The organism is Streptacidiphilus monticola, from assembly GCF_042658505.1.
GTDB lineage: Bacteria > Actinomycetota > Actinomycetes > Streptomycetales > Streptomycetaceae > Streptacidiphilus > Streptacidiphilus monticola.
Genome location: NZ_JBHSQJ010000138.1, coordinates 56,993 through 102,888 on the forward strand (window position 1 = coordinate 56,993; position 45,896 = coordinate 102,888).

Below are 45,896 nucleotides of genomic sequence, written 5' to 3' on the forward strand. Positions count from 1 at the left end.
GGATGGGGTGCGCTGCGTCCGGAGGCAGCTGCCGCGCGGGCGGCTCGGCTTCGGGCAGCACGGGCCGCCGGACCAGCAGGAGCAGGACCGCGGCCGTGGCCGTGGACCCGGCGAACCAGCCGAGCTCGGCCCGGGTGGCCGCGGACGCCGGGACGAAGGAGACGGCCACCAGGACGGCCGTGCCCACGGTCCAGCCCAGCAGCTGAAGCCGGTGCAGGCCCATGGCGGCGAGCGCCTGGCCGAGCACGAGGGCCAGCATGTAGGCCATCGTCCCGGCCGCGAACCAGAAGTAGTCCAGAGAACGGAGAACATCCGGTGAGTTCATGAACGTGTGGGTCAGCCAGCGGCCCAGCAGCACCGAGGGCACGCCCCCGGCGACGCCCAGCGCCGCGATGACCGCGCAGGTGCGCAGCAGCATCCGCTGGAAGCCGGGCCGGTCCCCGGCGGTGGCCGCCGCGGAGAGCCCGGTCATCAGCGTCGGCTGCAGCGAGCCGAAGACGAACAGCGGGACCCGGCACAGCACGCCGGCCGTGAGCACCGCGAAGGTCAGGTCGCTGTTGGTGTCGAGCAGACCGATGACCAGCACCGGTGCGTTGACGACCAGTTGGGCCAGGACCGAGGAGCCGGCCATCAGGCCCATGTGCTCCAGCAGCTCCCCCCAGGGCATCGGGGGTCCGGGCCGCGAGCGGCGCAGCGCCGGACGCAGCGTCAGCAGCATGGCCAGCAGCGGGCCGGCGCCCAGGACCAGGCCGTAGGCGAGGGCCTGGTGCACCCCGGCCAGGACCAGGCCGAGCGAGAGCACGATCCGCAGCAGGCCGTCCAGGCCCAGCGACCAGCCGTAGGCGTCGAACAGGCCGAGGCCGGCCAGCATGCCGCGGACCAGGTACACCGCGGCCATGCCGACGAGCGCGGCGCCGAAGGCCCAGACCAGGCCCAGGTCCCCGGCGAAGAGGTGGTCCGCCAGCGGCCGCGCCGCCAGCGCCAGCGCGCCGCAGAGCACCGCCAGCACGACGACGGTGAGCCAGGTGGCCCGGCGCAGCACCGGCAGCACGCCCTCGCCGCGCACCTCGCGGGCGGCGACGACCCGGGTCAGCTCCTGCTCGACCGGGAAGAACAGGCCCAGGCTCAGGGTCATCACCAGCGACCAGAGCTCGGACACCGCGGCCCGCGCGTCGGAGGAGAGCGCGTGCCCGGCGACGGCGATCTGGATGTAGGAGGCCGCGCCGAGCACCAGCGTCCCGCCGATCACCAGGTGGGTGCCGGGCGGGATGAACCGGAGCGCCTTGGCGAGCGGGCTAGCCATGATCGGCGACCCCGGGGGCCGCGGCGCGGGCCGCCGCGGCGAGCGCGGCGAAGCCGGGGCGCCCCAGCGCCTGCGTCAACTGCTGCTGCCACTCCGGCAGTTGGGTCAGTCCAGCGGCCGCCCAGCGGTCGTGGCCGAGCACGCTGAAGGCCGGCCGCCGGGCCGGGCGTGGGAAGGCGTCGGTGGTGGTGGGGCGGACGCGCTCCGGGTCCAGTCCGGCCAGCCGGAACACCTCGCGGGCCAGACCGAACCACGTGGTCCGCCCGGCGGCGGTGCCGTGGTAGACGCCCGCCGGGGCGGCACCGGCCAGCGCGGCCAGACCCAGCGCGTGCAACTGGCGGGCCAGGGCGTCGGTCCACGTCGGCTGGCCCTGCTGGTCGTCGACGACGCTCAGGGTCTCCCGCTGGGCGGCCAGCTTGAGCATGGTGGCGACGAAGTTGCCGCCGTGCTCGCCGTAGAGCCAGGCGGTGCGGACGGTGTACCCGGTCTCCGGCAGCAGTTCGGCCACCGCCTGCTCGCCGAGCAGCTTGGTGCGGCCGTACGCGTTGACCGGACCGGTCGCGGCCGACTCCGCGTAGGGCTCGGCCGCGTCGCCGGGCAGGACGTAGTCGGTGGACACCTGCAGCAGCCGCGCGCCGCTGTCGGCGCAGGCCGCCGCCAGGTGGCGCACGCCGGTGCCGTTGACCGCGGCGGCGGCGTCCTCCGCCGACTCCGCGCCGTCCACGTCGGTCCAGGCCGCGCAGTTGACGACCAGGTCGTGCCCGGCCACCGCGGCCTTGACCGCGGCGGCGTCGGTGACGTCCAGCTCGGCGCGGGTCAGCGCGGTGGCCTCCGCGCCGGCGGCGGCGAGCACGGCCAGCAGGTCCCGGCCGAGCATCCCGCCCGCGCCGGTCACCAGCCAACGAGTCGTCACGACAGCGCCGCCTTCTCCTTGAGCGGCTCCCACCAGGCCCGGTTCTCGCGGTACCAGGCGACGGTGGCCGCCAGGCCGTCCTCGAAGGACACCTGCGGGGTGTAGCCCAGCTCCTCGCTGATCTTGCTGATGTCCAGCGAGTAGCGCAGGTCGTGACCCTTGCGGTCCTCGACCGGGACGACCATGTCCCAGCCCTGCCCGGTGGCCTCCAGCAGACGCTCCGTCAGCTCACGGTTGGTCAGTTCGGTGCCGCCGCCGATGTTGTAGACCTCGCCCGCGCGGCCCTTGACCAGCGCCAGCTGGATGCCGCGGCAGTGGTCCGAGACGTGCAGCCAGTCGCGGACGTTGGCGCCGGTGCCGTAGAGCGGCACCTTCTTCCCGTCGATCAGGTTCGTGGTGAACAGCGGGATGACCTTCTCGGGGAACTGGTAGTGCCCGTAGTTGTTGGAGCAGCGGGTCACCACCACGTCCATCCCGTGCGTGCGGTGGTACGCCAGCGCCAGCAGGTCGGAGCCCGCCTTGGAGGCGCTGTAGGGGGAGTTGGGGCTCAGCGGCCACTCCTCCGTCCACGAGCCCTCGGCGATCGAGCCGTACACCTCGTCGGTGGAGACGTGCACGAAGCGGCCGACGCCGTGCTTGCGGGCCGCGTCCAGCAGCACCTGCGTGCCCAGCACGTTGGTGGTGACGAAGGGCCCGGCGCCCGCGATCGACCGGTCCACGTGCGACTCGGCGGCGAAGTGGACGACCGCGTCCTGACCGGCCATCACCTGGTCGACGGCGTCCTGGTCGCAGATGTCGCCCCGCACGAAGCGGTAGCCGGCGTGGTCCGCGACCGGGGCCAGGTTGGCCTCCACCCCGGAGTAGGTGAGCTTGTCCAGCACCGTGACCTGCGCGCCCTGGGGCAGCGCCGCACGGTCGGACAGCAGCTGGCGGACGAACTCCGACCCGATGAACCCGGCGCCGCCGGTGACGAGAATGCGCATAATGCGTCAGCATAGGCGGGCCGGGTGAGAGCCGTACGCGCGGTGCCGCATAGAGTGGGCCCCATGCGCGGCATTCTCCTGGCCGGTGGCACCGGCTCGCGGCTCTGGCCGCTGACCAGGGCGGTCTCGAAGCAGCTGATGCCCGTCTACGACAAGCCCATGGTCTACTACCCGCTGGCCACCCTGATGATGGCCGGGATCCGGGAGATCCTGGTGGTCACCACCCCCCAGGACCAGGACCAGTTCCGGCGCCTGCTCGGCGACGGCTCCCAGTGGGGCCTGCGACTCGAGTACGCGGCGCAGGAGCGCCCCGAGGGCATCGCCCAGGCCTTCCTGCTCGGCGCGGACTTCGTCGGCGACGAGTCGGTGGCCCTGGTGCTCGGCGACAACATCTTCCACGGCAGCGGCCTCGGCACCCGACTCGCCAGCGAGAACCGGGAGTTGACCGGCGGCCGGATCTTCGCCTACCCCGTCGCCGACCCCAGCGCGCTCGGCGTCGTCGAGTTCGACGCGGACGGCCGGGTGCTCTCCATCGAGGAGAAGCCGGAGAAGCCCAAGTCCCGCTACGCGGTCCCGGGCCTGTACTTCTACGACAACCAGGTGGTGGAGATCGCCCGCGGGCTGAAGCCCAGCGCCCGGGGCGAGCTGGAGATCACCGCCGTCAACGAGGCGTACCTGCGCCGCAGCGAGCTGCGGGTGACCAAGCTCGACCGGGGCACCGTCTGGCTGGACACCGGCACCTTCGAGCTGATGGTCCAGGCCTCCGAGTACGTCCGGGTGATCGAGCAGCGGCAGGGCTACAAGGTCGGCTGCGTCGAGGAGATCGCCTGGCGCATGGGGTACATCGACGCCGCGCAGCTGCGCGACCTCGCCGAGCCGCTGCTCAAGAGCGGCTACGGCCAGTACCTGGTCAACATCCTGGACGAAGGGGCACAGAGGTGAAGATCCGTCCGCTGGGCATCGAGGGCGCCTGGGAGATCACGCCCGTGCTGCACGGGGACCCGCGCGGGCTCTTCACCGAGTGGTTCCGCTTCGACCGGCTGGCGGAGGCGGTGGGCCACCCGCTGCGGCTGGCCCAGGGCAACCTGTCGGTCTCCGCCGCGGGCGTGGTCCGCGGCATCCACTTCGCCGACGTGCCGCCGAGCCAGGCCAAGTACGTCACCTGCGTCCGCGGCGCGGTGCTCGACGTCATCGTCGACATCCGGGTGGGCTCGCCGACCTTCGGCCAGTGGGAGGGCGTCCGCCTCGACGAGGAGGAGCGGAAGGCGGTCTACCTGTCCGAGGGCCTCGGCCACGGCTTCTGCGCCCTGACCGACGACGCGACGCTCAGCTACCTCTGCAGCGAGACCTACAACCCGACCGGCGAGCACGGCATCCACCCGCTCGACCCGGACCTGGCCGTCGAGTGGCCGGCCGCGGCCCCGCAGCTGTCCGCCAAGGACGAGGCCGCGCCCACCCTGGCCGAGGCCCGCGCGGCCGGCCTGCTGCCGCGGTACGAGGACTGTCTCGCCTATTACCGGCAGCTGAACGGCTCCTGACGAGGCCTCAGGGCGGGGGCGAACCGGTGCGCCCGCCTTGATTGGCCAGCACTCTGTCCGGTATGGCACACTGGCCAGGTTGCTCGATCGAGCGCCGATGCCGTGCGCCCTCTGTCCGAGGGACCGGAAGCGAGTCCCACAGTACTCGTCGTGCCCGTGATGGCCGTATGCCTGTGATCCGCCCTGCGCGGACGAGGTGCGGCAGCTGCGGCGCGGAAGTACGGGAATCTTCCGGGAAGCATGTGCGGAGGTGCCGATCCGGTGTTTCGGCACGTCCTTTTTTACGGGGACGATCGCGACACGCCCGACCGCGTGGGTCGGACGAACGTGCGGGACACCACCCAGACCCCCACCCGGGGGCCCTGGGTCGCAGAGGCAGCAAGACGACAAGAAGGACTACGAAGTAGCCATGGCGGGACAGAAGATCCGCATCCGGCTCAAGGCCTACGACCACGAGGTCATCGACTCCTCGGCGAAGAAGATCGTCGAGACGGTGACGCGTACTGGTGCGCAGGTCGCGGGCCCGGTGCCGCTGCCCACTGAGAAGAACGTGTACTGCGTCATCCGCTCGCCGCACAAGTACAAGGACTCGCGCGAGCACTTCGAGATGCGCACGCACAAGCGCCTGATCGACATCCTCGACCCGACGCCCAAGACCGTTGACTCTCTGATGCGACTCGACCTGCCGGCCGGTGTCGACATCGAGATCAAGCTCTGAGGGGCGTGAGCTGAGAATGGCTAAGCAGATCAAGGGCATCCTGGGCGAGAAGCTCGGCATGACCCAGGTTTGGGACGAGAACAACCGGATCGTTCCGGTGACCGTCGTCAAGGCCGGGCCGAACGTCGTGACCCAGGTCCACACCGCCGACGGCACCGGCTACGACGCCGTGCAGATCGGCTTCGGCGACATCGACCCGCGCAAGGTGAACAAGCCCCTCGCGGGCCACTTCGCCAAGGCCGGCGTGACCCCGCGCCGCCACCTGGTGGAGCTGCGCACCTCGGACGCCTCCGAGTACACCCTGGGCCAGGAGATCACCGCTGAGGTGTTCGAGGCCGGTGTCAAGGTCGACGTGACCGGCACCTCCAAGGGCAAGGGCTTCGCCGGTGTCATGAAGCGCCACAACTTCCGTGGCCTCGGCGCCGGGCACGGCACGCAGCGCAAGCACCGCTCTCCCGGCTCCATCGGTGGCTGCGCCACCCCGGGCCGCGTGTTCAAGGGCCTGCGCATGGCGGGCCGCATGGGCCACGAGCGTGTCACCACGCAGAACCTGACCGTCCACGCCGTTGACGCGGAGAAGGGTCTGCTGCTCATCAAGGGCGCGGTCCCCGGTCCGAACGGCGGCCTCGTCCTGGTCCGCACTGCGGCGAAGGGGGCCTGAAGCAATGAGCACCATCAACGTTCTCTCCCCCGCGGGTGAGACCGTCGGCACCGTCGAGCTGCCCGCTGAGATCTTCGACGCCAAGGTCAGCGTTCCGCTGATGCACCAGGTCGTCGTCGCTCAGCTCGCCGCCGCTCGTCAGGGCACCCACAAGGCGAAGAACCGCGGCGAGGTCCGCGGTGGCGGCAAGAAGCCGTACCGCCAGAAGGGCACCGGCCGCGCCCGTCAGGGTTCGACCCGTGCGCCGCAGTTCGCCGGTGGTGGCGTCGTGCACGGTCCCGTGCCGCGTGACTACTCGCAGCGGACCCCGAAGAAGATGAAGGCCGCCGCCCTCCGCGGTGCCCTCACCGACCGGGCGCGCAACAACCGCATCCACGTCGTCACCGGCGTGACCGCGACCGAGGCGCCGTCCACCAAGGCTGCCCGCACGCTGCTCGGCAAGATCAGCGAGCGCAAGAACGTCCTGCTGGTCATCGAGCGCGATGACGAGCTGGCCCTCAAGAGCGCCCGCAACCTGCCGACCGTGCACATCCTGGACGCCGGTCAGCTGAACACCTACGACGTGCTCGTCTCCGACGACGTGGTCTTCACCCAGGCCGCCTTCGAGCGCTTTGTGGCCGGTCCGGTCGCTTCCGCCAAGGCTGTCGCCGCTGAGGGCGAGCTCGATGGGAGCGCCGCCTGATGAGCGACATCACGAGCAAGACGTACACGGACCCCCGTGACGTCCTGATCAAGCCGGTCATCTCGGAGAAGAGCTACGCGCTGCTCGACGAGAACAAGTACACGTTCATCGTGTCGCCGGACGCCAACAAGACCCAGATCAAGCAGGCCGTCGAGGCGGTCTTCTCGGTCAAGGTCGCCAACGTCAACACGCTGAACCGCCAGGGCAAGCGCAAGCGCTCCCGCACCGGCTTCGGCAAGCGCAAGGACACCAAGCGCGCCATCGTGACGCTGGCAGAGGGCAACCGCATCGACATCTTCGGGGCTCCGACCGCCTGAGCGGCCGGGATTCCGTAACGGTTAAGGACAGAAGAAGCCATGGGCATCCGCAAGTACAAGCCGACAACGCCGGGCCGTCGCGGCTCCAGCGTTGCCGACTTTGTCGAGATCACGCGGTCCGAGCCGGAGAAGTCGCTGGTCCGCCCGCTGCACAGCAAGGGCGGTCGTAACAACACCGGTCGCGTGACTGTTCGCCACCAGGGTGGCGGCCACAAGCGCGCGTACCGCGTGATCGACTTCCGTCGTCACGACAAGGACGGCATCCCGGCCAAGGTCGCTCACATCGAGTACGACCCGAACCGCACCGCACGCATCGCTCTCCTGCACTACGCGGACGGCGAGAAGCGCTACATCATCGCCCCGGCCAAGCTGGCCCAGGGCGACCGGGTTGAGGCCGGCCCCAACGCCGACATCAAGCCGGGCAACAACCTCCCGCTGCGCAACATCCCGGTGGGTACGGTCATCCACGCCATCGAGCTCCGGCCCGGTGGCGGCGCGAAGATCGCCCGCTCCGCCGGTTCCTCCGTGCAGCTCCTGGCCAAGGAGGGCGTCTACGCGCACCTCCGCATGCCGTCGGGTGAGGTCCGCCTGGTCGACGCCCGCTGCCGCGCCACTGTCGGCGAGGTCGGCAACGCCGAGCAGTCGAACATCAACTGGGGCAAGGCCGGCCGTATGCGCTGGAAGGGCGTCCGCCCGACCGTGCGTGGTGTGGCCATGAACCCGATCGACCACCCGCACGGTGGTGGTGAGGGCAAGACCTCCGGTGGTCGCCACCCGGTGTCCCCGTGGGGTCAGAAGGAGGGTCGCACCCGCCGGCCGAACAAGGCCAGCGACAAGCTGATCGTCCGCCGCCGCAAGACGAACAAGAAGCGCTAGGAGCAGTCTCGATGCCGCGCAGTCTCAAGAAGGGGCCCTTCGTCGACGACCACCTCATGAAGAAGGTGGACGCTCAGAACGAGGCCGGTACCCAGAACGTCATCAAGACCTGGTCCCGTCGCTCCATGATCGTTCCGGCGATGCTGGGGCACACCCTCGCGGTGCACGACGGCCGCAAGCACGTCCCGGTGTTCGTCACCGAGTCGATGGTCGGCCACAAGCTCGGCGAGTTCGCGCCGACCCGCACCTTCAAGGGTCACGTCAAGGAAGACCGCAAGTCCAAGCGTCGCTGACCCTGCGAAGCGAAGACCGATGACAGACACCATCAAGGGGACAACCATGGAAGCCAGGGCAGCGGCGCGGTACATCCGCGTGACGCCCATGAAGGCCCGCCGCGTGGTGGACCTTATCCGTGGCATGAACGCCACGGAGGCCCAGGCGGTCCTGCGATTCGCTCCGCAGGCCGCGTCGGTGCCGGTCGGCAAGGTGCTCGACAGTGCCATTGCCAACGCCGTGCACAACTACAACCACAACAACGTCGAGGACCTCTACATCTCCGAGGCCTACGTCGACGAGGGCCCGACCCTGAAGCGTTTCCGTCCGCGGGCCCAGGGCCGCGCGTACCGGATCCGCAAGCGGACGAGCCACATCACTGTGGTCGTTGCGTCGAAGGAAGGGACCCGGTAATGGGCCAGAAGGTTAACCCGCACGGGTTCCGCCTCGGCATCACCACGGACTTCAAGTCCCGCTGGTACGCCGACAAGCTGTACAAGGACTACGTCAAGGAAGACGTCGCGATCCGTCGCATGATGACGTCCGGCATGGAGCGCGCCGGTATCTCGAAGGTGGAGATCGAGCGCACCCGTGACCGCGTGCGGGTGGACATCCACACCGCCCGCCCGGGCATCGTCATCGGCCGCCGCGGCACCGAGGCCGACCGCATCCGCGGCGACCTCGAGAAGCTGACCGGCAAGCAGGTCCAGCTGAACATCCTCGAGGTCAAGAACCCCGAGCTGGACGCCCAGCTCGTGGCTCAGGGCGTCGCGGAGCAGCTGTCCTCCCGCGTCTCCTTCCGCCGTGCCATGCGCAAGAGCATGCAGGGCACGATGAAGTCCGGCGCCAAGGGCATCAAGATCCAGTGCTCCGGTCGTCTCGGCGGCGCCGAGATGTCCCGCAGCGAGTTCTACCGCGAGGGCCGCGTGCCCCTGCACACCCTGCGCGCCAACGTGGACTACGGCTTCTTCGAGGCCAAGACCACCTTCGGCCGCATCGGTGTGAAGGTCTGGATCTACAAGGGCGACGTCAAGAACATCGCCGAGGTCCGCGCCGAGAACGCCGCTGCCAAGGCCGGCAACCGTCCGCCGCGTGCGGGCGGCCCGGGCGAGCGCCCCCGCCGTGGGGACCGTCCGGCCGGTCGCGGCCGCCGCCCGCAGAACACCGAGGCTGCCGCCCCCGCGGCCGCCGAGGCTCCTGCGGTGGAGACCACTGGAACGGAGGCCTGACCCATGCTGATCCCTCGTAGGGTCAAGCACCGCAAGCAGCACCACCCGAAGCGCCGCGGCGCGGCCAAGGGCGGCACCGAGCTGGCGTTCGGCGAGTACGGCATCCAGGCCGTCACCCCGGCGTACGTGACGAACCGGCAGATCGAGTCCGCTCGTATCGCCATCACCCGTCACATCCGCCGTGGCGGCAAGGTCTGGATCAACATCTACCCGGACCGCCCGCTGACCAAGAAGCCGGCCGAGACCCGCATGGGTTCCGGTAAGGGTTCGCCGGAGTGGTGGATCGCGAACGTGCACCCGGGCCGGGTCATGTTCGAGCTGTCCTACCCGAACGAGAAGGTTGCTCGTGAGGCGCTCACCCGCGCTGCTCACAAGCTCCCGATGAAGTGCCGGATCGTCCGGCGCGAGGCAGGTGAGAGCTGATGGCCGCCACGAAGGCTGCTGAGCTTCGCGAGCTCGACAACGAGGGTCTCGTTGCCAAGCTGCGCGAGGCCAAGGAGGAGCTGTTCAACCTCCGCTTCCAGGCGGCGACCGGGCAGCTCGACAACCACGGGCGCCTCAAGCTCGTCAAGAAGGACATCGCGCGGATCTACACCCTGATGCGCGAGCGCGAGCTGGGCATCGAGACGGTGGAGAACGCCTGATGACTGAGAACACCAACGAGACGCGCGGTTTCCGCAAGACCCGTGAGGGTCTGGTCGTCAGCGACAAGATGGACAAGACCGTCGTCGTCGCCGTCGAGGACCGCGTCAAGCACGCGCTGTACGGCAAGGTCATCCGCCGTACCAACAAGCTGAAGGCGCACGACGAGGCCAACGCCTGCGGCATCGGCGACCGCGTTCTCCTCATGGAGACCCGGCCGCTGTCCGCGACGAAGCGGTGGCGCGTCGTCGAGATCCTCGAGAAGGCCAAGTAACGAACGCGATTGGGTGCCGTCGTATGTGCCCGGGGTTCCGCGAGGAACGCCCGGGTGAGCAGCGGCGGGCCCGGTCCCGATCGTTGACGATCAGGAGAAAGACGTGATCCAGCAGGAGTCGCGACTGCGTGTCGCCGACAACACGGGTGCCAAGGAGATCCTCTGCATCCGCGTTCTCGGTGGCTCCGGCCGGCGCTACGCGGGTATCGGCGACGTCATCGTGGCGACCGTCAAGGACGCGATCCCCGGTGGCAACGTGAAGAAGGGCGACGTGGTCAAGGCCGTCGTCGTGCGGACTGTGAAGGAGCGCCGTCGTCCGGACGGTTCCTACATCCGTTTCGACGAGAACGCCGCCGTCATCCTCAAGAACACCGACGGTGACCCCCGTGGTACCCGCATCTTCGGCCCTGTGGGCCGTGAGCTGCGCGAGAAGAAGTTCATGAAGATCATCTCGCTGGCGCCGGAGGTGCTCTAACCAATGGCAGGCATGAAGATCAAGAAGGGTGACCTGGTCCAGGTCATCACCGGCAAGGACAAGGGCAAGCAGGGCAAGGTCATCCAGGCCTTCCCGGCGGAGTCCAAGGTCCTGGTCGAGGGTGTCAACCGGGTCAAGAAGCACACGAAGGCCACGCCCACCGCTTCCGGCTCCACCGCCGGCGGCATCGTGACCGTCGAGGCCCCGATCCACGTCAGCAACGTTCAGCTGGTCGTGGAGAAGGACGGCAAGAAGGTCGTCACCCGCGTCGGCTACCGCTTCGACGAGCAGGGCAACAAGATCCGCGTTGCCAAGCGGACCGGTGAGGACATCTGATGACCGACACGACTGTTGAGAAGGTGACCCCCCGTCTCAAGGAGCGCTACCGCTCCGAGATCAAGGGTCAGCTGCAGGAGCAGTTCGGCTACGAGAACGTCATGCTGATCCCCGGCCTGGTCAAGGTCGTGGTCAACATGGGTGTGGGCGAGGCCGCCCGCGACTCGAAGCTGATCGACGGTGCGGTCCGCGACCTCACCGCCATCACGGGCCAGAAGCCCACGGTGACCCGCGCTCGCAAGAGCATCGCGCAGTTCAAGCTGCGCGAGGGCCAGCCGATCGGCGCCCACGCCACCCTGCGTGGCGACCGCATGTGGGAGTTCCTCGACCGCCTGATCTCGCTGGCGCTCCCGCGCATCCGCGACTTCCGCGGTCTGTCGCCGAAGCAGTTCGACGGCAAGGGCAACTACACCTTCGGTCTGACCGAGCAGGTGATGTTCCACGAGATCGACCAGGACAAGGTCGACCGCGTGCGCGGTATGGACATCACCGTGGTGACCACTGCCCAGACCGACGACGAGGGCCGGGCGCTGCTGCGTGCTCTCGGCTTCCCGTTCAAGGAGAACTGAGATGGCGAAGAAGGCGCTGATCGCCAAGTCGGAGCGCAAGCCGAAGTTCGGCGTCCGGGCCTACACCCGGTGCCAGCGCTGCGGCCGTCCGCACTCCGTGTACCGCAAGTTCGGCCTCTGCCGCGTGTGCCTCCGTGAGATGGCTCACCGCGGCGAGCTGCCGGGCGTGACCAAGAGCTCCTGGTAATCCTCGGATTCCAGGCAGCTCACCGGTAGACAAGGCGGAAAGCAGGGCTCCCGGCCTCCTGTAACCTATGGAGGTCGGGGCCCTGCTGCCCCCGCAATCGTCTTACTACACCGTAGGTCCCCCGCCCCTTCTGCAAACGAGGCGCGGAGAAACCGCGGTGAGAGAGGCCACAGGCCATCATGACCATGACCGACCCGATCGCAGACATGCTGACGCGTCTGCGAAACGCGAACTCGGCCTACCACGACTCCGTCGTGATGCCCCACTCCAAGATCAAGACTCACATCGCCGAGATCCTTCAGCAGGAGGGCTACATCGCCTCCTGGAAGGTCGAGGAGCCGAAGGAGGGCGAGGTCGGCAAGAAGCTGTCCGTCGTCCTGAAGTACGGCCCCAACCGTGAGCGTTCGATCGCGGGCATCAAGCGCATCTCGAAGCCGGGTCTGCGGGTCTACGCAAAGTCCACCAACCTGCCGAAGGTGCTCGGCGGCCTGGGCGTGGCGATCATCTCCACGTCGCAGGGTCTGCTCACCGGCCAGCAGGCCGCCAAGAAGGGCGTGGGCGGGGAAGTCCTCGCCTACGTCTGGTAACTCAGGGAAACGGAGGTACAGCAATGTCTCGCATTGGACGGCTGCCCATCCCGGTTCCCGCCGGCGTGGACGTCACCATCGATGGCCGGACGGTCTCGGTGAAGGGCCCCAAGGGTTCCCTCTCCCACACCGTCGCCGCGCCGATCGAGATCGCCAAGGCTGAGGACGGCACCCTTGTCGTCACCCGCCCGAACGACGAGCGGCAGTCGAAGGCCCTGCACGGTCTGACCCGCACCCTGGTGGCGAACATGATCACCGGCGTGACCGCGGGCTACCGCAAGTCGCTCGAGATCAGCGGTGTTGGTTACCGTGTCGCGGCGAAGGGCTCCGACATGGAGTTCTCGCTGGGCTACAGCCACCCGATCCTGGTCCCGGCCCCGGAGGGCATCTCCTTCGTGGTCGAGTCGCCGACCAAGTTCCACGTGGACGGCATCGACAAGCAGAAGGTCGGCGAGGTCGCCGCGAAGATCCGCAAGCTGCGCAAGCCCGACCCGTACAAGGCCAAGGGCGTGAAGTACGCGGGCGAGGTCATCCGCCGCAAGGTCGGAAAGAGTGGTAAGTAACCCATGACTGTCGGTGTGAAGATCGGCAAGGGCAACGGCTACAAGTCCGCCGCCCGCAAGCGCCGCGCCATCCGCGTCCGCAAGCGCGTTTCCGGTACTCCGGTTCGTCCGCGCCTCGTGGTCTCCCGGTCCAACCGCCACATCGTGGCGCAGGTGATCGACGACCTCGCGGGCCACACGCTGGCTTCGGCGTCCACCCTCGACGTGTCCGTCAAGGGCACCGAGGGCGACAAGACCGAGCAGGCCAAGAAGGTCGGGGCCCTGGTCGCCGAGCGCGCCAAGGCTGCCGGTATCGAGCAGGTCGTCTTCGACCGCGCGGGCAACAAGTACGCCGGCCGCATCGCGGCCCTGGCGGACGCCGCCCGCGAGGCCGGTCTGGACTTCTGACCCGCCCGCCACAGGCTGACGGACGTAAACGAGAGAGGTAAATCCAATGGCTGGACCCCAGCGCCGCGGCAGCGGCGCCGGTGGCGGCACCGGCGGTGGCGAGCGGCGTGACCGCAAGCGTGACGGTCGTGACGGTGGCGCCGCCGCCGTCGAGAAGACCGCTTACGTCGAGCGCGTCGTAGCGATCAACCGAGTCGCCAAGGTTGTCAAGGGTGGCCGTCGCTTCAGCTTCACCGCGCTGGTCGTGGTGGGCGACGGCGAGGGCACCGTGGGTGTCGGTTACGGCAAGGCCAAGGAGGTGCCGGCCGCCATCGCCAAGGGTGTGGAGGAGGCCAAGAAGCACTTCTTCAAGGTCCCCCGTATCCAGGGCACCATCCCTCACCCCGTCCAGGGTGAGAAGGCCGCGGGCGTCGTCCTGCTCAAGCCGGCTTCCCCCGGTACCGGTGTCATCGCCGGTGGCCCGGTGCGTGCCGTGCTCGAGTGCGCCGGCGTTCACGACATCCTGTCGAAGTCCCTGGGCTCCGACAACGCCATCAACATCGTGCACGCCACCGTGGCTGCTCTGAAGGGCCTTTCCCGCCCCGAGGAGATCGCCGCCCGTCGTGGCCTGCCGCTGGAGGACGTCGCTCCGGCCGCGCTGCTGCGCGCCCGGGCCGCTGGGCAGGGGGCTGCGTGATGGCTCGCCTGAAGATCACCCAGACGAAGTCCTACATCGGTAGCAAGCAGAACCACCGTGACACGCTGCGCACGCTTGGCCTCAAGCGCATGCACGACGTGGTCGTGAAGGAGGACCGCCCGGAGATCCGTGGCATGGTCCGCACCGTCCGCCACCTCGTCACGGTCGAGGAGGTGGACTGAGATGGCGGAGCAGAACCCGCTGAAGATCCACAACCTGCGGCCCGCCCCGGGCGCCAAGACCGCCAAGACCCGTGTCGGTCGTGGTGAGGCGTCCAAGGGTAAGACCGCTGGTCGTGGTACCAAGGGCACCAAGGCCCGTTACCAGGTTCCGGAGCGCTTCGAGGGCGGCCAGATGCCGCTGCACATGCGCCTCCCGAAGCTGAAGGGCTTCCGCAACCCGGCCCACAAGCAGTTCCAGGTCGTGAACCTGGACGCGCTGGCGAAGCACTTCCCGAACGGTGGCGAGGTCACCGTCGAGGGTCTGGTCGCCAAGGGCCTGGTCCGCAAGAACGAGCTCGTCAAGGTCCTGGGCCAGGGCGAGGTCTCCGTGGCGCTGCAGGTGACGGTCGACGCCGTCTCCGGCTCCGCCAAGGAGAAGATCGCCGCCGCCGGCGGCACGGTCACCGAGCTTCTCTGAAGCCCGCGCTGACACAGCGTCGATCGGCCCCGTCCCTCTTCGGAGGNCCAAGACGAGCTTCTGTTGGGACAGCAACGGCTGTTAGAGTCCGTGAAGTCCACTTGTAGGTTGGCCACCAGTCTCGGTATCGAGCCGGGACCGGCCCCCCGATCCATCCGTCCTCCCGCCGCTGCGGCCGGGAGCAGCAGGAGGCCCCGTGCTCACCGCGTTCGCCCGGGCGTTCAAGACGCCCGACCTGCGGAAGAAGCTGCTTTTCACGCTGGGCATCATCGCTCTGTTCCGCATGGGGGCGCACATCCCCGTACCCGGGGTCGACTTCGCCGCCGTCAAGCAGTGCGTGGCCAGCGGGCAGAAGAACGAGCTGCTCGGCCTGGTCAACCTGTTCAGCGGCGGTGCGCTGCTGCAGCTGACGATCTTCGCGCTGGGCATCATGCCCTACATCACGTCCAGCATCATCCTGCAGCTGCTGACGGTGGTGATCCCGCGCCTGGACGCCCTGAAGAAGGAGGGCCAGGCCGGCACCGCGAAGATCACCCAGTACACCCGGTACCTGACCATCGCGCTGGCGATCCTCCAGGGCACCGCGATCATCGCCACCGCTTCCACCGGCGCCCTCTTCGGCGGCGCCTGCTCCGGCGACGCGGTCATCCCGAACCAGAGCATCTTCACCATCGCCACCATGGTCGTGACGATGACCGCGGGCACCACGGTCATCATGTGGCTGGGTGAGCTGATCACCGACCGCGGCATCGGCAACGGCATGTCGGTCCTGATCTTCACCTCGGTGGCGGCCCAGTTCCCCTCGGCGCTGTGGGCCATCAAGCAGAGCTCGCACGGCGGCTGGCTGGTCTTCTTCCTGGTCATCGTGATGGGTCTGGCCATGGTCGGCCTGGTCGTCTTCGTCGAGCAGGCGCAGCGCCGGATCCCCGTCCAGTACGCGAAGCGCATGATCGGGCGCCGCGCCTACGGCGGCACCTCGACCTACATCCCGCTCAAGGTGAACCAGGCCGGTGTGATCCCGGTCATCTTCGCGAGCTCGCTGCTCTACATCCCCGCGCTGGTCGTCCAGCTGTCCGGACACGCGAACGACACCAAGGGCTGGGCCTTCTGGATCCAGAACAACCTGGTGAAATCGGACCACTGGCTGTACATGGTGATGTACCTGGTCCTGATCATCTTCTTCGCGTTCTTCTACGTCGCCATCTCCTTCAACCCCGAGGAAGTGGCCGACAACATGAAGAAGTATGGTGGCTTCATCCCGGGTATCCGGGCCGGCCGCCCGACGGCGGAATACCTGAACTACGTGCTGACCAGGATCACCTGGCCGGGCTCGCTGTACCTGGGCCTGATCGCCATGGTGCCGCTGGTGGCACTCGGGCTGTTCCAGGTCTCGAACAACTTCCCGTTCGGCGGTACGAGCATCCTCATCGTTGTGGGTGTCGGCCTCGAAACTGTCAAGCAGATCGAGAGCCAGCTCCAGCAGCGCAACTACGAAGGGTTCCTCCGCTGATGCGTATCGTCCTCGTCGGGCCGCCCGGGGCGGGGAAGGGTACTCAGGCCGTTCTGCTGGCCAAGACCCTGTCCATTCCGCACGTGTCCACCGGCGATCTCTTCCGCGCCAACATCAGCCAGGGCACTGAGCTCGGTCGCCTGGCCAAGAGCATCATGGACGCCGGCAAGCTGGTGCCGGACGAGGTCACCATCGCGATGGTGAAGGACCGCCTCGCCCAGCCCGACGCCGCCAAGGGCTTCCTGCTCGACGGCTTCCCGCGGAACACCGCGCAGGCCGTGGCGCTGGACGAGATCCTCACCGAGTCCGGCATCGCCCTCGATGGCGTGCTGGACCTGGAGGTCCCCGAGGACGAGGTGGTCAAGCGCATCGCCGGCCGCCGCATCTGCCGCAACGACAGCTCGCACGTGTTCCACGTCGCCTACAACGCCCCGAAGACCGAGGGCGTCTGCGACATCTGCGGCGGCGAGCTGTACCAGCGCTCGGACGACACCGAGGAGACCGTGCGCACCCGGCTCGAGGTCTACCACACCGAGACCGAGCCGATCATCGAGTACTACAAGCAGCAGGGTCTGGTGACCACGATCTCGGCCCTGGGACCGGTCAACGAGGTCACCGAGCGCGCCATCACCGCGCTCAAGCAGAGCTGACGAGCCCTCAGGGCTCCAGGACGGCCGTGACGCCCTCTGGGCGTCACGGCCGTACCTTTGTTGATGGACATCCGAAGAGGAGAGGCAGGAGCAGGGCGCGATGGTAGAGATCAAGACGCCTGAGCAGATCGTGAAGATGCGTCAGGCGGGGCTGGTCGTCGCCGAGGCGCTCAAGGCCGCGTCGGAGGCCGCGGTCCCCGGGGTCACCACCGGGGAGCTGGACGCCATCGCCAAGAAGGTGATCGAGAGCCACGGCGCCACCTCCAACTTCCTCGGCTACCACGGCTTCACGGGTGTGATCTGCGCCTCCGTCAACGACGAGGTGGTCCACGGCATCCCCGGCGAGCGGGTGCTCCAGGACGGCGACCTGCTCTCCATCGACTGCGGCGCGATCATCGACGGCTGGCACGGCGACGCCGCCGTGACCGTCTTCGTCGGCGGCGGCCACGCGCCCGAGCTGCACCAGCTGAGCGCGGTCACCGAGGGCTCGATGTGGGCCGGCATCGCCCAGGTGAGGAAGGGCAACCGGCTCTCCGACATCAGCCGCGCCATCGAGGGCTACGTGCGGCGGCAGCCGCTCCCGCCCAAGGGCAAGTACGGGATCATCGAGGACTACGGCGGCCACGGCATCGGCTCCGCCATGCACATGGACCCGCACCTGCTCAACTACGTGGACCGGCGCCGCGGCCGCGGCATGAAGCTGGTGCCCGGCTTCTGCGTGGCGATCGAGCCCATGCTCTCGCTGGGCACGCCGAAGACCCACGTGCTGGAGGACGAGTGGACGGTCGTCACCAACGACCACACCTGGGCCTCGCACTGGGAGCACTCCGTCGCCCTGACGGAGGACGGCCCGCTCGTCCTGACCGCCTTCGACGGCGGCCGGGCGAAGCTCGCCGAGCTGGGCGTCACCGCCGCGCCGGACCCGCTCGGGTAGACCGGCGGAACCCGCCTCCTGGCCCGGCGATTTCGCGATGGCTTGGGGGCTGACGTAGACTGCTGTGTCGGCTCACTCGTAGCTTGCTTCCGCACGTCCAGCTCCGGTAGGAGCAGGTGGCCCTGGCAAGGGCCATGCGTGGGTGCCGACTACGGTAGTCGATTCCGGAAGGCGAATTCCGCAGGATTATGGCCAAAAAGCAAGGCGCCATCGAAATCGAGGGCACCGTGATCGAGTCTCTGCCGAACGCGATGTTCAAGGTGGAACTGCAGAACGGTCACAAGGTCCTCGCGCACATCAGCGGCAAGATGCGCATGCACTACATCCGCATCCTCCCGGACGACCGGGTCGTCGTCGAGCTCAGCCCGTACGACCTGACCCGCGGTCGCATCGTCTACCGGTACAAGTAACCAGCAGATCCCGACCCGGAGAACCTGAAACCCCATGAAGGTCAAGCCGAGCGTCAAGAAGATCTGCGACAAGTGCAAGGTGATCCGCCGTCACGGCCGGGTCATGGTGATCTGCGAGAACCTGCGCCACAAGCAGCGCCAGGGCTGATCACTTCCCCTGTACGGGTCGTAACTCTTCGCGCGACGCGAAAAACAACATGAAACGGGATGCCCGATCCGCCGGTTGACGATGCGTCAGCTGACGGACTGCCACCCTCGGTCGGAGGCCGGGGCTCTACGGCGGGAGCCGTACGGGTAGGCATCGCGTCAGACCTCCGAAGAACCAACAGGAGCCACTCCATGGCACGCCTCGCCGGCGTTGATCTCCCCCGCGAGAAGCGGATCGAGATCGCCCTCACGTACGTGTACGGCATCGGCCGTACCCGCGCCAAGCAGGCCATCGCTGAGACCGGTGTCAACCCGGATGTCCGCGTTCGCGACATCACCGAGGACGACCTGGTCAAGCTGGCCCAGTACATCGACGCCAACTTCGAGGTCGAGGGTGACCTCCGCCGCGCCGTCCAGGCCGACATCCGCCGCAAGGTCGAGATCGGCTGCTACGAGGGCCTGCGCCACCGCCGTGGCCTGCCCGTCCGCGGCCAGCGCACCCACACCAACGCGCGTACCCGCAAGGGCCCGCGTCGCGCGATTGCCGGCAAGAAGAAGCCGGGCAAGAAGTAGTCCGCCCCCAAAACCGGACTTCCATCCGGCCCGCTGGGCTAGCGGACCGACCACCTCATCAGGAGAAATCAGCTCATGCCTCCCAAGGGCCGTCAGGCTGCCGGCGCGAAGAAGATCCGCCGCAAGGAGAAGAAGAACGTCGCTCACGGCCACGCGCACATCAAGAGCACGTTCAACAACACGATCGTTTCGATCACCGACCCGTCCGGCAACGTGATCGCCTGGGCGTCCTCGGGCCACGTCGGCTTCAAGGGCTCCCGCAAGTCGACCCCGTTCGCCGCGCAGATGGCGGCCGAGGCCGCCGCGCGCCGCGCCCAGGAGCACGGCATGCGCAAGGTCGACGTCTTCGTCAAGGGCCCGGGCTCCGGTCGTGAGACCGCGATCCGCTCCATCCAGGCCACCGGCCTGGAGGTCGGCTCCATCCAGGACGTCACCCCCACCCCCCACAACGGCTGCCGCCCGCCGAAGCGTCGCCGCGTCTGACGCTCGGCACTCCCCGGCGGGTGCGCCTGGCCGGGGGTCCGGGGGTGGTCCCCCGGGGCAGCGCAGCACGGCTGCCGCCCGCCGAAGCGTCGCCGCGTGTGACGCTTCAGCGGTGAAGCTGGTCTGAGATACGGCCTCCGGTTCGTCCGGAGGCCGTATCCTTTGTTCGTCGGCATCAAATAGTGGGTGCCGAAGATCTACTGGAGGAACAACCTCATGCTGATCGCTCAGCGTCCGTCGCTGACCGAAGAGGTCGTCGACGAGTTCCGCTCCCGGTTCGTGATCGAGCCGCTGGAGCCGGGCTTCGGCTACACCCTCGGCAACTCGCTCCGCCGCACGCTCCTCTCCTCGATCCCGGGTGCCGCTGTCACCAGCATCCGCATCGACGGTGTCCTGCACGAGTTCACCACCGTGCCGGGCGTCAAGGAGGACGTCACCGACCTGATCCTCAACATCAAGCAGCTGGTCGTCTCCTCGGAGCACGACGAGCCGGTCGTGATGTACCTGCGCAAGCAGGGCCCGGGCCTGGTCACCGCCGCCGACATCGCGCCCCCGGCGGGTGTCGAGGTGCACAACCCCGAGCTGGTCCTGGCCACCCTGAACGGCAAGGGCAAGCTGGAGATGGAGCTGACCGTCGAGCGCGGTCGCGGCTACGTCTCCGCCGTGCAGAACAAGCAGTCCGGCCAGGAGATCGGCCGCATCCCGGTCGACTCGATCTACAGCCCCGTGCTGAAGGTCACCTACAAGGTCGAGGCCACCCGTGTCGAGCAGCGCACCGACTTCGACAAGCTGATCGTCGACGTCGAGACCAAGCCCGCCATGCGTCCCCGTGACGCCATGGCCTCGGCCGGCAAGACCCTGGTGGAGCTGTTCGGCCTCGCCCGCGAGCTGAACATCGACGCCGAGGGCATCGACATGGGCCCGTCCCCGACGGACGCCGCCCTGGCCGCCGACCTGGCGCTGCCGATCGAGGAGCTGGAGCTCACGGTCCGCTCCTACAACTGCCTCAAGCGCGAGGGCATCCACACCGTGGGTGAGCTCGTCGCCCGCTCCGAGGCCGACCTGCTCGACATCCGCAACTTCGGTGCGAAGTCGATCGACGAGGTCAAGGCGAAGCTGGCCGGCATGGGCCTGGCCCTCAAGGACAGCCCGCCCGGATTCGACCCGACCGCCGCAGCGGACGCCTTCGGCGCCGACGACGACGACACGGGTTTCGCCGAGACCGAGCAGTACTGACAGAGGTTCTGCCCGAGCAGTACCCACGGGGGTTCGCCCCGTTGAGTACTGGCAAATACCAAGGGCTCAGCACGTGTACGGGACCGCTCCGGCGGTCCCGTATGCTTGTGAGCTGTATGTCTAAGTCGTGCGAGCGAGACTGCCCGTACGCCCGCCACGGTTCCTGACACGGCCGTGGTCGGATATCCAAGGAGAACACCATGCCTCGCCCCAAGAAGGGTGCCCGCCTCGGCGGCGGCCCGTCCCACGAGCGTCTGCTGCTCGCCGGTCTGGCCCGTGAGCTGTTCCAGTACGGCCGCATCACCACCACCGAGGCCAAGGCTCGCGCTCTGCGTCCGTTCGCGGAGAAGCTGATCACCAAGGCCAAGAAGGGTGACCTGCACAACCGTCGTGAGGCCCGCAAGGTCATCACCGACATCGCCGTGCTGCACACCCTCTTCACCGAGATCGGCCCGCGCTACGCGAACCGTCCCGGTGGCTACACCCGCATCACCAAGATCGGCACCCGTCGTGGCGACAACGCCCCGATGGCCGTCATCGAGCTGGTCGAGGGCCTGACGGTCCAGCAGACCGCCGTCGGCGAGGCCGAGGCTGCGACCAAGGTCGCCGCGAAGCAGGCCGAGGAGACCGAGGTCGTCGAGACCCCGGCCGCCGAGGAGTCCTCGGAGGCGTGACCTCCGTCGTTCGGGCCCGTCTTCCCTTCGGGGGAGGCGGGCCCGTTCTGTCTGCACGGGAGCACAGGAGAGGTGAGGGTGGACGACGGGTGTGAGGCCCCGGGGGGCGTCGAGCGGGAGTACGGCCCGGCCGACGGCTTCGTGCGGATCCGGCTGGATCTCGCCTACGACGGCGCCGGGTTCTCCGGATGGGCCCGGCAGAAGAGCGGCCGCCGGACGGTCCAGCAGGAGCTGGAGGACGCGATCCGGGTGGTGCTGCGGCAGCCGGAGGTCTTCCCGCTGACCGTCGCCGGGCGCACGGACGCGGGCGTGCACGCCCGCGGCCAGGTGGCCCATGTGGACCTCCCGGCGGACCTGTGGGCGAGCGACGGCGACAAGCTGCTGCGCCGATTGGCCGGGCGGCTGCCCGGGGACGTCCGGGTCTGGCGGATCACCGAGGCGCCGGACGGCTTCGACGCCCGCTTCGCCGCGGTCTGGCGGCGCTACGCCTACCGGATCTGTGATGCCCAGGGCGGCGCCGACCCGCTGAGGCGGGGTCATGTGCTCTGGCACGACCGGCCGTTGGATGTCGCGAGGATGAACGAGGCGGCGCGGCTGCTGATCGGCGAGCACGACTTCGCGGCGTACTGCAAGAAGCGCGAAGGGGCCACCACCATCCGGGAGTTGCTGGAGTTCCACTGGGAACGGGTGCCCGGTGACGCCTACTTGGGGTCGTCCGTCCCGTCGCTGGTGGTCGGGACGGTCCGGGCGGACGCGTTCTGCCACAACATGGTGCGGGCGCTGGTCGGCTCCATGCTCCTGGTCGGCGGCGGGCAGCGCCCGGTGTCCTTCCCGGGGGAGGTGCTGGCGGGCGGCGTCCGCAACTCCGCGGTCAACGTGGTCCGCCCGTACGGGCTGACGCTGGAGGAGGTCGGGTACCCGCCGGACGACCAGCTCGCGGCCCGCAACAAGGCCGCCCGGCGCCTGAGGGTGCTGGGCGGGTAGCCCCTGCGGGGGCTATCCGCGCTGCGTCGCCTCGGCGCGGCCGCGGTCGGCGAGGGTCTGGAAGGTGGCGGCGGCGATGTCCGTGCCGGCGGCCAGGGCGACCTTGTCGACGGGGAGTACCGGCTTGCCGTCCTGGTTGCCGGCGACGGTGAAGTACGCGTAGCGGCCCACCGCGTTGGCGGAGAGCCGGCAGACGACGCCGCGGCAGAAGGGCTTGGCCGCACCACCGTAGAGGGACTGCAGGTTGCCGGCCGTGGAGCCCGCCTTCACCGCGGCCGCCTGCGCGGCGTCGTCGAAGACCGCGACGCCGATGGTGACGGCCGTGCCGCCGGAGACGTAGGTCGCCCGGTACACCTGACGGCAGGCGTTCTTGACCAGGACCGCGGCCAGCGGGGCCGTGGCGGCCTGGCCGCAGGCCGGGGCGTCGGTCAGCACGCGCTGGTAGGAGTGGCCGTTGACGGTCACCGAAGCGGCCGGGAACAGGGCCTCCGCGCTGAGCGGGGCGGTGTCCGTGGCCGCGCTGGAGAGCAGGGTCAGCGGGTCCAGCAGGGTGGCGCTGGGCGTCTGACTGGGCGTCGGATATCCGGTGACCACCGGCGCCGTGGCGACGGGCTGCGCGATGCGCCCGGACTTCGAGCCGCCGGGCAGCAGGAGGAGCAGGGAGCCGGCCAGCAGGGCGAGCAGCGCCGCCGCGGTGACCGTCAGGCGCAGCCGGGCCCGGCGCCGGCGGCGGGTGGCGGTGAACTCCGCGGCCTTGGCCGGCCAGTCCGGGGTCGCCTCGGGGTTGTACTCCGGCGGTTCGGTGGGCAGGCCTGGCCTGATCGAGTACGGGGAGCCGGTGCTCCGTCCGGTCTCGGTGGGCACCGCCTCCTGGGGTTCCGGGATCGGCGGGGCCGGGACGCCGGGGCGCACGCGCGCGGCCGCGGGGGCGGGGTTGTCCGGACCGTACTGGGTCGGGATCCGTCCGTGGTCCTGTATGTCACGCCGTGGGAGCGGGCCCTTGGTCATGGCCGGGCATCCTAGCGAACCCCGGTGAGGAAAATCCGTTTCGCCCGGTCGGCCGGGTGCGGAGAATCAAGGCCATGGGACACGTGGAGATCTCGCACCTGGAGTACTACCTGCCGGACGGACGGGTGCTCTTCGACGACGCGTCCTTCCGGGTCGGCGAGGGGGCGTCGGTCGCTCTGGTGGGGGCGAACGGCGCGGGCAAGACGACGCTGCTCAAGCTGATCGCGGGCGACCTCGCCCCGCACGGCGGCACGGTGACGGTCAGTGGCGGACTGGGCGTGATGCGCCAGTTCGTGGGCACCGTCGGACGGGAGTCGCCGCTCGCGGCCGACGCCACCGTGCGCGATCTGCTGGTGGCCGTGGCCCCTGCGCCGGTGCGCGGGAGCGCCCGCGCCGTGGACGCCGCCGAGCTGCTGATGATGGCTCAGGACGACGAGCAGGCCCAGGTCGCCTACGCCCAGGCGCTCGCCGACTGGGCCGACGCGGGCGGCTACGACTTCGAGACGCTGTGGGACGTGTGCACGGTCGCCGCCCTCGGCATCCCCTACGAGCGGGCCCAGTGGCGGGAGTTGGGCACCCTCTCCGGCGGCGAGCAGAAGCGCCTGGTGCTGGAGGCGCTGCTGCGCGGCCCCGAGCAGGTGCTGCTGCTGGACGAGCCGGACAACTACCTGGACGTCCCCGGCAAGCGCTGGCTGGAGGAGCAGATCCGGACGACGCCGAAGACCGTGCTCTTCGTCTCGCACGACCGGGAGCTGCTGGCCGCGGCGGCGCAGAAGATCGTCAGTGTGGAGCCCGGGGCGGCCGGCAGCCGGGTCTGGGTCCACGGCAGCGGCTTCGCGTCCTTCCACGAGGCCCGCAAGGAGCGGTTCGCACGCTTCGAGGAACTGCGCCGCCGCTGGGACGAGGAGCACGCGAAGCTGAGGCAGCTGGTGGCCACGCTCAAGACCAAGGCCCAGTTCAACGACGGCCTGGCCTCGCGCTACCAGGCCGCGCAGACCCGGCTGCGGAAGTTCGAGCAGGCCGGGCCGCCGGAGGTGCCGCCGCGCGAGCAGCAGATCACCATGCGGCTCAGGGGCGGCCGGACCGGCGTCCGCGCGGTGACCTGCGCGGGGCTGGAGCTGACCGGCCTGATGCGCCCGTTCGACCTGGAGGTGTTCTACGGCGAACGGGTGGCCGTGCTGGGCTCCAACGGCTCGGGCAAGTCGCACTTCCTGCGGCTGCTGGCGGGGGAGGCCGTCGCCCATGCGGGTGAGTGGAAGCTGGGCGCGCGCGTCGTGCCCGGCCACTTCGCCCAGACGCACGCCCACCCGGAGCTCTTCGGGCGAAGCGTCCGGGAGATCCTGGAGACCGAGCACGCCCTGGACCGGGGCGGCGCGATGTCCGCGCTGCGCCGGTACGAGCTGCACGGGCAGGAGGCGCAGCGATTCGAGGACCTGTCCGGCGGCCAGCAGGCCCGGCTGATGATCCTTCGTCTCGAACTGGCGGGCGCTACGGCCCTGTTGCTCGACGAGCCCACCGACAACCTGGACCTGGAGAGCGCGGAGGCGCTGCAGGAGGGACTGGAGGCCTACGAGGGCACGGTGCTGGCGGTCACTCACGACCGGTGGTTCGCCCGCAGCTTCGACCGCTTCGTCGTCTTCGGCGCGGACGGCAGGGTGTACCAGGCCGCCGAGCCGGTCTGGGACGAGGCACGGGTGACCCGCGAGCGGTAGGTCCGCGCCGCGGCCGGGGTACCCTGGACGGGAACTCGTGGAGTAGACAGCATTCCGAAGGCCCGGGCGTTTTGACCGGTCCGGAGGAGAGCCGGTATTCTGCGAGCTTGTTGTGCGTATTGGCTCGCTCTATCTCACGTGAGAGGTCGGTACGCCGGTCCACCAGGCCGAGCATGGCGGCGGTGAGGAACCCGATTGCGTCCGGGACTTGCCAAGGCTGCTTCCGATCGTCCCGGGTGGCCCTGTCAGGCACACACTCACTGAAAAGCGAAGGCTACGACCGTGCGTACGTACAGCCCCAAGCCCGGCGACGTCCAGCGTCAGTGGCTCGTCATCGACGCGACCGACGTCGTCCTGGGCCGTCTGGCCTCTCAGGCCGCCACCCTTCTCCGGGGCAAGCACAAGCCGGTGTACGCGCCGCACGTTGACATGGGTGACTTCGTCATCATCATCAACGCGGACAAGGTGCACCTGTCCGGCAACAAGAAGACCCAGAAGCTGGCCTACCGCCACTCCGGCTTCCCGGGTGGTCTGCGGTCCGTCCGCTACGACGACCTCCTGGCGAAGAACCCGGAGAAGGCCGTCGAGAAGGCCATCAAGGGCATGCTGCCCAAGAACACCCTGGGCCGTCAGATGCTCTCCAAGCTGAAGGTCTACTCGGGCGACCAGCACCCGCACGCTGCCCAGCGTCCGGTGCCGTTCGAGATCACCCAGGTCGCGCAGTAATACCGGCCGCGCCCCCATCTGAGAAGAAGGAACTGAGGAGAACCGTGGCCGAGACCACTGCCGAGCTCCCCCTCGAGGTCGAGGAGACCTACGAGGTCGAGGAGACCGAGTACACCACCGAGTCCCTGGCGTCCCGCTTCGGCGAGGCCACCCCGGGCGCCGGCCTGGGCCGCCGCAAGGAGGCGATCGCCCGCGTGCGCATCGTCCCCGGCACGGGCCAGTGGAAGATCAACGGTCGCACCCTGGAGGAGTACTTCCCCAACAAGGTGCACCAGCAGACCGTCAACGACCCGTTCAAGATCCTTGAGCTTGAGGGCCGTTACGACGTCATCGCCCGTATCAACGGCGGTGGCATCTCCGGCCAGGCCTACGCCCTGCGCCTGGGTGTCGCCCGCGCCCTGAACGAGGCCGACGTCGACGCCAACCGCCCCGCCCTGAAGAAGGCCGGCTTCCTGACCCGCGACGCCCGCGCCGTCGAGCGCAAGAAGGCCGGTCTGAAGAAGGCCCGCAAGGCGCCGCAGTACAGCAAGCGCTAAGCGCCTCCCGGCTCCACCTGCATACGGGGAGCTGGTTCGCCACGCCCCGGGAGCACTCGTGCTCCCGGGGCGTGGTCGTTGTGTCACCTTTGAGTCTGGGAGGAAGCAGCAGTGGGACGACTGTTCGGGACGGACGGCGTACGGGGTCTGGCCAACGGCGAGCTGACGGCGGAGCTGGCGCTCGGCCTGTCGGTCGCCGCGGCGCACGTGCTAGGCGACCTGGGGGCCTTCGAGGGCCACCGGCCGGTCGCCGTGGTCGGACGGGACCCGCGGGCCTCGGGCGAGTTCCTGGAGGCCGCGGTGGTGGCCGGGCTCGCGAGTGCCGGCGTCGACGTCCTGAAGGTCGGCGTGCTGCCCACCCCCGCGGTGGCCTACCTGACGGCGGAGCTGGGCGCGGACTTCGGCGTCATGCTCTCGGCCTCGCACAACCCGATGCCCGACAACGGCATCAAGTTCCTCGCCAAGGGCGGCGTCAAACTGGACGACGCCATCGAGGACGCGATCGAGGAGCACTACGAGCGCTTCGGCGTCCACAACTGGGACCGCCCGACGGGCGCCTCGGTGGGCCGGGTGCGCGAGCACGCGGAGGGCGCGGAGCTGTACCTCAGCCACCTGCTCTCCGTGCTGCCCAACGGACTTGACGGTCTGAAGGTCGTCATCGACGGCGCGCACGGCGCCGCGGCGCAGGTCTCGCCCGAGGTGTTCCGCCGGGCGGGCGCGGTGGTCGTCGCCACCATCGGCGACCAGCCGGACGGCCTGAACATCAACGACGGGATCGGGTCCACACACCTGGAGCAGCTGCGGGCCGCGGTCGTCGCGCACGGTGCGGACCTCGGCATCGCGCACGACGGCGACGCGGACCGCTGCCTGGCCGTGGACCACGAGGGCAACGAGGTCGACGGCGACCAGATCCTGGCCATCCTGGCGCTGGGCATGCGCGAGGCCGGGACGCTGGCCAAGGACACGGTCGTCGGCACCGTGATGTCCAACCTCGGCTTCAAGCTGGCCATGGAGGCCGAGGGCATCCAGCTGGTCCAGACCGCGGTCGGGGACCGGTACGTGCTGGAGTCCATGAAGGAGCACGGCTTCAACCTGGGCGGCGAGCAGTCCGGCCACGTGATCCTTCTCGACCACGCCACGACCGGCGACGGCACGCTGACCGGCCTGATGCTGGCGGCGCGGGTCGCCGCCACCGGCAAGAGCCTGGCCGACCTGGCGTCGGTGATGACCCGGCTGCCGCAGGTGCTGGTGAACGTGAAGGGCGTCGACAAGGCGCGGGCGGCGACGGACCCGGACCTGCTCGCCGCGGTGGCCGCGGCGGAGGCGGAGCTGGGGGAGACGGGCCGGGTCCTGCTGCGCCCGTCGGGAACGGAGCCCCTCGTCCGCGTGATGGTGGAAGCCGCGGACCTCGCCCAGGCCCAGGCAGTCGCGGAGCGACTGGCCGAGGTCGTCAGGGTCAGGCTCGGCAGCTGAAGTAGTGGCACCCCCTCAGGGGCGCGAGGAACTGCGCGACCGGCCCACCACCCACGGGGGTTCGCCCCGTTGATCGGGGACGGACCTCCCCGGGTGGTGGGCCGGTCGCGGTGGGGGCACCTCCCGCCCGAAGGGTGATCCTCGCGCCCCTTCAGAGCTTCCGCAGGCGGACGCGCTGGACCTTGTGGTCGGGGCCCTTCCGGAGGATGAGGTCCGCGCGGCCGCGGGTGGGGGCGACGTTCTCGACGAGGTTCGGGCGGTTGATCGTGCGCCACAGGTGGCGGGCGTAGTCCAGCGCCTCCTCCTCGGGGACCTCCGCGTAGCGGCGGAAGTACGAGGACGGGTTCTGGAAGGCCGTCTCCCGCAGCTTGCGGAACCGCTGCAGGTACCACTGCTCGATGTCGTCCGGGCGGGCGTCCACGTAGATGGAGAAGTCGAAGAAGTCCGCGACCGCCACCCGCGTGCGGCCGTCCTGTCCGGGGAGGGCCGGCTGGAGGACGTTCAGGCCCTCGACGATCAGGATGTCCGGGCGGCGCACCTCCAGCCGCTCGTCCGGGACGATGTCGTAGACGAGGTGCGAGTAGACCGGCGCGGTGACCTGGTCCTTTCCTGACTTCACGTCAGCGACGAAGCGCGTCAGCGCCCTTCGGTCGTAGGACTCGGGGAAACCCTTGCGGGCCATCAGCCCGCGTCGGCGCAGTTCCGCGTTGGGGAGCAGGAAGCCGTCGGTGGTGACCAGCTCCACCCGGGGGTGGTCGGGCCAGCGGGCGAGCATCTCGCGCAGCAGGCGGGCCGTCGTGGACTTGCCGACGGCCACGCTGCCGGCCACCCCGATGACGAAGGGCGTGCCCGACTGGGTCGCGCTGTGCTCGCGGTTGTCCAGGAAGTCGTTGAGCGCGCCGCGCAGCTTGGCCGTGGCGGTGAAGTAGAGGTTCAGCAGGCGCGACAGCGGCAGGTAGACGTCCTGGACCTCCTGCAGGTCGATGACGTCGCCGAGGCCGCGCAGGCGCTCCAGCTCCTCTGCCGTGAGCGGCAGCGGCGTGCGCTCGTGCAGGGCGCTCCACTCGGCGCGGTCGAGGTCGACAAAGGGCGACGCGTCGGTGCGGCGTCCGGCTTCGAGGGTGGTGGGCACCGTCCTATTGTCCGATGTCAGCCTCATGTCAGCGGCGAGACATTCGTCTCAGCGTCATGTCAGCGACCCCCGGCAGCCTGGCTCCCGACAACGGATTCGAACAGAACGGGGGTCCGCGATGGACTACGCGATCCAGGCAGAGGGCCTGGTCAAGGCGTTCGGGAGTACCCGGGCGCTGGACGGGGTGGACCTGGTCGCCCGCACCGGGACGGTGCTGGGCGTGCTGGGGCCGAACGGGGCGGGCAAGACCACGGCCGTGCGGGTGCTGGCCACGCTGCTGCGGCCGGACGCCGGACGGGCGCTGGTCGGCGGCCGGGACGTCGTCCGCGAGGCGGGTGCGGTGCGCGCCCGGATCGGGCTGACCGGTCAGTACGCCTCGGTGGACGAGATGCTGACGGGCAGTGAGAACCTGCTGATGATCGGCCGGTTGCTGGGCCTGCCCCGGCGGGCGGCCAAGGCGCGGGCGGCCGAGCTGCTGGAGCGCTTCTCGCTGACCGACGCCGGGGGCAGGGCCGCCGGCACCTACTCCGGCGGCATGCGCCGCCGGCTGGACCTGGCCGCCTCGCTGGTGGGCAGGCCGCAGGTGCTGTTCCTCGACGAGCCGACGACGGGCCTGGACCCGCGCAGCCGCGGCGAGTTGTGGGACATCGTGCGCAACCTGGTCGCCGACGGCGTCACCGTGCTGCTGACCACGCAGTACCTGGAGGAGGCCGACCAGCTCGCCGACGAGATCGCGGTGGTCGACCACGGCCGGGTGATCGCCGGTGGCACGCCGGACCAGCTGAAGGCGCGGGTCGGCGGCCGGACGCTGGAGGTCCGCCCGGCACGGCCGGAGCAGCTGGACCTGGTGCACGCGCTGGTGTCCGAGCTGGCCGGCGACGCCGCGAGTGTCGACGGCGGGCTGGTCGGCGTCCCGGTCCGGGACGAGGCGCTGCTGGGCGCGGTGGTCCGGCGGCTGGAGGACGCGGGCGTGCCCGTGGGCGAGCTGGCGGTGCGCGGCGCCAGCCTGGACGAGGTGTTCCTGATGCTGACAGGTCGTCAGCAGGCGGCGGAGCCCGCCGAGACGGAGAAGGCGGGGGTCTGAGATGACGACTCTGGTGGGCGGACTGCAGAACACGGCCACGCTGGCGTGGCGGAACCTGGTCCAGATCAAGCACAACCCGATGGAGCTGATGGATCTCTCCATCCAGCCCATCATGTTCCTGCTGCTGTTCACGTACGTGTTCGGCGGCCAGATGTCCGGCTCGACGCACGCGTACCTCCAGTACGCGCTGGCCGGGATCATCGTGCAGAACGGGATCTTCGCGACGCTGAACACGGCGGTGGGCCTCAACTCCGATCTGCAGAAGGGGGTCTTCGACCGCCTCAAGTCGCTGCCGATCGCGCGCTCCGCGCCGCTGGCCGGGCGGGTGCTGGCGGATCTGGTGAAGCAGGTCTGGTCGCTGGTGCTGATGCTGTGCCTGGGCATGGTCCTGGGCTTCCGGCCGGACAGCGTGTTCGGGGTGCTCGGCGCGCTGGCCCTGATGATCGTCTTCGCGCTGGCGCTGTCCTGGATGAACGTGCTGATCGGGATGGTGGCGTCCAGCCCCGAGAAGGTGCAGATGATGGCCTTCGTGGTGATGTTCCCGCTGACGTTCTCGTCCAGTGCGTTCGTGTCGGTGAGCAGCATGCCCGGCTGGCTGCAGGCGTGGGTGAAGGTCAACCCGGTGACGGCGCTGGTGGACGCGATGCGGGCCCTCCTGAACGGCGGGGCGGTGGCGGCCCCGGTGACCCACACGCTGCTGTGGGCCGCGGCGCTGGCGGTTGTCTTCTTCCCCCTGGCCCTCAGGGCATATCAGCGGCGGTGAGTTGTACTGACCTCAGGGGCGCGGGGAACTGCAACCGACCACTCGGGGAGGTCCGACCCGTTGATGGGACGAACCTCCGTGGGTGGTGGGCTGGTCGCGCAGCTCCCCGCGCCCCTGGGGGCCTCCGGCCCTTATGGGAGGTGCCACTCACCGGTGGAGGGGAGTGGCGCCCAGGCTTCGGAGCAAGGGGGTGCGATCCGCGGAGCGGCCGGACGTGTAGGCCTCGTCGAAGGGGGCGTCGCCCAGTGCCTCGCGGGCCGCCGCTTCGATCGCGGCGCGGTCCGGCGAGGACAGGTCCGGCAGGCCGCGGAACAGATGGGCGGCCCCCAGCAGCTCCGCTGCCCTGCGGGGATCGCCCCGGCGCAGGGCCAGGTCGGCGTACGCCTGGACGGCGGACGCGGTCACCGGCCCGTCGAAGGCGTCCACCGCAGCCTGCACCGCGGCGCGGTGGTGGGTCTCGGCCTCGTCGAGCCGCCCGCAGGCGGCCTCCGCCATGCCCAGGGCGGACAGCAGCAGCGCCCGCACCTGGGGGATCGCCTGCGACCGCCGCCGGACCACCTCCAGGCCCTGCTCGACCAGACGGATCGCTTGCTCCGGGCGGCCGGTGCGACGGTAGGCGTCGGCCAGGGCGCTGTGGGTGGCGATGACCCGGGACCAACTGCCGTCCGCCATGGCCTCCTTGGCGGAGTCCTCAAGCTCCCTGACGCTGTCCTCGGTCAGCCCCGCCCGGGCGTGGCGGACGCCGACCAGGCGGGCGCGGTAGTCCTCGGAGTCGGCGCTCAGGCCCATCTCCTGCTCGTAGGAGATGGCCAGCTCCCAGAGCCGGACGGCCTCGTCCAGGTCGCCGCGCCACTGGGCGTACTCGGCCAGGCCGGAGCAGCAGAAGGCCTGGCCCCACAGGTCGCCGGCGACGCGGAACGCCTCCAGCCCGCGCCGCATGTACTCCTCGGACTCCTCCGCGCGACCGTCGTTCTGCAGCGCGTAGCCCATGAACATCAACGCGGTGGCCCGGAGCCAGGGGTCGGGCTTGTCCTGCAGCGCCCGGGCCGCGTCGTAGATCTCCCAGTCCCGCTGCTCGAACAGGGCCACGGCGATGTCCAGCGTGGGCAGCAGGGGGTGCGCGTCCGGATCGTCGAGGTGGCCCCGCAGCTCGCGGGCGCGGTAGATCAGCTGGAACGAGTCCTCCAACTGCCAACTGCTGTCCAGGGAGTACAGGGCGGTGATGGCGTAGGCCACCGCGCGCGGCAGGACCGGGACGTCGTCGGCGGGCAGGTCGAGGGCGCGGCGGACCAGCGGGAGGTTCTCGCCGCGTTCGCCGCGCCGCCACAGGTACCAGCCCAGCGCGGCGACGAGGCGGACGGCGGTCTCGGCGTCCCCGGACTCCACGGCGGTCCGCAGCGCGGCGATGAGGTTGTCGTGCTCGGCCAGGAACCGGGCGAGCCACTCGATCTGGCCGTGCCGGTAGAGCCGGGGCTCGCCCTCCTCGGCGAGCGCGAGGTACCAGGCGGCGTGGGCGGCCCGGGTGGCGGACGCCTGATCGGGCGTCAGTTTCTCGGCGGCGTAGACGCGGATGGTCTCCAGCAGCCGGTAGCGGCCGTCGGGGCCCAGGACCACCAGCGACTTGTCGACCAGCGAGGCCAGCAGGTCCAGGGTGTCCGGGCCGGGTACGACGCCCTCGACGGCCTCCAGCGTCGCGCCCCCCGAGAAAACGGACAGCCGTGCCAGCAGGGCGCGTTCGTCCACGTCGAGCAGCTCCCAGCTCCAGTCGATGACGGCGCGCAGGGTGCGGTGCCGGGGCAGGGCGGTGCGGCTGCCGCCGGTGAGCAGGGAGAAGCGCTGGGCCAGCCGTTCGGCGATGGCGGCCGGTTCGAGGGTGCGGGTGCGGGCGGCGGCCAGTTCGATGGCGAGGGGCTGGCCGTCGAGAGCCCTGCAGATGGTTAGGACGGCGGGCAGGTCCTCCTCGCCGGGCGTCCAGCCCGGCCTGACGGCGGCGGCGCGGTCCGCGAAGAGGCGGATGGCCGGGTACGCGAGCGCCTGCTCCGGCGTCAACCGGCGCTCGTCGGACGGCAGTCCGAGGGGATCGACCGGGTACAGCTGCTCGCCGGTGATGGCCAGCGGCTCGCGGCTGGTGGCCAGGATGCGCAGCCCCGGGCAGGACGCCAGCAGCCGGCCGGCCAGGTCGGCGGCGGCGCCGATGACATGCTCGCAGTTGTCGAGGAGCAGCAGCAGGTCGCGGGTGCCCAGGGCGTCGATGATCCTGTCGGTGGTCTCGGCCACGTGGTGGGCGCGGGCCGTCGTCGGCACGACCGACTCGCGCAGGTGCAGGGCGGCCAGGACGGTGCTGGGCACCTCGGCCGGGTTGCTGACGGGCGCGAGCTCGACCAGACGGACCGCGCCCGGCACGCCCCGGGCGGCCTCGACGGCGAGCCGGGTCTTGCCGGTTCCGCCGGGGCCGGTGAGCGTGACGAGCCGTGAACTGTCCAGCGTGGCACGGAGGGTGGCGAGATCCCGCTCCCGGCCGAGGAAGCTGGTGAGCGAGGCGGGCAGGTTGTTGCGCACGTCCCGGGCGGGCGGTGCGGTGGTGAGCGCCTGCTGGTGCGCTTCGCGCAGAAGCGGGGACGGGTCGGCGCCGAGCTCCTCGGCGAGCAGGGTGCGGGCCTCGTCGAACGCGGCGAGGGCCTCGGCGGTGCGTCCGGCCCGGTGCAGGGCCCGGATCAGCAGCGCCCGGGGCCGGTCGCGCAGCGGCTCGGCCGCGGTGCGGGCGGCGAGGTCGGGGAGGAGCGTCTCCGGGTCCTCGCCGGAGGCGAGTTGGGCTTCGAGCAGGTCCTCGGCGGCGTCGCGGCGCAGCGAGAGGAGGCGGGCCGCCTCGTCGGGGAAGGCGGGGAGGTCGGGGGTGTCGCCGTGCCAGGCCGCGAGGGCGGAGGCGGGATCGCCCGAGGTGGCCGCGGAGCGGAAGAAGTGGACGTCGATCTCGTCGGGGGAGAGGGCCAGGCGGTAGCCGGCGGGGGTGAGTTCGACGGACTCCCGTCCGAGGACGGTGCGCAGCCGGGAACTGAGGGCCTGGAGGGCGTTGGCCGGGTTCGCGGGAGCGGAGTCCGGCCAGATCACGTCGATGAGCGCCGTGGCGGAGACGGGGTGCGGCGCGGCGAGCGCCAGCGCGGTGAGCAGCGTGCGCAGACGGGCCCCGGGGAGCTGGGTCTCCCGCCCCCCGGCGTCACGGACCGTCAGGGGCCCCAGCAGTTCAATGCGCACAGGTGCATTCTGCCGAAGTCGCGCCCCCCGGGGGGCGCGGAGAATCCCAGCCCCAGCCCCCAGTCTGAGCCAGGACGCCCGGCGCCCGCCTCGCGCCCGCACCGGCCGGGGCCCGGACCCCCGGGCGGTGCACGCCTGAGCCATCGGCCGGGCAGGTCCGCCCCAGCCTCCGGCGGGGTGTGGCCGCGCTATGGCCTCCGGCCGAGGCCGGGCCTCTGGCCGGAACGCACGGGCCTTTGGCGGGGTTTGGCCGCCCTATGGTGTCCGGCGGGGGGTACCCGGGCCTTGGGCCGGAAGGCCCGAGTTTGGGGGCGTGCCCGACCTCCCGCCTTCGGCGGAGTGTTGGGCGTCCTACGGTCTGCCGCGGAGGCCGGCCTCCGGGCGGAACGCCCGGGCCTGCGGCTGGGCGTGACCGCCCCACGGCCTCCGGCCGGAGGACCGGGCCTTCGGTGGGCGTGGCCGCCCACGGCCTTCGGCCAAGGCGTGTCCGAGGCCGGGCCTCTGGCCTGAAGGCCCGAGCTCGGGCCTGCGGCCCGGCGGGGGCGGCGCCTCCGCCTTCGGGGGGCGGGGCCGCCCCACGGCCTTTGGCCGGGTGGGGCCGCCCCCGCGCTCGCNGGCGGCGCCTCCGCCTTCGGGGGGCGGGGCCGCCCCACGGCCTTTGGCCGGGTGGGGCCGCCCCCGCGCTCGCGGCACGGCTTGCCCGGGTCCACGCCTCTGGCCGGGTGGGGCCGAGCGCGGGCCTTCGGGCGGGCGGGGCGGCGCCTCCGCCTTCGGCCAAGGCGTGTCCGAGGCCGGGCCTCTGGCCTGAAGGCCCGAGCTCGGGCCTGCGGCCCGGCGGGTTGGGGCGCCCCACGGCCTTTGGCCGGGTGGGGCCGAGCCCGCGCTCGCGGGAGGGCTTGCCCGGGTCCACACGCCTTTGGCCAGGTGGGGCCGAGCCTGGGCCTGGGGCCGGAGGGCTAACGCGGGCCCTCGGCGGAGGGGGCGGGGGCGGGCTGGCGTCCCTCGGAGGCGGGGCGTAGGGCGTGCACGAAGGCTCGGGCGCGGGTGGTGAGGTCGGGCCAGGCGGAGGTGGAGACGGACAGTGGGGGCACGACGTCGCTGCCGGCGCAGACGGCGATCGCGCCGGAGGAGAGGAAAGCCGCCGCGTTGGCGGCGTTGACGCCGCCGGAGGCGACGAGGGGGACGCCGGGGAAGGGGCCGTGGAGGTCCTTGAGGTAGGCGGGGCCGAAGGCGCGGGCGGGGAAGATCTTGACGGCTGCCGCGCCCAGGTCCACGGCCTGGGCCACCTCTGTCGGGGTGAGCGCGCCCATGACGACGGGCACGCCCCGGCGGTGGGCGACCTCCGCGACCTCCGCTCGCAGGCCGGGGGTGACCAGGAACGACGCCCCCGCGTCGACCGCCGCGTGGGCCTGGTCCGCCGTCAGGACCGTGCCCGCCCCGACCCGGTGGCCGGCGTCCGCCGCCCGCGCCAGATGGGCCGTCACGTCCGGTGTGGTGAAGGTGAGTTCCGTGCAGCCGATGCCGCCTTCGGCCAACGCCGCGCACAGCTCGGCCGCGTCGGCTATCGCGGGGGCGCGGACCACCGCGATCACCGGGTCGGCGGTGAGCTGCCGGATCAGTGGGGGAGTCATACGGTGGTCCCTCTCTCGTTGCGGCGCAGGGTGCGGCCGGGCAGGGCGCCCGTGGGGCGCCCGTCGCGCAGGACGGGGACGCCGCCGAGCAGGACGGTGTGGATGCCGACGGCGGGTCGCCTCGGCTCCTCGAAGGTCGCGGCGTCCCGGACCGTCTCGGGGTCGAAGAGCACCAGGTCCGCGTGGTGGCCGGGGCGGACAACCCCGCGGCGGTCCAGGCCGAGGCGTCGGGCTGGGCGGCCGGTCATCCGGGCGACGGCCTGCTCCAGCGTCAGTACGCCCAACTCCCGGACGTAGTGGCCGAGGTAGCGCGGGAAGGTGCCCCAGGCCCGGGGGTGCGGACGGGCGCCGGTGAGCAGGCCGTCGCTGCCGGCGCAGTGGGCGCGGTGCCGCATGATCGCGCGCACGTTCTCCTCGTGTCCGACGTGCTGCAGGATCGTCGTCCCCAGCCGGTCGCGGACCAGCAGGTCGAGGAAGGCGTCGGTGCCGCTCCCGCCCCGCTCCGCCGCCAGCTCGGCGACCGTCCGGCCGACGCAGGGCGCCAGCTCCGGGGCGCGGACGCCGGAGATCTGCACCGTGGTCCAGTCGGCGGTGACGCCGTGGCAGCCGTCGCTGCCGGTCCGGTCCATCGCCGTGCGGATGCGCTCCCGGGCGTCCGGGTCGGCCAGCCGGTGCAGGGTGGCGTCCGGGCCGCCCTCGGTGGCCCAACTGGGCAGCAGCGCGGCCAGGGTGGTCGATCCGGGCAGGTAGGGGTAGCTGTCCAGGGTGACGTCCAGGCCCTCGTCCAGGGCGGCGTCCACCAGTGCGAGGAGGTCCCCGGCCCGCCCGGCGTTGACGTCGAAGTTCATGGTGGCGTGGGTGAGGTGGACCGGGCAGCCGGAGCGGCGGGCGATCTCCAGCATCTCGGCGTAGCCCTCCAGCGCCCCGGCGCCGTAGGAGCGCTGGTGCGGCGCGTGGAAACCGCCGAAGCCGGCCACCACCCGGCAGAGTTCGACCAGTTCGCCGGTGCCGGCGTACATGCCGGGCGTGTAGCTGAGCCCGCTGGACATGCCGACCGCGCCCTCGCGCAGGCCGGTTGCCAGGAGTTCCTGCATGCGCGTCAGCTCCCGTCCGGTGGGCGGCCGTTGCTCCCAGCCCAGGACCAGGGCGCGCAGGCTGCCGTGCGGGACCAGGTAACAGGCGTGCACGCCGAGGCCGCCGGAGTCGAGGCGGTCGAGGTACTCGCCGACGCCGCGCCAGTTCCAGTCGAGGTCCGCCGGATCGCCGTTCCAGCCGGCGAGTTGGCGGCGCAGCGCGGGCAGCGTGGTGTCGTCGACGGGGGCGTAGGAGAGCCCGTCCTGGCCGAGCACTTCGCAGGTGACGCCCTGGGTGACCTTGGCGGGCTGGCTGGGGTCCTGGAGCAGTGCCAGGTCGGAGTGCGCGTGCAGGTCGACGAAGCCGGGGGCCAGGACCAGCCCGTCGGCCTCGACGGCGCGAGCCGCGGAGAGTCCGCGGCCGATCCCGGAGACCAGCCCGTCGGTGACGGTGACGTCCGCGCGGTACTGGGGCGCGCCGGTGCCGTCGACGACGGTAGCGCCCCGGAACACCAGGTCCGCCATCGCCGCCTCCAAGATCATGATTGCAGTATGTGCAACGTGCATTGCGAGGAATGCGCGCAGAGTTCTAGCATCGCGCCGGACAGCAGGTCAACGGCGTCGAACGAGGGGGCGGGCATGGTGGACGCGGCGCTGCCGCAGGCGGTCTGCCTGGGCGAGTCCATGGCGGTGCTGCTGCCCGAGCAGCCCGGCCCGCTGGACGCGGTGGGCGGGTTCCGCAGCGCGGTCGGCGGAGCCGAGTCCAACACCGCCTGCGTGCTGGCCGGGCTGGGCGTGCCCAGCGCCTGGATCAGCCGGGTCGGCGCCGACGGCTTCGGGCGGCGGCTGACCGGCGAACTGGCGGCGCGCGGGGTGGACGTCTCCGCCGTCGCGGTGGACCCGCACCGGCCCACCGGCCTGTACGTCAAGGAGACCGGCGGCAGCGCCCACCCGCACGACCTCGGCGCCGGGCGCAGCCGCCTGCACTACTACCGCGCCGGTTCCGCCGCCTCCGCCCTCTCGCCCGAGCTGCTGGCCGACCCGGCCGCCGCCCGGCTGATCGGCGCCGCCCGGCTGCTCCATCTGAGCGGGATCACCCCGGCCCTGTCGGACAGCTGCCTCGCCCTGGTCCGCGCCCTGCTCGCGCTGCCCCGGAACGGACGCACCGTCAGTTTCGACCTGAACTGGCGGCCCGCGCTGTGGCGCGACCGGGATCCGGCCCTGCTCCGGAACCTGCTGGACGCCGCCGACGTCGTGCTCCTCGGGGCCGACGAGGCCGAGGCCGCCCTGGGCACCGGGGACCCTGGGGAGCTGCGGGCGCTGCTGCCCCGGCCGCGCTCCCTCGTCGTCAAGCAGGACGCCCACGTCGCGACCGCGCTGGACCGGGACGGCACGGTCACCGTCCAACCCGCCCTCCGCGTCGAGGTGGTGGAGCCCACCGGGGCCGGCGACGCCTTCGCCGGCGGCTACCTGGCCGGGCTGCTGCACGGCCTCGACCAGCGCGGCCGGCTGCGCCTCGGTCACCTGGCCGCCGCCTGCGCGCTGACCTCGCCCGGCGACCAGGGCCGCGCCCCGGACGCCGCAAGCGCCGAGGCGCTGCTCGCCGCCACCGAGGCGCAGTGGGCGGCGCACGTCGTCCGCGCGCCCGAGCCCGCCGGGGAGTGCGTATGAGCCAGACGGTGTCCCGCGCGCTGCGGCTGCTGGCCGAACTCGGCGAGGGCGAGCGCACCCTGGACCAGCTCGCGGAGGCGCTGGGCGTCCACAAGACCACCGCGCTGCGGCTGCTGCAGAGCCTGGAGCAGGACCGCTTCGTGCACCGCGACTCCGCCTTCCGCTACCACCTGGGCGCGGGTCTGTTCGCCCTCGCCTCCCTGGCCCTGGAGCAGCGGCCGATCCGGCGCATCGCAGCGCCCCACCTGGCCGAGCTGAACGCGGCCACCGGGCAGACGGTGCACCTGGCCGCCCTGGAGGCCGGCGAGGTCGTCTACATCGACAAGTACGACTCGCGGCACCCAGTGCGGATGTACTCGCGGATCGGGCTGCGCGCCGGCCTGCACAACACCGCCGTCGCCAAGGTGCTGCTGGCCGGTCTGCCGCTCGCCGAGCGGCGGCGGATCGCGCGGGGCATCGACTACGTCCGCTCCACCGAGCGCACCCTGACGGACCCTCAGGCGCTGCTGGCGGAGCTGGAGCGGGTGGCGGAGCAGGGCTGGGCCGAGGACCGCGCCGAGCACGAGTCCTTCATCAACTGCGTCGCCGCCCCGGTGCGCGACGCCTCCGGCAGGGTCGCCGCGGCGGTGTCGGTCTCCGTCCCCGACGTCGTCCTGCCGTACGACCAGGTGCTGGAGCTGCTGCCGCAGCTGCTGGCCACCGCCCGGGCCGTGTCCGCGGACGCCGGGTACGTCCCACCCGCCACCCGTGAAGGACTGTGAGATGAGCGACAAGACCGAGGTCCGGACCACCGGGGCGCCCGCCCCCGCCTGGCTGTTCTCTCAGGGCGTCCGGAAGGGGCCGATCCTCCAGGTCTCCGGCCAGGGCCCGCAGGACCCGGCGACGGGCGAGTACCTCCACCCCGGCGACGTCGCGGCGCAGACCCGGAGGACGCTGGCGAACGTCAAGGCGATCCTGGAGGCCGGCGGCGCGAGCGTGGACGATGTCGTAATGTTCCGGGTGTATCTGACGACCCGTGAGCACTTCGCGGCGATGAACGAGGCCTACGCCGAGTTCATCGCCGAGAACATCCCCGAGGGCGGGGTCCGGCCCTGCCGCACCACCGTCTTCGTCGAGCTGCCGCAGGAGCCGATGCTGGTGGAGATCGACGCGCAGGCCGTCGTCGGCTGACCCGCCGCGCTGGGCCGAACGGCCCCACCCCGGACGCCCTCGTGGCGAACAGGTGAACGGAAGGCATTTAGGCTTCTGCCTCATGTGCGGAATCGTTGGTTATGTAGGCACCCAGCAGGCGCTCGACGTCGTGCTGGCCGGCCTGAGGCGACTGGAGTACCGGGGCTACGACTCGGCGGGCGTCGCGGTGCAGACCCCCGCGGGGGACCTGGACCTCGCGAAGAAGGCGGGCAAGCTCGCCAACCTGGAGAAGGAACTGGCCGAGCACCCGCTGGCGGAGGGCACCGTCGGCATCGGCCACACCCGCTGGGCCACCCACGGCGGTCCCACCGACGCCAACGCCCACCCCCACACGGGTGCCGCCGGGCGCGTGGCCGTGGTGCACAACGGCATCATCGAGAACTTCGCCCGGCTCCGCGCCGAGCTGGCGGAGCGCGGGCGGCAGTTCAGCTCCGAGACGGACACCGAGACCGTCGCCCACCTGCTCGCCGAGGCCGTCGAGGCGCAGCAGGCGGCCGGGACCGAGGTGGACCTGGCCGAGGCCATGCGCGGCGTCTGCCGGCAGCTGGAGGGCGCGTTCACCCTGGTGGCCACCCACGCCGACGCCCCCGGCGTCGTCGTCGGCGCCCGCCGCAACTCGCCGCTGGTCGTCGGCGTCGGCGAGGGCGAGTACTTCCTCGCCTCCGACGTGGCCGCGTTCATCGAGCACACCCGCGAGGCCGTCGAACTGGGCCAGGACCAGGTCGTGGAGCTGAGCCGCGAGGGCGTCGCGGTCACCGACTTCCACGGCGAGCCGGGCGAGGTCCGCGAGTACCACGTGGACTGGGACGCCTCGGCCGCCGAGAAGGGCGGCTACGACTACTTCATGCTCAAGGAGATCGCCGAGCAGCCCAAGGCCGTCGCCGACACCCTCCTCGGCCGGATCGACGCCGAGGGCCGGCTGACCCTGGACGAGCTGCGCATCGACGACAGCGTGCTGCGCGAGGTCGACAAGGTCGTCATCGTGGCCTGCGGCACCGCCTTCCACGCGGGCCTGATCGCCAAGTACGCCATCGAGCACTGGGCCCGCATCCCCTGCGAGGTCGAGGTCGCCAGCGAGTTCCGCTACCGCGACCCGATCATGGACCAGCAGACCCTGGTCATCGCCATCTCGCAGTCCGGCGAGACCATGGACACCCTGATGGCCCTGCGCCACGCCCGCGAGCAGGGCGCGAAGGTGCTGGCCATCTGCAACACCAACGGCTCGACCATCCCGCGCGAGTCCGACGCCGTGCTCTACACGCACGCCGGCCCGGAGGTGGCGGTCGCCTCCACCAAGGCGTTCCTGACCCAGCTGGTCGCCTGCTACCTGGTCGCGCTCTACCTGGGCCAGGTGCGCGGTACCAAGTGGGGCGACGAGATCTTCGAGGTGATCCGGCAGCTGGCCGACGCCCCGAAGCAGGTCGAGCAGGTGCTGGAGACCATGGAGCCGGTCCGCGAGCTGGCCCGCTCCCTCGCCGACGCCCCGGCCGTGCTGTTCCTCGGCCGCCACGTGGGCTACCCGGTGGCGCTGGAGGGTGCGCTCAAGCTCAAGGAGCTCGCCTACATGCACGCCGAGGGCTTCGCCGCCGGCGAGCTCAAGCACGGCCCGATCGCCCTGATCGAGGAGGGCCTGCCGGTCGTCGTGGTGGTCCCCTCGCCGCGCGGGCGCTCGGTGCTGCACGACAAGATCGTCTCCAACATCCAGGAGATCCGCGCCCGTGGCGCGAAGACCCTGGTCATCGCGGAGGAGGGCGACGAGGCGGTGGTGCCCTACGCCGACCACCTGGTCCGCATCCCGGCCACGCCGACGCTGCTGCAGCCCCTGGTGGCCACGGTGCCGCTGCAGGTCTTCGCCTGCGAGCTGGCCACGGCCAAGGGCCACGAGGTGGACCAGCCCCGCAACCTGGCCAAGTCCGTGACGGTGGAGTGAGAGCGGGGCCGTCCGGCCCTTTCGGCTCACGATCCGTCAGGATGGAAGCCCCGGCGCGCAGTTCGCAGTCCGCGCCGGGGCTTCCGGCTGTCTGAGGGGACTGGTGCTCGTGATCATCGGAGTCGGTATCGACGTCGCGGAGATCTCCCGCTTCGACGCGGCGCTGCGGCGTACGCCGGGGATGGCCGAGCGCCTGTTCACCGAGCCCGAGCTGCACCTGCCCTCGGGCGAGCGGCGCGGCGTCGCCTCGCTGGCGGCCCGGTTCGCCGCGAAGGAGGCCCTGGCGAAGGCGCTGGGCGCGCCGCCCGGACTGCTGTGGACGGACGCGGTGGTGCACACGCAGCCGTCCGGTCAGCCCGTCCTGGAGGTCCGCGGGACCGTGGCCGCGCGGGCCGAGGAGTTGGGCGTCCGCTCGTGGCACCTCTCGCTCAGCCACGACGCGGGCGTAGCGTCGGCCGTGGTGATCGCCGAGGGCTGAGGAGGAGTCCCCCGCCATGCGTTCTGCACACCCTGTGGACAACGTCCGGGCCGCGGAAGCCGCCCTGATGTCCCGCCTTCCGGACGGCGAACTCATGCAACGCGCCGCCGCCGCCCTCGCCAGCACCTGCGCCGACCTGCTCCGCGGCGGCCCGGCGGCCCGCGGCCCAGGCGCTGGGGGCACGGCTTCCGGCACGGCGGGCGCCGCGTCGGCCGGGGGGCCGGACTCCGCCCCGGTCCCCGGCTGCGGGGCCGATCCGTCCTCGCAGGCCGCCTTCGGCTCGGCCCGCCGTGCGGGGGCCGGTCGGGGGCGTCGACGAGGCGGGGGCGTGTACGGGAGCAGGGTGGTGCTTCTGGTCGGGAGCGGGGACAACGGAGGGGACGCGCTGTTCGCGGGGGCGCGGCTGGCACGGCGGGGGGCGCGGGTCCGGGCGCTGCTGCTCGCGCCCGAGCGGGCGCACCGCGCCGGGCTGGAGGCCCTGCTCGCCGCAGGCGGACGGGTGGTGACGGAGCATCAGCAGCCGTTCGCCCGCGCCGATCTGGTCCTGGACGGCATCACCGGTATCGGCGGCCGCGGCGTCCTGCGGCCGGACGCCGCCCGGGCGGGCCGGGCCGCCGAGGACTCGGGCGCGCTGATCGTGGCCGTGGACCTCCCCTCCGGCGTGGACGCCGACACCGGCGAGGTCCACGGTGAGGCCGTCCGCGCCGACGTCACCGTCACCTTCGGCACGCACAAGCCCGGCCTGCTCGTGGACCCCGGCGCGGCCCACGCGGGCGTGGTCCGGTTCGTCGACATCGGGCTGGCGCCCGCCGAACTCGGCACCCCCGCCGCCGTCGCGTTCCAGCACCACGACATCGCCGCCCTGCTGCCCCGGCCCACGCCCGAGAGCGACAAGTACCGCCGTGGCGTCGTCGGCATCGCGGCCGGGTCCGGCCGCTACCCCGGGGCCGCCGTGCTCGCCGTCAGCGCCGCGCTGCACGGCGGCGCGGGCGCCGTCCGCTACGCGGGCAGCGCCGCCCGGGACGTGGTCCGGGCCCGGCCGGAGACGCTGGTCACCGAGGGCGGGCCCAAGGACGCCGGACGGGTGCAGGCCTGGGTCGTCGGCCCCGGCCTCGCCGACGGTCCGCTCGCGGAGCAGACCCTGGACGAGGTGCTCGCCGCGGACGTCCCGGTCCTGGTCGACGCCGACGGCCTGCGCCTGCTCGCGCGGCGCGGGACCGCGCCCGCCCGCGCGCTGCTCACCCCGCACGCGGGCGAGGCGGTGGCGCTGCTCGCGGGTGTGGGCACGGGAGTGACGCGGGATCAGGTCGAGGCCGCCCGGCTGCCGTTCGCGCGGCTGCTGGCCCGGCGCTACGGCTGCGCCGTGCTGCTCAAGGGCTCCACCACCGTCATCGCCTCCCCCGACCCGTCCGTCCCGGTCCGGATCAACCCGACCGGTACCTCCTGGCTGGCGACGGCCGGGAGTGGGGACGTCCTCTCCGGCCTGGCCGGCTCCCTGCTCGCCGCCGGGCTCGACCCGCTGGACGCCGGGACCGTCGCCGCCTACCTGCACGGCCTGGCCGGCCGGGGCGACGCCCCGGTGACCGCCACGGAGGTCGCGGCCCGGCTGCCCGAGGTCTGGCGGGCGGTCGCGCTGCGCGGGGCCCGCTGATCACAGCTCGGAAACGCCTGCAACCTAATCCCGGCCTGCAGAGTCAACCCTGGTGAGGGCAGACGCCTCTGCCCGTCGAGGCCGAGTCCCCTGTTGAGGAAGGCGGACGAGTTGACGTTCACCAAGACCCGGGCGGGTGCGCTGGCCCTGGCCACCACCGCGATGCTGGGCATCGGCACCGTGGGCGCCGCGGGGACGGCGGAGGCGGCGTCCAAGCCCGCCTGCCCGACGAACATCGGCCGCGTGGCCTGTGTGGACCTGACCCACCAGAAGCTGTGGATCCAGGTCAACAAGAAGATCGTGTTCGGACCGGTGACCGTGCGCACCGGCCGCAAGGGATACGTCACCCGGACCGGTACCTGGCACATCTACCTGCGCGAACGGAACCACTGGTCCACGCTCTACCACGTCAACATGACGTACACCCAATTCTTCTCGGGCGGCGAGGCCATCCACGGCGTCAGCATCCCGCTGTCCACCCCGCCCGGCTCGCACGGCTGCGTCAACATGACCGACAAGGACGCGGCCAAGGTGTGGAACATCCTGCGCAAGGGCGACACCGTCAAGATCTTCGGCCGCAAGCCGGGCACCTGACGGAGACCGTGGCACGGTCGCGCCGCGCCCCCGGCGGGGCCGTGCCACGGGTCTGGGAGACTGGTGGGCGATGAACAACGTGATGCGAGCCGAAGCCGTCGTCGACCTGGGCGCCCTGCAGCAGAACCTGCGCAGCCTCCGGGCCCGCGTCGGCTCGGCCGAGGTGATGTCCGTGGTCAAGGCCGACGCCTACGGCCACGGCGCGCTCCCCGTCGCCCGGGCGGCGCTGGCCGCGGGCACCCGCTGGCTCGGCGTCGCCAAGCCGGAGGAGGCGCTGGCGCTGCGCGCGGGCGGGATCGCGCCCGAGCAGGCGCGCATCCTGTGCTGGCTGTGGACGCCCGCCGCGCCCTGGGCGGAGTGCGTGGCCGCCGACGTGGACATCACCGTCTCCGGCGTCTGGGCACTCGGCCGTGTCGCCGAGGCGGTGCGGGCGGCCGGCCGGCCGGCTCGGGTGCAGCTCAAGGCCGACACCGGCCTCGGCCGGAACGGCGCACAGCCCCACGACTGGCCCGAACTCGTCTCCGCCGCCCGGAGGTTGGAGCGGGAGGGGCTGATCCGGGTGACCGGCCTCTGGTCCCACTTCGCCTGCGCCGACGAGCCGGGGCACCCCTCCATCCAGGCCCAGCTGGACGCCTTCCACGAGGCGCTGCGGGTCGCCGAAGCCGCGGGCGTCCAGCCCGAGGTGCGGCACATGGCCAACTCCCCGGCCACGCTGACCCTTCCGGAGGCGCACTTCGACCTGGTCCGGGCCGGGATCGCGCAGTACGGCCTCTCACCGTCCCCGGAGCTGGGCACCCCGGCCGACTTCGGCCTGCGTCCGGTGATGACGTTGCAGGCCCCGGTCGCCTCCGTGAAGACCGTGCCCGCCGGACACGGCGTCAGTTACGGCCACACGTACGTCACTCCGGGCCGCACCACGCTCGCGCTGGTGCCGCTGGGCTACGCGGACGGCATCCCGCGCCATGCCAGCAGCACCGGACCGGTGCTGCTGGGCGGCAAGTGGCGGACCATCGCCGGCCGGGTGGCCATGGACCAGTTCGTGCTGGACCTGGGCGGGGACGCGGCCGAGGTGGGCGAGGCGGCCATCCTGTTCGGCCCCGGCGACCAGGGCGAGCCCACGGCCGAGGACTGGGCGCGGGCCTGCGGCACCATCTCCTACGAGATCGTCACCCGCATCGGCGGCCGGGTCCCGCGCCGCTACGTGGAGGCGTAGGACCCGATGGCGTCGGACGTCGTGGACGAGGTGCGCGCTGCCGCCGGCTCGGTGATCGGTGACGTGGCGTCAGGCCGCTGGCGCCGCGCGGGCCTGGTGGGACTCTCGCTCGGCGTCGTGGCGGCCGGGGCGGCCGCGGGCGTGGCCATCGAGCGGATGACGGTCAACCGCGACATGCGCCGCCGCGCGGAGCGCGAGGTCGACGCGGCCAGCCCCTACGGCACCCTGCACGGCCCCGCCTGGCCGGTGTCCGCGCCGGACGGCACGGTCCTCCACGCCGAACTCGACGGCACCGCCTGGCCCGACGGCCGTCCGCCCGCACCGCCGCGCCCGGCCCCGGAGCTCGCCG

Annotated in this window: 54 protein-coding genes and 2 pseudogenes (1 of these 56 cut by a window edge); 48 read left to right on the forward strand and 8 right to left on the reverse strand. The window is 71.4% G+C overall.

Annotated features, from left to right (window positions below):
- The 3 genes in view from ACFP3V_RS27275 to rfbB are tightly spaced (at most 32 nt apart) and all read right to left on the reverse strand, a layout consistent with a single transcriptional unit that may run on beyond the window.
- A protein-coding gene (locus ACFP3V_RS27275; protein ID WP_380588856.1) for a lipopolysaccharide biosynthesis protein crosses the window boundary here: on the reverse strand, positions 1-1,303 show its 5' portion. Its footprint begins 26 nt before the window's first position; only the first 1,303 of its 1,329 coding nucleotides appear in the window; its start codon is at positions 1,301-1,303; the stop codon falls past the left edge of the window.
- Positions 1,296-2,180 (reverse strand): dTDP-4-dehydrorhamnose reductase, encoded by an 885-nt coding sequence (gene rfbD / locus ACFP3V_RS27280; RefSeq protein WP_380588992.1) that lies wholly within the window; start codon positions 2,178-2,180, stop codon positions 1,296-1,298. The genes ACFP3V_RS27275 and rfbD overlap by 8 nt, the downstream gene beginning before the upstream one ends.
- Before the next feature lie 32 nt (positions 2,181-2,212).
- Positions 2,213-3,199 (reverse strand): dTDP-glucose 4,6-dehydratase, encoded by a 987-nt coding sequence (gene rfbB / locus ACFP3V_RS27285; protein ID WP_380588859.1) that lies wholly within the window; start codon positions 3,197-3,199, stop codon positions 2,213-2,215.
- Between the two features lie 63 nt (positions 3,200-3,262).
- On the opposite strand from rfbB, the gene rfbA reads away from it, so the two are divergent.
- The 33 genes from rfbA to truA all read left to right on the forward strand — a co-directional run bounded on the left by rfbA (position 3,263) and on the right by truA (position 22,429).
- The gene (gene rfbA / locus ACFP3V_RS27290) at positions 3,263-4,141 is read left to right on the forward strand and encodes a glucose-1-phosphate thymidylyltransferase RfbA (protein WP_380588862.1); all 879 of its coding nucleotides are present in this window, start codon (positions 3,263-3,265) and stop codon (positions 4,139-4,141) included.
- A gap of 2 nt (positions 4,142-4,143) precedes the next feature.
- Positions 4,144-4,737: a dTDP-4-dehydrorhamnose 3,5-epimerase family protein gene (locus ACFP3V_RS27295; RefSeq protein WP_380588995.1), complete on the forward strand. Its 594-nt coding sequence runs from the start codon at positions 4,144-4,146 to the stop codon at positions 4,735-4,737.
- A gap of 409 nt (positions 4,738-5,146) precedes the next feature.
- Positions 5,147-5,455 (forward strand): 30S ribosomal protein S10, encoded by a 309-nt coding sequence (gene rpsJ / locus ACFP3V_RS27300; protein WP_020549238.1) that lies wholly within the window; start codon positions 5,147-5,149, stop codon positions 5,453-5,455.
- Positions 5,456-5,471: 16 nt separating this feature from the next.
- Positions 5,472-6,116: a 50S ribosomal protein L3 gene (rplC, locus tag ACFP3V_RS27305; protein ID WP_380588865.1), complete on the forward strand. Its 645-nt coding sequence runs from the start codon at positions 5,472-5,474 to the stop codon at positions 6,114-6,116.
- 4 nt (positions 6,117-6,120) lie between these two features.
- Positions 6,121-6,798, forward strand: a complete 678-nt coding sequence (gene rplD / locus ACFP3V_RS27310; protein WP_380588867.1) for a 50S ribosomal protein L4 — start codon at positions 6,121-6,123, stop codon at positions 6,796-6,798.
- Positions 6,798-7,115: a 50S ribosomal protein L23 gene (rplW, locus tag ACFP3V_RS27315; protein WP_380588870.1), complete on the forward strand. Its 318-nt coding sequence runs from the start codon at positions 6,798-6,800 to the stop codon at positions 7,113-7,115. The genes rplD and rplW overlap by 1 nt, the downstream gene beginning before the upstream one ends.
- A 39-nt stretch (positions 7,116-7,154) precedes the next feature.
- Positions 7,155-7,991, forward strand: coding sequence for a 50S ribosomal protein L2 (rplB, locus tag ACFP3V_RS27320; RefSeq protein WP_380588873.1), 837 nt, complete (start codon positions 7,155-7,157; stop codon positions 7,989-7,991).
- Positions 7,992-8,002: 11 nt separating this feature from the next.
- Positions 8,003-8,284 carry a 30S ribosomal protein S19 gene (gene rpsS, locus ACFP3V_RS27325; protein ID WP_380588876.1) on the forward strand — a complete coding sequence of 94 codons (282 nt, stop codon included), beginning with the start codon at positions 8,003-8,005 and terminating at the stop codon, positions 8,282-8,284.
- A gap of 46 nt (positions 8,285-8,330) precedes the next feature.
- On the forward strand, positions 8,331-8,678 hold the full coding sequence (gene rplV, locus ACFP3V_RS27330; RefSeq protein ID WP_380588998.1) for a 50S ribosomal protein L22: 348 nt from the start codon (positions 8,331-8,333) through the stop codon (positions 8,676-8,678).
- Complete coding sequence (gene rpsC / locus ACFP3V_RS27335) at positions 8,678-9,493, forward strand: 30S ribosomal protein S3 (RefSeq protein WP_380588879.1); 816 nt, start codon at positions 8,678-8,680, stop codon at positions 9,491-9,493. The genes rplV and rpsC overlap by 1 nt, the downstream gene beginning before the upstream one ends.
- A gap of 3 nt (positions 9,494-9,496) precedes the next feature.
- Positions 9,497-9,916 (forward strand): 50S ribosomal protein L16, encoded by a 420-nt coding sequence (rplP, locus tag ACFP3V_RS27340; RefSeq protein WP_033824227.1) that lies wholly within the window; start codon positions 9,497-9,499, stop codon positions 9,914-9,916.
- A complete protein-coding gene (rpmC, locus tag ACFP3V_RS27345) occupies positions 9,913-10,137 on the forward strand; it encodes a 50S ribosomal protein L29 (RefSeq protein WP_380589001.1) in 225 nt (74 codons plus the stop codon). The genes rplP and rpmC overlap by 4 nt, the downstream gene beginning before the upstream one ends.
- Positions 10,137-10,409: a 30S ribosomal protein S17 gene (gene rpsQ / locus ACFP3V_RS27350; protein WP_037605711.1), complete on the forward strand. Its 273-nt coding sequence runs from the start codon at positions 10,137-10,139 to the stop codon at positions 10,407-10,409. The genes rpmC and rpsQ overlap by 1 nt, the downstream gene beginning before the upstream one ends.
- A gap of 103 nt (positions 10,410-10,512) precedes the next feature.
- Positions 10,513-10,884, forward strand: coding sequence for a 50S ribosomal protein L14 (rplN, locus tag ACFP3V_RS27355; protein WP_037605709.1), 372 nt, complete (start codon positions 10,513-10,515; stop codon positions 10,882-10,884).
- Between the two features lie 12 nt (positions 10,885-10,896).
- Entirely contained in the window at positions 10,897-11,220 is a 324-nt protein-coding gene (rplX, locus tag ACFP3V_RS27360) for a 50S ribosomal protein L24 (RefSeq protein WP_380588885.1), read from the forward strand.
- Entirely contained in the window at positions 11,220-11,789 is a 570-nt protein-coding gene (rplE, locus tag ACFP3V_RS27365) for a 50S ribosomal protein L5 (RefSeq protein ID WP_380588888.1), read from the forward strand. Before rplX ends, rplE begins: the two co-directional genes overlap by 1 nt.
- A gap of 1 nt (position 11,790) precedes the next feature.
- Complete coding sequence (locus ACFP3V_RS27370; RefSeq protein ID WP_008747480.1) at positions 11,791-11,976, forward strand: type Z 30S ribosomal protein S14; 186 nt, start codon at positions 11,791-11,793, stop codon at positions 11,974-11,976.
- 179 nt (positions 11,977-12,155) lie between these two features.
- Positions 12,156-12,563, forward strand: a complete 408-nt coding sequence (gene rpsH / locus ACFP3V_RS27375; protein ID WP_380588893.1) for a 30S ribosomal protein S8 — start codon at positions 12,156-12,158, stop codon at positions 12,561-12,563.
- Positions 12,564-12,586: 23 nt separating this feature from the next.
- Positions 12,587-13,126: a 50S ribosomal protein L6 gene (gene rplF, locus ACFP3V_RS27380; RefSeq protein ID WP_380588896.1), complete on the forward strand. Its 540-nt coding sequence runs from the start codon at positions 12,587-12,589 to the stop codon at positions 13,124-13,126.
- A 3-nt stretch (positions 13,127-13,129) separates the two neighbouring features.
- Positions 13,130-13,513 (forward strand): 50S ribosomal protein L18, encoded by a 384-nt coding sequence (gene rplR / locus ACFP3V_RS27385; protein ID WP_380588899.1) that lies wholly within the window; start codon positions 13,130-13,132, stop codon positions 13,511-13,513.
- 46 nt (positions 13,514-13,559) lie between these two features.
- Positions 13,560-14,189, forward strand: coding sequence for a 30S ribosomal protein S5 (gene rpsE / locus ACFP3V_RS27390; RefSeq protein WP_380588902.1), 630 nt, complete (start codon positions 13,560-13,562; stop codon positions 14,187-14,189).
- Positions 14,189-14,371, forward strand: a complete 183-nt coding sequence (gene rpmD, locus ACFP3V_RS27395) for a 50S ribosomal protein L30 (RefSeq protein ID WP_380588905.1) — start codon at positions 14,189-14,191, stop codon at positions 14,369-14,371. Before rpsE ends, rpmD begins: the two co-directional genes overlap by 1 nt.
- Before the next feature lies 1 nt (position 14,372).
- Entirely contained in the window at positions 14,373-14,828 is a 456-nt protein-coding gene (rplO, locus tag ACFP3V_RS27400; RefSeq protein WP_380588908.1) for a 50S ribosomal protein L15, read from the forward strand.
- A 196-nt stretch (positions 14,829-15,024) separates the two neighbouring features.
- Complete coding sequence (secY, locus tag ACFP3V_RS27405) at positions 15,025-16,338, forward strand: preprotein translocase subunit SecY (RefSeq protein WP_380588911.1); 1,314 nt, start codon at positions 15,025-15,027, stop codon at positions 16,336-16,338.
- Positions 16,338-16,988: an adenylate kinase gene (locus ACFP3V_RS27410; protein WP_380588914.1), complete on the forward strand. Its 651-nt coding sequence runs from the start codon at positions 16,338-16,340 to the stop codon at positions 16,986-16,988. Before secY ends, ACFP3V_RS27410 begins: the two co-directional genes overlap by 1 nt.
- A 100-nt stretch (positions 16,989-17,088) precedes the next feature.
- Positions 17,089-17,922: a type I methionyl aminopeptidase gene (map, locus tag ACFP3V_RS27415; protein ID WP_380588917.1), complete on the forward strand. Its 834-nt coding sequence runs from the start codon at positions 17,089-17,091 to the stop codon at positions 17,920-17,922.
- Positions 17,923-18,110: 188 nt separating this feature from the next.
- Positions 18,111-18,332, forward strand: a complete 222-nt coding sequence (gene infA / locus ACFP3V_RS27420; RefSeq protein WP_003956442.1) for a translation initiation factor IF-1 — start codon at positions 18,111-18,113, stop codon at positions 18,330-18,332.
- A 34-nt stretch (positions 18,333-18,366) separates the two neighbouring features.
- A complete protein-coding gene (gene rpmJ, locus ACFP3V_RS27425; RefSeq protein ID WP_009740505.1) occupies positions 18,367-18,480 on the forward strand; it encodes a 50S ribosomal protein L36 in 114 nt (37 codons plus the stop codon).
- Between the two features lie 191 nt (positions 18,481-18,671).
- Positions 18,672-19,052 (forward strand): 30S ribosomal protein S13, encoded by a 381-nt coding sequence (gene rpsM / locus ACFP3V_RS27430; protein WP_380588920.1) that lies wholly within the window; start codon positions 18,672-18,674, stop codon positions 19,050-19,052.
- Positions 19,053-19,127: 75 nt separating this feature from the next.
- Positions 19,128-19,535, forward strand: coding sequence for a 30S ribosomal protein S11 (rpsK, locus tag ACFP3V_RS27435; RefSeq protein WP_030251538.1), 408 nt, complete (start codon positions 19,128-19,130; stop codon positions 19,533-19,535).
- 216 nt (positions 19,536-19,751) lie between these two features.
- Positions 19,752-20,771 (forward strand): DNA-directed RNA polymerase subunit alpha, encoded by a 1,020-nt coding sequence (locus ACFP3V_RS27440; RefSeq protein WP_037605680.1) that lies wholly within the window; start codon positions 19,752-19,754, stop codon positions 20,769-20,771.
- A 200-nt stretch (positions 20,772-20,971) separates the two neighbouring features.
- Positions 20,972-21,445 carry a 50S ribosomal protein L17 gene (gene rplQ, locus ACFP3V_RS27445; RefSeq protein WP_380588924.1) on the forward strand — a complete coding sequence of 158 codons (474 nt, stop codon included), beginning with the start codon at positions 20,972-20,974 and terminating at the stop codon, positions 21,443-21,445.
- A 78-nt stretch (positions 21,446-21,523) separates the two neighbouring features.
- Complete coding sequence (gene truA / locus ACFP3V_RS27450) at positions 21,524-22,429, forward strand: tRNA pseudouridine(38-40) synthase TruA (protein ID WP_380588927.1); 906 nt, start codon at positions 21,524-21,526, stop codon at positions 22,427-22,429.
- A 12-nt stretch (positions 22,430-22,441) separates the two neighbouring features.
- Here the strand turns inward: truA and ACFP3V_RS27455 are convergent, their stop codons facing one another.
- Positions 22,442-23,437: a hypothetical protein gene (locus ACFP3V_RS27455; protein ID WP_380588930.1), complete on the reverse strand. Its 996-nt coding sequence runs from the start codon at positions 23,435-23,437 to the stop codon at positions 22,442-22,444.
- Positions 23,438-23,511: 74 nt separating this feature from the next.
- Here ACFP3V_RS27455 and ACFP3V_RS27460 point away from each other — a divergent pair, with 74 nt between their 5' ends.
- The 4 genes from ACFP3V_RS27460 to glmM all read left to right on the forward strand — a co-directional run bounded on the left by ACFP3V_RS27460 (position 23,512) and on the right by glmM (position 27,884).
- Positions 23,512-25,149, forward strand: coding sequence for an ABC-F family ATP-binding cassette domain-containing protein (locus tag ACFP3V_RS27460; RefSeq protein ID WP_380588933.1), 1,638 nt, complete (start codon positions 23,512-23,514; stop codon positions 25,147-25,149).
- Positions 25,150-25,431: 282 nt separating this feature from the next.
- Positions 25,432-25,875 (forward strand): 50S ribosomal protein L13, encoded by a 444-nt coding sequence (gene rplM, locus ACFP3V_RS27465; RefSeq protein ID WP_380588936.1) that lies wholly within the window; start codon positions 25,432-25,434, stop codon positions 25,873-25,875.
- 44 nt (positions 25,876-25,919) lie between these two features.
- Positions 25,920-26,411, forward strand: a complete 492-nt coding sequence (rpsI, locus tag ACFP3V_RS27470; protein ID WP_380588939.1) for a 30S ribosomal protein S9 — start codon at positions 25,920-25,922, stop codon at positions 26,409-26,411.
- Positions 26,412-26,522: 111 nt separating this feature from the next.
- Positions 26,523-27,884, forward strand: a complete 1,362-nt coding sequence (gene glmM, locus ACFP3V_RS27475; RefSeq protein WP_380588942.1) for a phosphoglucosamine mutase — start codon at positions 26,523-26,525, stop codon at positions 27,882-27,884.
- Between the two features lie 151 nt (positions 27,885-28,035).
- Here the strand turns inward: glmM and coaA are convergent, their stop codons facing one another.
- Positions 28,036-29,016, reverse strand: a complete 981-nt coding sequence (coaA, locus tag ACFP3V_RS27480; protein WP_380588945.1) for a type I pantothenate kinase — start codon at positions 29,014-29,016, stop codon at positions 28,036-28,038.
- A gap of 118 nt (positions 29,017-29,134) precedes the next feature.
- Between coaA and ACFP3V_RS27485 the strand changes: the two genes are divergently transcribed.
- Positions 29,135-30,100, forward strand: a complete 966-nt coding sequence (locus tag ACFP3V_RS27485) for an ATP-binding cassette domain-containing protein (RefSeq protein WP_380588948.1) — start codon at positions 29,135-29,137, stop codon at positions 30,098-30,100.
- 1 nt (position 30,101) lies between these two features.
- Positions 30,102-30,863 carry an ABC transporter permease gene (locus ACFP3V_RS27490; protein WP_380588951.1) on the forward strand — a complete coding sequence of 254 codons (762 nt, stop codon included), beginning with the start codon at positions 30,102-30,104 and terminating at the stop codon, positions 30,861-30,863.
- Between the two features lie 147 nt (positions 30,864-31,010).
- Here ACFP3V_RS27490 and ACFP3V_RS27495 read toward each other — a convergent pair whose 3' ends face one another.
- From ACFP3V_RS27495 to ACFP3V_RS27505, 3 genes are all read right to left on the reverse strand, one after another.
- The gene (locus ACFP3V_RS27495) at positions 31,011-34,115 is read right to left on the reverse strand and encodes an ATP-binding protein (protein ID WP_380588954.1); all 3,105 of its coding nucleotides are present in this window, start codon (positions 34,113-34,115) and stop codon (positions 31,011-31,013) included.
- A 956-nt stretch (positions 34,116-35,071) separates the two neighbouring features.
- Positions 35,072-35,746: a bifunctional 4-hydroxy-2-oxoglutarate aldolase/2-dehydro-3-deoxy-phosphogluconate aldolase gene (locus ACFP3V_RS27500; RefSeq protein ID WP_380588957.1), complete on the reverse strand. Its 675-nt coding sequence runs from the start codon at positions 35,744-35,746 to the stop codon at positions 35,072-35,074.
- A complete protein-coding gene (locus tag ACFP3V_RS27505; protein ID WP_380589004.1) occupies positions 35,743-37,344 on the reverse strand; it encodes an N-acyl-D-amino-acid deacylase family protein in 1,602 nt (533 codons plus the stop codon). Before ACFP3V_RS27505 ends, ACFP3V_RS27500 begins: the two co-directional genes overlap by 4 nt.
- Positions 37,345-37,458: 114 nt before the next feature.
- On the opposite strand from ACFP3V_RS27505, the gene ACFP3V_RS27510 reads away from it, so the two are divergent.
- The 9 genes and pseudogenes from ACFP3V_RS27510 to ACFP3V_RS27550 form a co-directional block, all read left to right on the forward strand.
- The gene (locus ACFP3V_RS27510) at positions 37,459-38,490 is read left to right on the forward strand and encodes a sugar kinase (protein WP_380588960.1); all 1,032 of its coding nucleotides are present in this window, start codon (positions 37,459-37,461) and stop codon (positions 38,488-38,490) included.
- Positions 38,487-39,251 carry an IclR family transcriptional regulator gene (locus ACFP3V_RS27515; RefSeq protein ID WP_380588963.1) on the forward strand — a complete coding sequence of 255 codons (765 nt, stop codon included), beginning with the start codon at positions 38,487-38,489 and terminating at the stop codon, positions 39,249-39,251. Before ACFP3V_RS27510 ends, ACFP3V_RS27515 begins: the two co-directional genes overlap by 4 nt.
- A gap of 1 nt (position 39,252) precedes the next feature.
- Positions 39,253-39,660, forward strand: coding sequence for a RidA family protein (locus ACFP3V_RS27520; protein WP_380588966.1), 408 nt, complete (start codon positions 39,253-39,255; stop codon positions 39,658-39,660).
- Positions 39,661-39,742: 82 nt separating this feature from the next.
- Positions 39,743-41,611 (forward strand): glutamine--fructose-6-phosphate transaminase (isomerizing), encoded by a 1,869-nt coding sequence (gene glmS / locus ACFP3V_RS27525; protein ID WP_380588969.1) that lies wholly within the window; start codon positions 39,743-39,745, stop codon positions 41,609-41,611.
- A gap of 109 nt (positions 41,612-41,720) precedes the next feature.
- On the forward strand, positions 41,721-42,089 hold the full coding sequence (locus ACFP3V_RS27530) for a holo-ACP synthase (RefSeq protein WP_380588971.1): 369 nt from the start codon (positions 41,721-41,723) through the stop codon (positions 42,087-42,089).
- 16 nt (positions 42,090-42,105) lie between these two features.
- Positions 42,106-43,740 (forward strand): NAD(P)H-hydrate dehydratase, encoded by a 1,635-nt coding sequence (locus ACFP3V_RS27535; RefSeq protein WP_380588974.1) that lies wholly within the window; start codon positions 42,106-42,108, stop codon positions 43,738-43,740.
- Positions 43,741-43,962: 222 nt separating this feature from the next.
- Positions 43,963-44,334, forward strand: a pseudogene (locus ACFP3V_RS27540) (L,D-transpeptidase); the annotation flags it as partial.
- Positions 44,335-44,404: 70 nt separating this feature from the next.
- The gene (gene alr, locus ACFP3V_RS27545) at positions 44,405-45,547 is read left to right on the forward strand and encodes an alanine racemase (RefSeq protein WP_380588977.1); all 1,143 of its coding nucleotides are present in this window, start codon (positions 44,405-44,407) and stop codon (positions 45,545-45,547) included.
- Positions 45,548-45,553: 6 nt separating this feature from the next.
- A pseudogene (locus ACFP3V_RS27550) lies at positions 45,554-45,896 on the forward strand (alpha/beta hydrolase); the annotation flags it as partial.

What these genes read in the sequence shown, in the direction of transcription:
- rfbA (WP_380588862.1), top strand. Translation starts at nt 3,263, where the DNA reads ATGCGCGGCATTCTCCTGGCCGGTGGCACCGGCTCGCGGCTCTGGCCG.
- ACFP3V_RS27510 (WP_380588960.1), top strand. Translation starts at nt 37,459, where the DNA reads ATGGTGGACGCGGCGCTGCCGCAGGCGGTCTGCCTGGGCGAGTCCATG.
- rfbD (WP_380588992.1), bottom strand. Translation starts at nt 2,180, where the DNA reads ATGCTCGGCCGGGACCTGCTGGCCGTGCTCGCCGCCGCCGGCGCGGAG.
- rplP (WP_033824227.1), top strand. Translation starts at nt 9,497, where the DNA reads ATGCTGATCCCTCGTAGGGTCAAGCACCGCAAGCAGCACCACCCGAAG.
- rplD (WP_380588867.1), top strand. Translation starts at nt 6,121, where the DNA reads ATGAGCACCATCAACGTTCTCTCCCCCGCGGGTGAGACCGTCGGCACC.
- rpsM (WP_380588920.1), top strand. Translation starts at nt 18,672, where the DNA reads ATGGCACGCCTCGCCGGCGTTGATCTCCCCCGCGAGAAGCGGATCGAG.
- alr (WP_380588977.1), top strand. Translation starts at nt 44,405, where the DNA reads ATGAACAACGTGATGCGAGCCGAAGCCGTCGTCGACCTGGGCGCCCTG.
- map (WP_380588917.1), top strand. Translation starts at nt 17,089, where the DNA reads ATGGTAGAGATCAAGACGCCTGAGCAGATCGTGAAGATGCGTCAGGCG.
- ACFP3V_RS27440 (WP_037605680.1), top strand. Translation starts at nt 19,752, where the DNA reads ATGCTGATCGCTCAGCGTCCGTCGCTGACCGAAGAGGTCGTCGACGAG.
- infA (WP_003956442.1), top strand. Translation starts at nt 18,111, where the DNA reads ATGGCCAAAAAGCAAGGCGCCATCGAAATCGAGGGCACCGTGATCGAG.
- ACFP3V_RS27505 (WP_380589004.1), bottom strand. Translation starts at nt 37,344, where the DNA reads ATGGCGGACCTGGTGTTCCGGGGCGCTACCGTCGTCGACGGCACCGGC.
- rpsQ (WP_037605711.1), top strand. Translation starts at nt 10,137, where the DNA reads ATGACTGAGAACACCAACGAGACGCGCGGTTTCCGCAAGACCCGTGAG.
- rpsS (WP_380588876.1), top strand. Translation starts at nt 8,003, where the DNA reads ATGCCGCGCAGTCTCAAGAAGGGGCCCTTCGTCGACGACCACCTCATG.
- rplO (WP_380588908.1), top strand. Translation starts at nt 14,373, where the DNA reads ATGGCGGAGCAGAACCCGCTGAAGATCCACAACCTGCGGCCCGCCCCG.
- rplQ (WP_380588924.1), top strand. Translation starts at nt 20,972, where the DNA reads ATGCCTCGCCCCAAGAAGGGTGCCCGCCTCGGCGGCGGCCCGTCCCAC.
- ACFP3V_RS27535 (WP_380588974.1), top strand. Translation starts at nt 42,106, where the DNA reads ATGCGTTCTGCACACCCTGTGGACAACGTCCGGGCCGCGGAAGCCGCC.
- rplC (WP_380588865.1), top strand. Translation starts at nt 5,472, where the DNA reads ATGGCTAAGCAGATCAAGGGCATCCTGGGCGAGAAGCTCGGCATGACC.
- rplW (WP_380588870.1), top strand. Translation starts at nt 6,798, where the DNA reads ATGAGCGACATCACGAGCAAGACGTACACGGACCCCCGTGACGTCCTG.
- rpmJ (WP_009740505.1), top strand. Translation starts at nt 18,367, where the DNA reads ATGAAGGTCAAGCCGAGCGTCAAGAAGATCTGCGACAAGTGCAAGGTG.
- rpsC (WP_380588879.1), top strand. Translation starts at nt 8,678, where the DNA reads ATGGGCCAGAAGGTTAACCCGCACGGGTTCCGCCTCGGCATCACCACG.
- rplX (WP_380588885.1), top strand. Translation starts at nt 10,897, where the DNA reads ATGAAGATCAAGAAGGGTGACCTGGTCCAGGTCATCACCGGCAAGGAC.
- rpsE (WP_380588902.1), top strand. Translation starts at nt 13,560, where the DNA reads ATGGCTGGACCCCAGCGCCGCGGCAGCGGCGCCGGTGGCGGCACCGGC.
- rpsK (WP_030251538.1), top strand. Translation starts at nt 19,128, where the DNA reads ATGCCTCCCAAGGGCCGTCAGGCTGCCGGCGCGAAGAAGATCCGCCGC.
- ACFP3V_RS27485 (WP_380588948.1), top strand. Translation starts at nt 29,135, where the DNA reads ATGGACTACGCGATCCAGGCAGAGGGCCTGGTCAAGGCGTTCGGGAGT.
- ACFP3V_RS27460 (WP_380588933.1), top strand. Translation starts at nt 23,512, where the DNA reads ATGGGACACGTGGAGATCTCGCACCTGGAGTACTACCTGCCGGACGGA.
- glmS (WP_380588969.1), top strand. Translation starts at nt 39,743, where the DNA reads ATGTGCGGAATCGTTGGTTATGTAGGCACCCAGCAGGCGCTCGACGTC.
- ACFP3V_RS27455 (WP_380588930.1), bottom strand. Translation starts at nt 23,437, where the DNA reads ATGACCAAGGGCCCGCTCCCACGGCGTGACATACAGGACCACGGACGG.
- ACFP3V_RS27370 (WP_008747480.1), top strand. Translation starts at nt 11,791, where the DNA reads ATGGCGAAGAAGGCGCTGATCGCCAAGTCGGAGCGCAAGCCGAAGTTC.
- rfbB (WP_380588859.1), bottom strand. Translation starts at nt 3,199, where the DNA reads ATGCGCATTCTCGTCACCGGCGGCGCCGGGTTCATCGGGTCGGAGTTC.
- rpsJ (WP_020549238.1), top strand. Translation starts at nt 5,147, where the DNA reads ATGGCGGGACAGAAGATCCGCATCCGGCTCAAGGCCTACGACCACGAG.
- rplB (WP_380588873.1), top strand. Translation starts at nt 7,155, where the DNA reads ATGGGCATCCGCAAGTACAAGCCGACAACGCCGGGCCGTCGCGGCTCC.
- rpmD (WP_380588905.1), top strand. Translation starts at nt 14,189, where the DNA reads ATGGCTCGCCTGAAGATCACCCAGACGAAGTCCTACATCGGTAGCAAG.
- rplF (WP_380588896.1), top strand. Translation starts at nt 12,587, where the DNA reads ATGTCTCGCATTGGACGGCTGCCCATCCCGGTTCCCGCCGGCGTGGAC.
- rplR (WP_380588899.1), top strand. Translation starts at nt 13,130, where the DNA reads ATGACTGTCGGTGTGAAGATCGGCAAGGGCAACGGCTACAAGTCCGCC.
- ACFP3V_RS27520 (WP_380588966.1), top strand. Translation starts at nt 39,253, where the DNA reads ATGAGCGACAAGACCGAGGTCCGGACCACCGGGGCGCCCGCCCCCGCC.
- ACFP3V_RS27490 (WP_380588951.1), top strand. Translation starts at nt 30,102, where the DNA reads ATGACGACTCTGGTGGGCGGACTGCAGAACACGGCCACGCTGGCGTGG.
- rpsH (WP_380588893.1), top strand. Translation starts at nt 12,156, where the DNA reads ATGACCATGACCGACCCGATCGCAGACATGCTGACGCGTCTGCGAAAC.
- ACFP3V_RS27500 (WP_380588957.1), bottom strand. Translation starts at nt 35,746, where the DNA reads ATGACTCCCCCACTGATCCGGCAGCTCACCGCCGACCCGGTGATCGCG.
- rplV (WP_380588998.1), top strand. Translation starts at nt 8,331, where the DNA reads ATGGAAGCCAGGGCAGCGGCGCGGTACATCCGCGTGACGCCCATGAAG.
- ACFP3V_RS27410 (WP_380588914.1), top strand. Translation starts at nt 16,338, where the DNA reads ATGCGTATCGTCCTCGTCGGGCCGCCCGGGGCGGGGAAGGGTACTCAG.
- ACFP3V_RS27515 (WP_380588963.1), top strand. Translation starts at nt 38,487, where the DNA reads ATGAGCCAGACGGTGTCCCGCGCGCTGCGGCTGCTGGCCGAACTCGGC.
- rplE (WP_380588888.1), top strand. Translation starts at nt 11,220, where the DNA reads ATGACCGACACGACTGTTGAGAAGGTGACCCCCCGTCTCAAGGAGCGC.